Origin of the sequence: Parapedobacter sp. GCM10030251, assembly GCF_042666505.1 — a bacterium.
Classification (GTDB): Bacteria; Bacteroidota; Bacteroidia; order Sphingobacteriales; family Sphingobacteriaceae; genus Parapedobacter.
In genome coordinates this window covers 1-56,812 of the sequence record NZ_JBHTDN010000005.1, presented here as the reverse complement: position 1 = coordinate 56,812, position 56,812 = coordinate 1, and the positions used below count along the sequence as shown (strand labels likewise).

57 protein-coding genes, 1 tRNA gene, 1 rRNA gene and 1 riboswitch (1 of these 60 cut by a window edge) are annotated in these 56,812 nt (G+C 46.7%); of the genes, 29 read left to right on the top strand and 30 right to left on the bottom strand.

All coding sequences use genetic code 11. From position 1 onward, the window contains the following. From ACFQRK_RS15135 to ACFQRK_RS15110, 6 genes are all read left to right on the top strand, one after another. Positions 1–23: the end of an O-methyltransferase gene (locus tag ACFQRK_RS15135; RefSeq protein ID WP_379008147.1), read on the top strand. 613 nt of this gene lie to the left of the window's left edge; the window shows 23 of its 636 coding nt (coding positions 614–636); its start codon lies beyond the left edge, outside the window; it ends in the stop codon at positions 21–23. 18 nt (positions 24–41) lie between these two features. After that, positions 42–728 carry a glucosaminidase domain-containing protein gene (locus ACFQRK_RS15130; RefSeq protein WP_379008145.1) on the top strand — a complete coding sequence of 229 codons (687 nt, stop codon included), beginning with the start codon at positions 42–44 and terminating at the stop codon, positions 726–728. Then, positions 729–1,577, top strand: a complete 849-nt coding sequence (locus ACFQRK_RS15125; protein WP_379008143.1) for a glucosaminidase domain-containing protein — start codon at positions 729–731, stop codon at positions 1,575–1,577. Positions 1,578–1,643: 66 nt separating this feature from the next. Then, positions 1,644–2,396 carry a hypothetical protein gene (locus ACFQRK_RS15120; protein ID WP_379008140.1) on the top strand — a complete coding sequence of 251 codons (753 nt, stop codon included), beginning with the start codon at positions 1,644–1,646 and terminating at the stop codon, positions 2,394–2,396. Between the two features lie 50 nt (positions 2,397–2,446). Then, positions 2,447–3,436, top strand: a complete 990-nt coding sequence (locus ACFQRK_RS15115; protein ID WP_379008138.1) for a DUF3078 domain-containing protein — start codon at positions 2,447–2,449, stop codon at positions 3,434–3,436. Positions 3,437–3,438: 2 nt separating this feature from the next. After that, the gene (locus ACFQRK_RS15110) at positions 3,439–4,320 is read left to right on the top strand and encodes an N-acetylmuramoyl-L-alanine amidase (RefSeq protein ID WP_379008136.1); all 882 of its coding nucleotides are present in this window, start codon (positions 3,439–3,441) and stop codon (positions 4,318–4,320) included. A gap of 4 nt (positions 4,321–4,324) precedes the next feature. Here the strand turns inward: ACFQRK_RS15110 and ACFQRK_RS15105 are convergent, their stop codons facing one another. The 6 genes from ACFQRK_RS15105 to ACFQRK_RS15080 form a co-directional block, all read right to left on the bottom strand. Further along, on the bottom strand, positions 4,325–6,043 hold the full coding sequence (locus ACFQRK_RS15105; RefSeq protein WP_379008135.1) for a sodium:solute symporter: 1,719 nt from the start codon (positions 6,041–6,043) through the stop codon (positions 4,325–4,327). Between the two features lie 105 nt (positions 6,044–6,148). Beyond that, on the bottom strand, positions 6,149–6,349 hold the full coding sequence (locus tag ACFQRK_RS15100) for a hypothetical protein (protein ID WP_379008133.1): 201 nt from the start codon (positions 6,347–6,349) through the stop codon (positions 6,149–6,151). 16 nt (positions 6,350–6,365) lie between these two features. Beyond that, positions 6,366–8,801 (bottom strand): PIG-L family deacetylase, encoded by a 2,436-nt coding sequence (locus ACFQRK_RS15095; protein ID WP_379008131.1) that lies wholly within the window; start codon positions 8,799–8,801, stop codon positions 6,366–6,368. A gap of 348 nt (positions 8,802–9,149) precedes the next feature. Beyond that, entirely contained in the window at positions 9,150–9,410 is a 261-nt protein-coding gene (locus tag ACFQRK_RS15090; protein WP_379008129.1) for a DUF6952 family protein, read from the bottom strand. Beyond that, the gene (locus ACFQRK_RS15085; RefSeq protein ID WP_379008126.1) at positions 9,391–9,705 is read right to left on the bottom strand and encodes a thioredoxin family protein; all 315 of its coding nucleotides are present in this window, start codon (positions 9,703–9,705) and stop codon (positions 9,391–9,393) included. Before ACFQRK_RS15085 ends, ACFQRK_RS15090 begins: the two co-directional genes overlap by 20 nt. Before the next feature lie 62 nt (positions 9,706–9,767). Further along, positions 9,768–10,412, bottom strand: a complete 645-nt coding sequence (locus ACFQRK_RS15080; protein WP_379008125.1) for a peroxiredoxin — start codon at positions 10,410–10,412, stop codon at positions 9,768–9,770. 386 nt (positions 10,413–10,798) lie between these two features. Between ACFQRK_RS15080 and ACFQRK_RS15075 the strand changes: the two genes are divergently transcribed. Then, positions 10,799–10,870, top strand: a tRNA-Arg gene (locus ACFQRK_RS15075). 142 nt (positions 10,871–11,012) lie between these two features. Here ACFQRK_RS15075 and ACFQRK_RS15070 read toward each other — a convergent pair. Next, positions 11,013–11,849, bottom strand: a complete 837-nt coding sequence (locus ACFQRK_RS15070) for a hypothetical protein (RefSeq protein WP_379008122.1) — start codon at positions 11,847–11,849, stop codon at positions 11,013–11,015. Positions 11,850–12,049: 200 nt separating this feature from the next. Between ACFQRK_RS15070 and ACFQRK_RS15065 the strand changes: the two genes are divergently transcribed. Both ACFQRK_RS15065 and ACFQRK_RS15060 read left to right on the top strand, forming a co-directional pair. Beyond that, positions 12,050–12,709 (top strand): alpha/beta fold hydrolase, encoded by a 660-nt coding sequence (locus ACFQRK_RS15065; protein ID WP_379008120.1) that lies wholly within the window; start codon positions 12,050–12,052, stop codon positions 12,707–12,709. Positions 12,710–12,809: 100 nt separating this feature from the next. Continuing rightward, on the top strand, positions 12,810–14,393 hold the full coding sequence (locus tag ACFQRK_RS15060) for a glycoside hydrolase family 43 protein (RefSeq protein WP_379008119.1): 1,584 nt from the start codon (positions 12,810–12,812) through the stop codon (positions 14,391–14,393). 25 nt (positions 14,394–14,418) lie between these two features. Here the strand turns inward: ACFQRK_RS15060 and uxaC are convergent, their stop codons facing one another. From uxaC to ACFQRK_RS15045, 3 genes are all read right to left on the bottom strand, one after another. Then, positions 14,419–15,822 (bottom strand): glucuronate isomerase, encoded by a 1,404-nt coding sequence (gene uxaC / locus ACFQRK_RS15055; protein ID WP_379008117.1) that lies wholly within the window; start codon positions 15,820–15,822, stop codon positions 14,419–14,421. A 35-nt stretch (positions 15,823–15,857) separates the two neighbouring features. Further along, the gene (uxuA, locus tag ACFQRK_RS15050) at positions 15,858–17,021 is read right to left on the bottom strand and encodes a mannonate dehydratase (protein WP_379008115.1); all 1,164 of its coding nucleotides are present in this window, start codon (positions 17,019–17,021) and stop codon (positions 15,858–15,860) included. A gap of 64 nt (positions 17,022–17,085) precedes the next feature. After that, complete coding sequence (locus ACFQRK_RS15045; RefSeq protein WP_379008113.1) at positions 17,086–17,907, bottom strand: SDR family oxidoreductase; 822 nt, start codon at positions 17,905–17,907, stop codon at positions 17,086–17,088. A gap of 251 nt (positions 17,908–18,158) precedes the next feature. Between ACFQRK_RS15045 and ACFQRK_RS15040 the strand changes: the two genes are divergently transcribed. The 3 genes from ACFQRK_RS15040 to ACFQRK_RS15030 all read left to right on the top strand — a co-directional run bounded on the left by ACFQRK_RS15040 (position 18,159) and on the right by ACFQRK_RS15030 (position 21,185). Next, on the top strand, positions 18,159–18,443 hold the full coding sequence (locus ACFQRK_RS15040; RefSeq protein WP_188504671.1) for an HU family DNA-binding protein: 285 nt from the start codon (positions 18,159–18,161) through the stop codon (positions 18,441–18,443). Between the two features lie 37 nt (positions 18,444–18,480). Further along, on the top strand, positions 18,481–19,317 hold the full coding sequence (locus tag ACFQRK_RS15035) for a tetratricopeptide repeat protein (protein ID WP_379008109.1): 837 nt from the start codon (positions 18,481–18,483) through the stop codon (positions 19,315–19,317). A gap of 314 nt (positions 19,318–19,631) precedes the next feature. Beyond that, complete coding sequence (locus ACFQRK_RS15030) at positions 19,632–21,185, top strand: ribonuclease E/G (protein ID WP_379008107.1); 1,554 nt, start codon at positions 19,632–19,634, stop codon at positions 21,183–21,185. Positions 21,186–21,220: 35 nt separating this feature from the next. Here the strand turns inward: ACFQRK_RS15030 and miaA are convergent, their stop codons facing one another. Together miaA and ACFQRK_RS15020 are read right to left on the bottom strand one after the other, a co-directional pair. Beyond that, entirely contained in the window at positions 21,221–22,117 is an 897-nt protein-coding gene (gene miaA / locus ACFQRK_RS15025; protein WP_379008105.1) for a tRNA (adenosine(37)-N6)-dimethylallyltransferase MiaA, read from the bottom strand. Then, complete coding sequence (locus ACFQRK_RS15020; RefSeq protein WP_379008103.1) at positions 22,114–22,917, bottom strand: hypothetical protein; 804 nt, start codon at positions 22,915–22,917, stop codon at positions 22,114–22,116. The genes miaA and ACFQRK_RS15020 overlap by 4 nt, the downstream gene beginning before the upstream one ends. Before the next feature lie 208 nt (positions 22,918–23,125). Between ACFQRK_RS15020 and ACFQRK_RS15015 the strand changes: the two genes are divergently transcribed. Both ACFQRK_RS15015 and radA read left to right on the top strand, forming a co-directional pair. After that, entirely contained in the window at positions 23,126–24,907 is a 1,782-nt protein-coding gene (locus ACFQRK_RS15015) for a serine hydrolase domain-containing protein (RefSeq protein WP_379008101.1), read from the top strand. Positions 24,908–24,916: 9 nt separating this feature from the next. After that, positions 24,917–26,296, top strand: coding sequence for a DNA repair protein RadA (radA, locus tag ACFQRK_RS15010; protein WP_379008099.1), 1,380 nt, complete (start codon positions 24,917–24,919; stop codon positions 26,294–26,296). Between the two features lie 117 nt (positions 26,297–26,413). Here the strand turns inward: radA and hisS are convergent, their stop codons facing one another. Genes hisS through ACFQRK_RS14990 form a run of 4 tightly spaced genes read right to left on the bottom strand, consistent with a single transcriptional unit; the run spans position 26,414 to position 30,153 of the window. After that, complete coding sequence (gene hisS, locus ACFQRK_RS15005) at positions 26,414–27,796, bottom strand: histidine--tRNA ligase (protein ID WP_379008097.1); 1,383 nt, start codon at positions 27,794–27,796, stop codon at positions 26,414–26,416. Between the two features lie 49 nt (positions 27,797–27,845). Next, the gene (rnc, locus tag ACFQRK_RS15000) at positions 27,846–28,577 is read right to left on the bottom strand and encodes a ribonuclease III (RefSeq protein WP_379008095.1); all 732 of its coding nucleotides are present in this window, start codon (positions 28,575–28,577) and stop codon (positions 27,846–27,848) included. Positions 28,578–28,635: 58 nt separating this feature from the next. Next, positions 28,636–29,889: a beta-ketoacyl-ACP synthase II gene (gene fabF, locus ACFQRK_RS14995; protein ID WP_379008093.1), complete on the bottom strand. Its 1,254-nt coding sequence runs from the start codon at positions 29,887–29,889 to the stop codon at positions 28,636–28,638. Between the two features lie 27 nt (positions 29,890–29,916). Then, complete coding sequence (locus ACFQRK_RS14990) at positions 29,917–30,153, bottom strand: acyl carrier protein (protein ID WP_079717265.1); 237 nt, start codon at positions 30,151–30,153, stop codon at positions 29,917–29,919. Between the two features lie 225 nt (positions 30,154–30,378). Here ACFQRK_RS14990 and ACFQRK_RS14985 point away from each other — a divergent pair, with 225 nt between their 5' ends. The 3 genes from ACFQRK_RS14985 (at position 30,379) to ACFQRK_RS14975 (ending at position 33,198) form a co-directional block, all read left to right on the top strand. Further along, positions 30,379–30,891, top strand: coding sequence for an IPExxxVDY family protein (locus ACFQRK_RS14985; protein ID WP_379008092.1), 513 nt, complete (start codon positions 30,379–30,381; stop codon positions 30,889–30,891). A gap of 66 nt (positions 30,892–30,957) precedes the next feature. Then, positions 30,958–32,391: a pyruvate kinase gene (pyk, locus tag ACFQRK_RS14980; protein ID WP_379008090.1), complete on the top strand. Its 1,434-nt coding sequence runs from the start codon at positions 30,958–30,960 to the stop codon at positions 32,389–32,391. Positions 32,392–32,469: 78 nt separating this feature from the next. Then, positions 32,470–33,198, top strand: a complete 729-nt coding sequence (locus tag ACFQRK_RS14975; RefSeq protein ID WP_379008088.1) for a TylF/MycF/NovP-related O-methyltransferase — start codon at positions 32,470–32,472, stop codon at positions 33,196–33,198. 19 nt (positions 33,199–33,217) lie between these two features. Here ACFQRK_RS14975 and ACFQRK_RS14970 read toward each other — a convergent pair whose 3' ends face one another. Continuing rightward, positions 33,218–33,595 (bottom strand): hypothetical protein, encoded by a 378-nt coding sequence (locus ACFQRK_RS14970; RefSeq protein ID WP_379008086.1) that lies wholly within the window; start codon positions 33,593–33,595, stop codon positions 33,218–33,220. A 121-nt stretch (positions 33,596–33,716) separates the two neighbouring features. Between ACFQRK_RS14970 and ACFQRK_RS14965 the strand changes: the two genes are divergently transcribed. The 3 genes from ACFQRK_RS14965 (at position 33,717) to metE (ending at position 38,832) form a co-directional block, all read left to right on the top strand. Further along, positions 33,717–35,528 (top strand): sensor histidine kinase, encoded by a 1,812-nt coding sequence (locus tag ACFQRK_RS14965; protein WP_379008084.1) that lies wholly within the window; start codon positions 33,717–33,719, stop codon positions 35,526–35,528. Between the two features lie 10 nt (positions 35,529–35,538). Further along, positions 35,539–36,231: a response regulator transcription factor gene (locus tag ACFQRK_RS14960; protein ID WP_379008082.1), complete on the top strand. Its 693-nt coding sequence runs from the start codon at positions 35,539–35,541 to the stop codon at positions 36,229–36,231. 61 nt (positions 36,232–36,292) lie between these two features. Next, positions 36,293–36,398, top strand: a riboswitch (SAM riboswitch). Between the two features lie 112 nt (positions 36,399–36,510). Further along, a complete protein-coding gene (gene metE / locus ACFQRK_RS14955; RefSeq protein ID WP_379008081.1) occupies positions 36,511–38,832 on the top strand; it encodes a 5-methyltetrahydropteroyltriglutamate--homocysteine S-methyltransferase in 2,322 nt (773 codons plus the stop codon). A gap of 45 nt (positions 38,833–38,877) precedes the next feature. Here metE and ACFQRK_RS14950 read toward each other — a convergent pair whose 3' ends face one another. Further along, positions 38,878–40,419 carry a YifB family Mg chelatase-like AAA ATPase gene (locus tag ACFQRK_RS14950; protein ID WP_379008079.1) on the bottom strand — a complete coding sequence of 514 codons (1,542 nt, stop codon included), beginning with the start codon at positions 40,417–40,419 and terminating at the stop codon, positions 38,878–38,880. A 40-nt stretch (positions 40,420–40,459) separates the two neighbouring features. Beyond that, positions 40,460–41,647 (bottom strand): glycosyltransferase family 4 protein, encoded by a 1,188-nt coding sequence (locus ACFQRK_RS14945; RefSeq protein WP_379008076.1) that lies wholly within the window; start codon positions 41,645–41,647, stop codon positions 40,460–40,462. A 269-nt stretch (positions 41,648–41,916) separates the two neighbouring features. Between ACFQRK_RS14945 and ACFQRK_RS14940 the strand changes: the two genes are divergently transcribed. The 3 genes from ACFQRK_RS14940 to ACFQRK_RS14930 all read left to right on the top strand — a co-directional run bounded on the left by ACFQRK_RS14940 (position 41,917) and on the right by ACFQRK_RS14930 (position 43,155). Beyond that, positions 41,917–42,186: a YtxH domain-containing protein gene (locus ACFQRK_RS14940; RefSeq protein WP_379008075.1), complete on the top strand. Its 270-nt coding sequence runs from the start codon at positions 41,917–41,919 to the stop codon at positions 42,184–42,186. Between the two features lie 134 nt (positions 42,187–42,320). Continuing rightward, entirely contained in the window at positions 42,321–42,707 is a 387-nt protein-coding gene (locus ACFQRK_RS14935; RefSeq protein WP_379008073.1) for a phage holin family protein, read from the top strand. Continuing rightward, positions 42,676–43,155 carry a hypothetical protein gene (locus tag ACFQRK_RS14930; protein ID WP_379008072.1) on the top strand — a complete coding sequence of 160 codons (480 nt, stop codon included), beginning with the start codon at positions 42,676–42,678 and terminating at the stop codon, positions 43,153–43,155. The genes ACFQRK_RS14935 and ACFQRK_RS14930 overlap by 32 nt, the downstream gene beginning before the upstream one ends. Here ACFQRK_RS14930 and ACFQRK_RS14925 read toward each other — a convergent pair. Continuing rightward, the gene (locus ACFQRK_RS14925) at positions 43,152–44,096 is read right to left on the bottom strand and encodes a GDP-L-fucose synthase family protein (protein ID WP_379008071.1); all 945 of its coding nucleotides are present in this window, start codon (positions 44,094–44,096) and stop codon (positions 43,152–43,154) included. The two genes, ACFQRK_RS14930 and ACFQRK_RS14925, sit on opposite strands and share 4 nt — an antisense overlap. Before the next feature lie 165 nt (positions 44,097–44,261). Here ACFQRK_RS14925 and trmB point away from each other — a divergent pair, with 165 nt between their 5' ends. Further along, on the top strand, positions 44,262–44,912 hold the full coding sequence (gene trmB, locus ACFQRK_RS14920) for a tRNA (guanosine(46)-N7)-methyltransferase TrmB (protein ID WP_379008069.1): 651 nt from the start codon (positions 44,262–44,264) through the stop codon (positions 44,910–44,912). Here trmB and ACFQRK_RS14915 read toward each other — a convergent pair. After that, positions 44,884–45,870 carry a rhodanese-related sulfurtransferase gene (locus ACFQRK_RS14915; RefSeq protein ID WP_379008067.1) on the bottom strand — a complete coding sequence of 329 codons (987 nt, stop codon included), beginning with the start codon at positions 45,868–45,870 and terminating at the stop codon, positions 44,884–44,886. The two genes, trmB and ACFQRK_RS14915, sit on opposite strands and share 29 nt — an antisense overlap. Positions 45,871–46,036: 166 nt before the next feature. Between ACFQRK_RS14915 and ACFQRK_RS14910 the strand changes: the two genes are divergently transcribed. After that, on the top strand, positions 46,037–46,426 hold the full coding sequence (locus tag ACFQRK_RS14910) for a DUF1801 domain-containing protein (protein ID WP_379008066.1): 390 nt from the start codon (positions 46,037–46,039) through the stop codon (positions 46,424–46,426). A 34-nt stretch (positions 46,427–46,460) separates the two neighbouring features. Here ACFQRK_RS14910 and ACFQRK_RS14905 read toward each other — a convergent pair whose 3' ends face one another. The 6 genes from ACFQRK_RS14905 to ACFQRK_RS14880 are packed head-to-tail and all read right to left on the bottom strand — an operon-like array spanning position 46,461 to position 50,539. Further along, positions 46,461–47,081 carry a hypothetical protein gene (locus ACFQRK_RS14905; protein WP_379008064.1) on the bottom strand — a complete coding sequence of 207 codons (621 nt, stop codon included), beginning with the start codon at positions 47,079–47,081 and terminating at the stop codon, positions 46,461–46,463. Between the two features lie 20 nt (positions 47,082–47,101). Beyond that, on the bottom strand, positions 47,102–47,326 hold the full coding sequence (locus ACFQRK_RS14900; RefSeq protein WP_379008063.1) for a DUF3820 family protein: 225 nt from the start codon (positions 47,324–47,326) through the stop codon (positions 47,102–47,104). An 11-nt stretch (positions 47,327–47,337) separates the two neighbouring features. Beyond that, positions 47,338–48,090 carry a glycosyltransferase family 2 protein gene (locus tag ACFQRK_RS14895; RefSeq protein ID WP_379008062.1) on the bottom strand — a complete coding sequence of 251 codons (753 nt, stop codon included), beginning with the start codon at positions 48,088–48,090 and terminating at the stop codon, positions 47,338–47,340. Further along, positions 48,090–48,818 carry a methyltransferase domain-containing protein gene (locus tag ACFQRK_RS14890; protein WP_379008060.1) on the bottom strand — a complete coding sequence of 243 codons (729 nt, stop codon included), beginning with the start codon at positions 48,816–48,818 and terminating at the stop codon, positions 48,090–48,092. Before ACFQRK_RS14890 ends, ACFQRK_RS14895 begins: the two co-directional genes overlap by 1 nt. Further along, positions 48,815–49,780: a polysaccharide pyruvyl transferase family protein gene (locus ACFQRK_RS14885; RefSeq protein ID WP_379008059.1), complete on the bottom strand. Its 966-nt coding sequence runs from the start codon at positions 49,778–49,780 to the stop codon at positions 48,815–48,817. Before ACFQRK_RS14885 ends, ACFQRK_RS14890 begins: the two co-directional genes overlap by 4 nt. Positions 49,781–49,795: 15 nt before the next feature. After that, a complete protein-coding gene (locus ACFQRK_RS14880) occupies positions 49,796–50,539 on the bottom strand; it encodes a DeoR/GlpR family DNA-binding transcription regulator (RefSeq protein WP_379008058.1) in 744 nt (247 codons plus the stop codon). A gap of 165 nt (positions 50,540–50,704) precedes the next feature. Between ACFQRK_RS14880 and nagA the strand changes: the two genes are divergently transcribed. Both nagA and dctA read left to right on the top strand, forming a co-directional pair. Then, positions 50,705–51,817 carry an N-acetylglucosamine-6-phosphate deacetylase gene (nagA, locus tag ACFQRK_RS14875; RefSeq protein WP_379008057.1) on the top strand — a complete coding sequence of 371 codons (1,113 nt, stop codon included), beginning with the start codon at positions 50,705–50,707 and terminating at the stop codon, positions 51,815–51,817. Then, on the top strand, positions 51,814–53,073 hold the full coding sequence (dctA, locus tag ACFQRK_RS14870) for a C4-dicarboxylate transporter DctA (RefSeq protein ID WP_379008054.1): 1,260 nt from the start codon (positions 51,814–51,816) through the stop codon (positions 53,071–53,073). The genes nagA and dctA overlap by 4 nt, the downstream gene beginning before the upstream one ends. On the opposite strand, the gene xseB is transcribed toward dctA, so the two are convergent. Together xseB and xseA are read right to left on the bottom strand one after the other, a co-directional pair. Then, a complete protein-coding gene (gene xseB, locus ACFQRK_RS14865) occupies positions 53,070–53,297 on the bottom strand; it encodes an exodeoxyribonuclease VII small subunit (RefSeq protein ID WP_379008052.1) in 228 nt (75 codons plus the stop codon). The genes dctA and xseB overlap by 4 nt on opposite strands. Continuing rightward, the gene (gene xseA / locus ACFQRK_RS14860) at positions 53,290–54,627 is read right to left on the bottom strand and encodes an exodeoxyribonuclease VII large subunit (protein ID WP_379008050.1); all 1,338 of its coding nucleotides are present in this window, start codon (positions 54,625–54,627) and stop codon (positions 53,290–53,292) included. Before xseA ends, xseB begins: the two co-directional genes overlap by 8 nt. A gap of 182 nt (positions 54,628–54,809) precedes the next feature. Between xseA and def the strand changes: the two genes are divergently transcribed. Continuing rightward, positions 54,810–55,382, top strand: coding sequence for a peptide deformylase (gene def, locus ACFQRK_RS14855; RefSeq protein ID WP_379008048.1), 573 nt, complete (start codon positions 54,810–54,812; stop codon positions 55,380–55,382). Between the two features lie 2 nt (positions 55,383–55,384). Here the strand turns inward: def and ACFQRK_RS14850 are convergent, their stop codons facing one another. Next, positions 55,385–55,987, bottom strand: a complete 603-nt coding sequence (locus ACFQRK_RS14850) for a trimeric intracellular cation channel family protein (RefSeq protein ID WP_379008046.1) — start codon at positions 55,985–55,987, stop codon at positions 55,385–55,387. Positions 55,988–56,696: 709 nt separating this feature from the next. On the opposite strand from ACFQRK_RS14850, the gene ACFQRK_RS14845 reads away from it, so the two are divergent. Beyond that, positions 56,697–56,812: ribosomal RNA gene (locus tag ACFQRK_RS14845) — 16S ribosomal RNA — on the top strand; the annotation flags it as partial.

Below are 56,812 nucleotides of genomic sequence, written 5' to 3'. Positions count from 1 at the left end.
TGTACTTGTTGCGTAAGCGATGAGAAGTTAACCATTGACGCATGAAGAGAATAACTAACACTGTGTTCATTGCCTTATTCCTTACCCTTAGCTTAGTAGCGGGAAATGCCTTCCAATTACGGGCTCAAAAGCAATTACCTGAAACGTATATTGAACAATATAAAGAGGCTGCTTTACATTATATGGAGGAATATGGCTGCCCCGCAAGCATCATTTTAGCCATCGCCATGCATGAGAGCGCATACGGGACCAGCCGCGTTGCACGGCATCTTAATAATCATTTTGGCATCAAAGGCCCAAACAATAGCAAGATAATCCGTTCGGCGTATAAGGGATATGATTCTGTGGAGGAATCCTTTGCCGATTTTATTGCATTTTTGAAACGGCGAAAGGAAACCGAGCAGCTATTTGAGCGGTATCAACCTCATGAATATCAAAAATGGGTACAAGGAATTGCCCGTTCAGGGTACGCTCACAGTACCTCCTGGTCGTCCAAAGTAATCGGGATCATTCAGAAGTATAACCTTCATGAGTTAGACATGAAGCCTGAGGAAGGTACGGCTGTGGCCGCGCTGGATGAACCGGATAACGCCGAACTGTATACAGTGAAACAGGGCGATACACTCTATGACATTGCTCGGAAATATGGCACGACTGTACAGGAATTAAAACGTAACAACGGCCTTACCCATTCACGATTGCGCATTGGACAACAATTGATCCTATAGATGAGAAGATATTTTTACGCTTTGTTGATTGCGGCATTGTGTTCTTCCTGCTTATCCAAGCAAGATGTGCTTCAGGATCCCCGGGTAACCAAGCGGCCCGTGCCGATACAAAAGTCGGGTGAGCAAAATCGCCAAAACCCGCGTCCCTCTACTTCGTATCCAAGCACATCGGGATTGGAGTACATTGAGCGCTACAAAGGCATTGCCGTCGAAGAGATGGAGCGTTACGGAATACCAGCGAGCATCAAATTGGCCCAGGCGCTTCTCGAATCGGGAAACGGCAACAGTGCGTTGGCGCGACAGGCAAATAATCACTTCGGCATCAAATGTACGCCCGAATGGTCGGGTAAAAAAACGTATCAGGACGATGATCATCGTGACGATTGCTTCCGTGTATATAGCCGGCCGGAAGATTCTTTTAAGGATCATTCCCAGTTCCTCCTGCGAAAGCGTTATGCGGCGCTCTTCGAATTGGATAAGGACGACTACAGAGGGTGGGCTAAAGGACTTAAGTCGGCCGGTTACGCAACCAATCCCCGCTATGCGGATATGCTGGTGGAGATAATCGAGCGCTATCAATTGTATCAATATGACCGGGGCGAGAGCCGGACCGAAAAAGTCAAAAGGGAGGAATTGGTCCAAACAGAGATGGTTGAAAATAAACCGGAGGAAGCTGAAATTGCTCAAGCCAAAGCGCCTGTCCGAATCGAGATCCACGAGGTGAAGCAAGGGGATACATTGGCCGCCATTGCCCGTAAATATGGAATGTCTACCAGTGAATTGAAGGATTTAAATGGGTTGAAAACCGAGTCTCTTTTTATAGGCCAGCTTATTCTGATATCACCGTAGCGCTCGATATTGCAAATTGATGTTAAATTTTTCGTCAACTGCAAACTTAGCTGTAGTTTTAGGGCGGTGAATTATATAAATCGTTTTTTTGTTGGACTGCTTTTTCTCAGTATCCAATTTTGTGGTGATGCGCTGGCGCAGACAGCTGTACAGGGAATCGTGTTTGACAGGCATACCAAACAACGCATTTCACAGGTATATGTATATAATACAGCCAATGACGACGGCGGATACAACAACACGCGGGGCGAGTTTTCGATTCAAGCTTCTCCCGGAGATATTTTAATTGCGGCGGCCAAAGGTTACTATCCGGATACGCTCATTGTCTCCAATAAAAGTGTGGTGTTGTTCAACATGGAGCGGTCTTCCATCTGGTTGGATGAGGTTTCGGTTATTGCCAGGCGTAGTCCTGAAGAGCGGTTGGAAGAAAACAAGCGTGAGTACAGCACGGCCTATAGCAAGGGAAATGCGGGATCGATCTTTTCTGTAGGGCCGACGGGAGCCGGGGTTAGCATTGATGCATTGTATAAGTTGATTAGCCGTGAAGGCAAGAATTCGCGAAGGTTACAAGAAATCATCGAGCAAGACTACCGGGAATCGGTAATTGATTATCGATTTACGCCTGATTTGGTGAGTAAGGTGACGGGCTTAACCGGTGCAACGTTGGCTGATTTTATGCGGCAATACCGCCCCTCATATTATTTTATTTTAAGTGCCAACGATTACAATTTAGCTTTTTATATCCGTTCATCGCTGGCACAATATCGACAGAATCCAGCTGCGCGTAGGCTTCCTCCGTTTCCGCAAACGGATAAATAAAATTACGTAAAGAAAAAAACAGCACGATATTTGTTAATTTAGCAGCAGATATGAAACGACAGTTTTACTCCTTGCTCGCATTGTTGCTTTTTGGCATTTCAATTGGCCGCGCACAAATCTATGATTTAGATGAGTTACGTTATCGACCGGATTCCAATAGCCTTAAAGTTGAAAAAGCTGAACCGGGGATACGTCCGGTTAAATTACCGATGTCTAACTTGGATTTGAAGGTGATTTATTGGCGTCATTGGTCATCCTTTGGTATCAATGCTAATCAGGCGTCTTTTAGTGAAAACTGGACGGGTGGGGGGGTCAACTCGATTTCGGTGGGGTTGCTCGTAAACCATAAATCCGATTACACACGCAATAATACCAATTTCGTTACCGAATTGATGTTGCAATACGGAAAGCAGAAAAATAAAGACCAACTACCACGCAAAAACAATGACCGAATTTTCTGGGACAATAAGCTTTCCGTGAAAGTTTCCCAACATTGGTCACTGTTTACCTCGCTAACCTACGAAAGCCAGTTTGATATCGGTAATAGTTATGGAAAAAGTAGTGATGGAAGAGACAGCATCACGGGCATTATATCCAATTTTATGGCTCCGGGATACCTAACGGAATCGTTCGGTATCGAATATAAGCCGGATAATACATTTTCTTTACGGATCGGCACAGGTACCGCGCGGCAAACATTTATTATGGACGACCGATTATTGCCTACGGATGAAACCGGTCCGAGATTTGGTGTGGAGCCCGGAAAACGTTTCCGGAATGATCTCGCATTTCAGCTGACGGCTTTTCTTGATCGCAACATCGGACATAATCTCAATCTCAAAAGTCGTTATAATATGTTTGCGAATTATAACGAATTGACGGACCCGTCCCACCGGTTGGACGCTACTCTGACGGCTTCGGTTACCCGTTTGATCAATGTAACCTTGAGTGGTATTCTATTGTATGATAGTCGATTGGATGAATCAATACAGACCAGTCAAACATTGGCATTGGGGCTTTTGTACAAAATTCCTAGGTAGCTATGGCTAACAGAGGTTTTTGTGCGAGCGCTGTGGGGCCGATTTTACTGGCGATATCAGTGATTTCAGCATGTACCGCCAATCGCTACACCAAAACGAACAAACAATATAAACAGCAACTGAAAGCGATTACCAAGCAAATGCAAGCACCCTTGCCATTTGCCACCCCACGTCTTACCGTGGCGTATGATTCGGCTGGAATACCCATAATATCCGAAATTCCACAAGCCAAGCGTGAAGTGCGGCAGGTGGCATCCATCCATTTTAATCTACGTAAGCCCAACTATGTAATCATCCATCATACGGCACAGGACAGCGTCGAACAAACGCTTCATACATTTACCGTATCCCATTCGCAGGTAAGTGCCCATTATGTTGTTGGCCGTGACGGAGAGGTGTATCAGATGCTCAGTGATTATGTGCGTGGATGGCATGCAGGTGCGGGCAAATGGGGATCCGTGACCGATTTAAATTCGGTTTCGCTCGGAATCGAATTGGATAACAATGGGCATGAGCCCTTTACCGAACCGCAGATTTATAGCTTACTGAATCTTTTGGACACCTTAAAGCTGCGCTATAATATTCCTTCCGCAAATTTCATCGCCCATTCGGATATCGCACCGTCCCGCAAAGTGGATCCCAGTGCTTTTTTCCCTTGGAAGCGTCTGGCCGAACGCGGCTTTGGGCTTTGGCCGGATGCGGTATTGCCGACGCCCCCTGACAATTTTAATCCCGAAGATGCATTGCGCATCATCGGGTATGATACCCGCAATTTGGAGGCCGCGATAAAAGCGTTTAAACTGCATTATATACAACACGATATCAGCGCGACATTGACGGAATATGACGTCAGTGTATTGTACAATCTGTATCAAAAACAGTAGCCGTTTACAATTTGGGTTGCAGCGTAGAAGTGACGGTTTGCTGGTTTGAACGAGTCCCCTGAAGAAGCAAGGAGAAGAGAACCACACCGGCGCATCCAACCAGATTGAGCCAAAGGAAGGCCATCGAGTCGAACCACCATAAGGCCACTACCATGATTTCCGTAAGAATGGCTGCCCACAATACGGCTTTGCCCCCCGCCCGTTTTACATAGAACGCGACTACAAAAATCCCCAATATAGTTCCGTAAAATAATGAGCCGAGGATATTGACCGCTTCCAATAAGTTGCCCAGTTTGCTGGCGTAAAGAGCGATTATAATGCAAAATATCCCCCACATAAGGGTGAATGCGCGCGATGCGGACAGGTATCCCCGTTCACTGCCTGTTTTACTGACGAAGCGTTTGTAGATATCAATAACGGTGGTGGATGCGAGTGAGTTGATAGCGCTGGATGTGGCACCCATGGATGCCATGAAAACGATGGCAACTAGCAGCCCGATCAGTCCCTTGGGAAAATTTTCGGTTACGAAAGACAGAAAGATGTAATTATTATCATTCGTGTCGGCGAGGGCATCGTTTTGCTGCATCAAATTTACCAAATCTTGCCTTACCTGCTTTGCGCGTTCGTCGGCATGATGCAGTTGATTGCGGATATCGGCAATCGCAGCATCGTTATCGGTATCAAGCGCCTGGGTCAGCCGGTGTATTTGCTGTCGTTTTTCTTCAAAAATCGCCTGGTGTTCGATTTCGAGTTGCTTTACCTGATCCGCATATTTGCTGTCTTCGATTTTATGGAGTTCATATTTGTTGAAAAATATCGGGGGACTGTTATACTGATAAAAGGCGAATACCAAAATACCGATAAGCAGTATGGCAAACTGCATGGGCACTTTTAGCAGTCCGTTCATCAAGAGGCCGATGCGGCTATCGCTCACAGACGAGCCTGTTAGATAGCGGCCGACTTGGCTTTGATCTGTGCCGAAATAAGAAAGCTGCAAAAAAAAGCCGCCTATGAGCCCGCTCCATAGCGTGTACTGGTTATTCCAGTCGAACGAAAGATCGATGGCGTTGGCTTTGCCCGATTTACCGGCAATGTGGAGGGCTTTGACCAATCCGATGTCGTCGGGAAGCATATAAACAACCAGTATGCCGGCTGTGAGCAGTCCGCCAAAAATGATCGCCATTTGAAGAAGCTGGGTGTAGGATACGGCTTTCGTACCGCCATAAACGGTATACAACACAACAAGCGTACCCATGAAAAGCGTGGTATAGACTACATCGATCTGCAAAATACTGGACAGGATGATTGCGGGAGCGTAGATGGTGATACCGGTGGAAAGGCCACGCTGGATAAGGAAGAGCAACGCGGTAAACGCACGCGTGCGCACATCAAACCGTTTTTCCAGAAATTCATAGGCGGTAAAGACACGCAGGCGGTGAAATATGGGAACAAACGATATGCTAAGCACAATCATGGCCAGCGGTAGGCCAAAATAGAATTGGACAAAACTCATGCCTGAGGTATACGCAAGCCCCGGCGCTGAAAGAAAGGTAATGGCGCTGGCTTGTGTGGCCATCACCGATAAACCGACATGATACCATGACAACGACTTATTGCCCAACAGATATCCATCAATATCGCGGATGCCTTTGCTTTTGTATACCCCGTAAACGACGATCAACAAAAGCGTACAAAACAACACCACCCAATCTGTCGTACTCATCCGAAATACTTCGTGAATAAGTAAAATAGAAGGATTAGCACCAGCAACCAGAGCACGACAATCCAGTAGAAACGCTGCCAGTTGCGGATGAAGGGAGGAAGTCCCTTATCGGTCATGCGCTCGCCCTTTGAGCAGGTTGCCTACGAAAAAGCCAGCAAGCGCCAGTCCGACAACGATACCAAGGATGGTGCCGAGAAAATTTTCTTGTATAAAGCCTCCCGTAAGACCGCCGAATACGGCACCCAGCAAATAAAAGTAACCGTTGATGTTTTTTTCCTCAGAATGCGGTTCGATGTGTTTCTCCATGTTCTTACTCGTTTAATCAATTGGATTTTGCCAGCAAATTTACGAATAATCTATATGCACCGGGTACGCCAGCGGGCAATTGCCTGAAAAAAGCAAGGGATGTATAAACAAAGTTACCTTTTCCGTATGGCGCCACCAACAGGGATCCGGTGTTGGGGGCCTCCCCGGGGTCGGCCATGCGGAGTGGTTGGTCATACCGATGGTCTGCGTCACCAACAAAATACAGACCGCGCTCTTGAATCCAACCGTTGAAATCAGCCGCTGTAATTTTGTTTGGATAGTTCAGTATCCGACTGTCGGCGTTCAATATCGTCACAGGGGCGGTTTCATCGGTCACCCTGCTCCGGCTTAAGGTCAGTGGGTAAGGGCCAAGATCGGAAGGAAGTGATCCGCTGCTCACGTTATATTGTACGAGCAATGTACCCCCGTTTTTAACATAAGCCATCAAATGCGGTTGCATATAACGCATACGTTCGTTTACATTGTATAAACGCACACCGGTTACGATAGCGTCATATTGTGACAGATTGCCTGCAAGGACATCCTGTTCGTTCAGGATATCCACACGTAAACCGATTTCGCGCAATGCCTGTGGAATTAGGTCGCCTGCACCCGGCAAATAGCCAATGCGTGTCGCCGAAACCCCGGTTTCCACTTTACTTAAGCGGGCAGTGGCGGGCGGGAACCAGGTGATTTTGGGAATATGCTCGTGCGAAATGGCGCGCATTGCACAGGCCGCTTCGATTGAATCGGGGTATTGGAATACAATGCTCAGCGAATCGGAAAGAGATGCTTTATCGGCCGGATAAATCGTGAATCTCGAAGTAATTTCCTCTGATTTTGCGGAAAACTCCAGCGGTACTTGTTCGGGCTCCACCCGCCAACCTTTGGGCAGACGGATCATGGCAGTGGCCGAGATTCGATCCTGAGTGTGCCCGGTAAAGACCACCTCAACCGTTTTGGGTTCACTGCCGTTAAATATGAATGCCTTTTGCCCGAGGGTTGCCGTTATCTGTGGAGTGACGGTTAGGGGTTCGTATACCTCTCCCCGCACGGGATGGACGTACTTGTAGACGACCGGACGCTCCACGTTGAGTTCCTGGCCATTGACACGCAAGGAGATGGAGACCTTGGGTACATCGGAATTGGTAGGGCGGCCAATATTTTCTTGATGATTCACTACAAAACTTCCCAAGCTATGTGGGCTACGAAGCCAGTACGGTTGTGTTGTGCCCTTGGCTGCAACGATAGAAGACTGCTCGTAGGGTTCATTGAAAGTCAACGTTGTATTTCCAATGGATACCTCCACATCGGGGCGCCGCACGATATACGTTGTGTTGACAGGAATTTGCTCGCCGATAGCATATTTGGCTTGGGGAGCGTAGCTTTCAAACCAAATTCCTCCACAAGCAATGATCAGGTCTGTTATTTCTGCGGCTTTTTGTTTTTTCCAGTACGCATCTTTTACTTTTTCCACTTCCCCGAGAAGGGCAATAAGCCCGTTGATTGACTTCTCGGGATGTTCATCATCGAAATCGCTGTAGATGGTCGAAATCATGTGCGAAATATGTTCGCCAGCACTTACCCGCTTCCAGGACGTTTCGATTTCATCAAATAATTCGTCTTTTGGGGCCTCCCCTGCTAACATTTCAAAGCGTTCGATGCTATTGCCCCGTTGCCGGGCGGATCCAAAGCCCTGGCTTTTGTGTTTAGACCGGCTTTCTGCGGCGATTTCACCATACGATTCGCCTAGAAAAGGATTGTATTCGCCGATGTTTATCAGCAAATGTTCAGAAGAGGGTGGAGAACCTTGGAAAAAGTTGGATGTATTCCAAAGTAGCCGCTTTGCTTGCCAAACAGAAACATGAGCAAGCTGCTCGGGAAATCGCTTGGGGTCTGCGGCGGCTTTAAAGGCCTCGATGGCCAATAAGGCAGATGCTTGATGATGCCCATGACCAGCCCGCTCGTCGGGCGGAAAGCGGGTGATGATTACATCGGGTCGGAAATTTCGGATGGTCCATACGGCATCCGCAAGGATATTCTCGCGGCCCCAAAATTGAAATGTTTCATTCCATGTTTTTGAAAACCCAAAGTCGAGCGCCCGTGAAAAAAATTGTTCCCCTCCGTCGACACTACGCGCAGCCAAAAGTTCTTGGGTACGGATGAGGCCAAGTTCTTCGGCTTGTTCCGTTCCAATAAGGTTTTGACCGCCGTCGCCACGGGTTAACGAGAGATAGCCCGTCCGATATTGCTTTTCTTTGGCTAACCAAGCGATTAGCCGGGTATTTTCATCGTCGGGATGGGCTGCAAGGTATAATACCGAACCCAAGATGTTTAGCTTCTTGATGGCTTGTTTGATTTCGCCAGCGTGCTTCGGTTTCTGCGTTTGAGAGATTGCGAAAGATGTGATAAGAAAAAGCGGGAGGAAAAAGGCAATACGTCTTATGTTCATGCGAAAAGGGTTTGTTCTTTAACGGCTTCATGGAACCCCTATTTTGAAGCTTTCATTCGCCTCGGCTTTGCGAGTTTTTATGGGTTTAAAGATAAGATTTGTGGGGAACAAAACAAAAGCCGTCCCGGTGTACACCGGGACGGCTTTTGCAAATTAACAATTAAAAAATCATTTAAATCTTAAAACGGCCCTTTCAGCAATACCTCTAGATGGACATCGCAGTAATCGAGAATACGAACCCAGCCTTAAGAAGTTAACCTTTAACAACGGTAAAGTTACAAAAACACTGGCAATATTGGCTGGCTGTAAAGGCGCAAGTTTTCCACAAAGGGGTGGTTTTGAACATTGTTACGCCTTGTCAATCGATCCGAGTACACGCTTCATAAAGGTATTTAATGCCTCTTTCCGCTCAACTCCGCTTTTTACTAACTTATCTACTTCGATTGCTCCGTACATATTCGAAATCAGCTCGCCAATTACATCCAATTCTTCGTCCTTTAACGAAGGTACTTCGGTAAGCGCCTCGAGCGTCTCAATGGCTTCCAGGACATAGTCGGAATCGTTTTGTTCGATGAATTCGACCAGGTGCTTAATTATGGGTAACTTCATTCAACAGTTCAATTAGCGGGTCAAATTTGTTTGTTTGGACCTGATTTACCAATCGACCGCTTTTAAACGCGGCGAAGGTGGGGAGGTTGCTGACATTGGCCAACTGCCTTGATTGAGGAAACCGCTCTGCATCCGCTATGACGAAAGAGATTTGCTCATTTTCCGAAGCCAGTTTTTTAAACTTTGGTTTCATGATTTTACAATTGCCACACCATGTCGCTGAATACTGGACCAATACTACCTCGTTGTTTTTTACAATATCTGAAAGGTTGTCGTTTTCTAATTCTTGTAGCATAATAGTTTTCCTTTTTAATTAAGGTAGTCCCCTTAGAGGGGCACTACCGCGTTTGAATATGCTTAGCTAAGCGAAACTTGGCTAGCCAGATAGCTAGCGACACCATCACGCGTGGCGTGCATAGCGTCTTTACCTTCCTCCCAATTAGCAGGGCATACTTCACCGAATTTTTGTACATGCGCGTAAGCATCGATCAGCCGGAGATATTCCTTTACGTTGCGGCCTACAGGCATGTCGTTTACGCTTTCGTGAAATACCTTACCATCTTCATCAATGAGATAAGTAGCGCGGAAAGTCACATTTGAACCTTCAAACAAATATCCGAATTCTTCACTCTCCTTTTCTTCGCCTTCCAATATGCCCAGTACGCGGGATAAGTTGCGGTTTGTGTCGGCCAAAATGGGATAAGTCACTCCTTCAATACCGCCGTTGTCCTTTGTCGTATTTAACCAAGCGAAATGCACTTCATTGGTATCGCACGACGCGCCGATTACGACGGTATTACGTTTTTCAAATTCAGGTAAAGCTTCCTGAAATGCGTGGAGCTCAGTGGGACATACAAACGTAAAGTCCTTTGGATACCAAAACAGCAATACTTTTTTTCCTTTTTGGGTAGCTTCTTCAAAAATGTTGATAGACAAGTAATCACCAAGGTAATCAATTGCATCAACCGTAATGTTCGGGAATTTTTTTCCTGTTAAACTCATGACTATCTGTTTATTTTTTTCGACTGCAAAGATACGGTTTATCTCCATGGGTAATTATCGTTTTTGTCAATGGTTTATATACCTTGTCTATTATACGCGTGACCCCCTTGTTTCGCCACTCAACTCCAAATGGATGCCAATTTTGTCCGAATCCGAATGTCAGATACTTAGAGATTAATAAATGTTTAATACGGTATTTTCCCCTATGAAGTCCCTATAAAACCCCTATTATATACCTATGATATTATATTAATAAGGAGAATCGTTGGTCAGTCGTTGTTATATGAGACATTGAGAATTGCAAAGCTCCCTCAATAAAGACAGCTTCGCTAATAAAGAATTACCATTGTCTATATAAAATTGTATTTTTGCCACGAGAATAGCTCGGCCCTGTAGTTCAATGGATAGAATAGAAGTTTCCTAAACTTTAGATATGGGTTCGATTCCCGTCGGGGCTACAACGGAAACCGCCACTGGTAAATAGGGGCGGTTTCTTTCCTTTATGTCGGCTTGATTGTCGGTCTGATTAGGTCTTCTTCTTAATAAATTCCGTACCTTGGAATCATGACAGTGCCGACCAAAGCAGGAATCCAACTATTTCTATTTTTGACGGCTTTCATAGCGTTTTGTGCAATCTTTTTTTGCATGGGCCATCGTGTTTAATAATTCTTCGGTTGATTGGTTTAAGTTGAGATTAATATTTTGAACGCAAATCTCGGTATATCCTTCTTGCCAGGAATAGGATTCGGTCTCGACTTTTTTAAGGATGAAATTATTATTTATGCCTGATACCATATAATTTTTCTGGAAATGTCCTTTATCGGGGAATTGGGTAATAATTTCATATCCTTCTTTGGTTTCGTGAATATCGACTATCTGGTTGCCCCCGTCTTCGGAAAAATTGGTGGATTTTAATGCGAAGTGATAATGATTTTTTTCACTTCCTATAAATATCAACAATTCATCTCCCAAGTAACGGTTGAGACTTACAATTTTGTCATCGATACCATCTTTATTTACATCAAATGTTTTGATAAAGTAGTTTATATTTTCGATGTATTGGTCTAAAGAGATATCTTTTTGGCCTTCCATTGCAACAGTGGTCTTTTTGACAAATAACGTATCTTTTCTTCCTTCGATAAAATAATAATTGATCTGCTCTCCTCCGGAAGAGCGGATCACCTGGATTGAGTCGATGATAACATTGTCTTTGCTGACCATTAGAAACCTGGATATCGCATCCGGCTTTTTTTCCAGTTTGAAAAAACCGTCTTTGTTTGTATACGTTTTATTGCTGGGATCATCCTGCTCAAAAACCGCTACATTGGCGAGCGGTGTATTCGACTGAAAGATATAACCTTCATAATGTCTGAATTTATGCGGAGCACAATTGCACATGCCTGATAACAGCGCTGATAGTAGGATTATAAATTTCATTTTTGTGCCTAACTGTATGACGGTAAAAGCATGAAATTAAAAAAAGAATCTTGCCATACAAAGATTTGTATCTTTTAAGGGCATCTCCTTAAATTTCTCCGCCTTTTTTCTTTTGTTTGTTGTCTTTCGGAGAATTGGCTATTGATGCTGATATTTCAAGGTGGTTCACCGTTTTGTTGTAACGTCATGTTTTAATCCTTATGCATACACAATCCATCAAGCTCATGGTCTCACCTTCCATAGGGGAGGTGTCGGGAATTTATGTCGCTCCGGAGGAACCGCGATGCATCCTGACATTGGCTCATGGGGCCGGAGGGGGCATGAGCCATCCGTTTATGGAGGCGTTAGCCGATTCGCTGGCGACCCTGGCCATTGCCACGCTGCGATTCAATTTTCCCTTTTCCGAACATGGCAAGGCGAGACCGGATCCGCCGGCGGCCGCACAAGCTACTATTGCTGCCGCAATCGCCCAGGCACACGAACTGCATCCAGACCTATCTTTATTTGTCTCTGGCAAATCTTTCGGTGGGAGAATGAGCTCACAGTATCTCGCAGCCAATCCGGATAGCATTGCTAAAGGGGTGATTTTCTACGGCTTTCCGTTACATCCTGCGGGGAAGCCAGCGACCGATCGTTCCGATCACCTTCGATCACTGAAAATTCCTATGCTATTTTTGCAGGGCACGAAAGATGCACTGGCAACCTGGGCGCTGATCGAAGCGGTATGTCAGTCGCTGCCGGCTGCATCATTGGTCAAACTGGAGGGAGTAGATCACTCTTTCAAAGCCGGAAGAGCCGACGTAATATCGCTGTTGGCAAGCGAGACTAGGCAATGGATGGATCGTCATGAGAAAATATAGGTAGGTTTTGAGACGATGTGTTTATAATATACGGTTTAAATTCATTTTATTTGTGGCCTGTATACACGATCATTATAAATCGCGATTTTACCAGTTAACCATGAAGACCATATTAGGCTACCTTGCTCTGTTTCTGTTCACGGCTTACGGCTGTACAAATAACCAGTCTGCCCGTCAGCAAAAGGAATCCATTGCTATCGTCAACCCGGTATTGCCCGGTGATCACCCCGACCCGACCGTTATCAAGATCGGTGATACCTACTGGGCGTCCGCAACCTCGAACGAGTGGGCTCCGCTGTTTCCGATTTACAGGTCGACCGATCTGATCAACTGGGAGTTGGTATCTTATGCATTTGCCGATTTACCCCAATGGGCCAGAAATAACTTCTGGGCGCCTGAACTGGCCTATGATGAGGCGCAAAACAAGGTGTATTTGTATTACACAGCCCGCGACAAATCGACCGGGCGTCTCGCGGTCGCCGTCGCCAGTGCATCGTCTCCGGAGGGGCCATATACCGATCATGGGCCATTGGTGAGTCAAGAGCTCGGTTCCATCGACGCGTTTGAAGTAAAGGACGATGACGGCAAGATTTATTTGCTTTGGAAAGAGGATGGCAACAGCAAAGGTCAGCCAACTCCTATGTGGGCACAGGAAATCAATTCCGAGCGAACGGCATTACAGGGTGACAAACATCAGTTATTTACCAATGACAGCGAGTGGGAAGGCCGCTTGGTCGAAGGGATCAGTGTGTTCAGGCACAATGACTATTACTATGCTACTTATTCAGCAGGTGCCTGCTGCGAGGTTACCTGTAATTACAAAACGGGCGTAGCGCGTGCGAAGCAACTGCTGGGCCCCTGGGAAAAGTACGATAAAAACCCCGTCTTGGTAGACAATGATCATTGGAAATGTGCTGGCCATGGAACGGTAGTGGAACGGGATGGTAATTTCTATTATTTGTATCATGCTTATAATCAGGCGGGCAGTGTCTATGTGGGCCGGGAGGGGGTCTTGGAAAAGATTAACTGGACCTCAGATGGTTGGCCGGTATTTGCCAACAATGCCCGCTATGATAGAGATCCGGCATCATCAGACTACCGTGATGATTTCTCCACCATGGAGCCTGTATGGCGCTGGCGGGTCAATCAGCCCGCAGAGTATACCGTGGGTGATCGCGGACTGTTCCTAACGGCATCACGAGCGAATGACGGAATCGGTTCGTTGCTGGTGCAACCCATCACGTCTATTAATTATGAGGTGACGGCACGTCTGGACGCAAAGACTACCGATGATCAATCCGGTGCTTCTGTTACAATGGTCGGTGGTGCCAACAACCGCTTCGGCGCCCCCATCGCGGGCATTGGCATCGGTGTGTTCGGGAAAGAGGTCCGGGTTTGGCGAATTGCGAAAGATGATGTGCAACTCCTGCAAGCGTTTCCTCTTACCGCGGAAGCAGATAGCGTGACCTTAAAGATGGCTGTTTCAGACGGCCATATGGTTGACTTTTCCTGGAATGAGGGAAAAGAATGGCAAACAGGCCTGCAAAATTACGACGCTGCTTCGCTGGTGCCCTGGGGCATGGGCTTCAGGGTTGGCCTGGCCGCGACGGGCGACGGTAAGTCGATCAATATCGGTCAGTTTGAAATCAGAAATTCCCAGGCATCGCCGTCCACGAAGCCGTAATGGGGACTGCAATCACCGCGAAAATTTAAAGCTCAAAATAGGTCTTCGCGTTGTAATAACAGATATCCTGGATGATTTTTCCGGTCCATCCCATATCCATCGGCAGCAATCCTTTTTCAATGTCTTCGGCAAACAAGTTACAGAGCAGTCGCCTGAAGTATTCGTGACGTGAATAAGAAAGGAAACTGCGCGAATCAGTCAACATGCCTACAAAACAACTGATAAGACCGATGTTTGATAAGGTGTTCATCTGCTGCGTCATGCCATCCAGCTGATCTAAAAACCACCATCCGGAGCCGAATTGGACCTTGCCTTTTATTCCTTCGTCCTGGAAATTTCCCGTCATCGCTGCAAATACGGCATTATCAGCAGGGTTAAGGTTATATATCACCGTCTTGGCAAGACGGTTTTCTATATCCAGGGCATTAAAAAACTGCTGCATCGCTTCGGCTTGTTGGAAGTCACCGATGGAATCATATCCGGTATCCGGCCCCAATTGGCTTAATTTGCGGGTGTTGGTGTTACGTAGAGGCCCCAAATGGAACTGCTGAACCCAATTTTTGTCATGGTATAGTTTGCACAGCTCGGTAAGCACCACATAGGTAAATGACTCTTCGTATTCCGCGGCGAGGCGGTCATTACCATTGAGCACTTGCTTGAATACCTCATCCAATGAAACCGAAGAAGTGCCCGCTCTCGGCAGGTGGTTCAGCCCGTGATCCGCGATGCGGCATCCGTGACGATGGAAATAGTAAAAGCGATTGGAAAGTGCATCCAATAAGGTGTCCAAATCTACAATGGCAATACCGCTGCTCACCTCAAGTTGTTGGATATATTGGCGATACAGATCACCCTTGCTCAACTGGAATGCTTTGTCTGGTCGAAAGGACGGAAGTACCTTGGTGTCGAATCCTGATTCTGCAATTGTACGGTGATGGGTGAGACTGTCGGTCGGATCGTCTGTTGTTCCGACCATTTCCACACGGAAATGCCGTAACAAGCCCTTTGGAGAAAACGCAGACGTCTGCAGCTGAACCAGGGTTTGATCAAAAATTGCATCCGCGTTTTCAGGACCTAGCAATTCCTCAATTCCAAACGGATTCTTCAGTTCCATGTGTGTCCAGTGGTATAAGGGATTGCGCAGGGTATACGGAACGGCCTCTGCCCATTTTCGGAATTTTTCGCGGTCGTCCGCCTGGCCTGTGATGTATGCTTCGGGGATTCCGAGTACACGTTGTGCCCGCCATTTATAGTGATCGCCAGCTAACCAGATATGGGTAATATTCCGGAAGTTCGCATCGGTGGCCACAGCATCCGGAGGGAGATGCGAATGGTAGTCAATAATGGGTAAGTCCTTGGCATAGTCGTGGTATAGGACCTGAGCCGTATCCGAAGGTAATAGGAAATTGTCATGAATAAAGTAGGCCATGTCTATTCAATTTCGTGTCCGTGTTTCGTTTTGGATTATTGTCCGAGGATGCCCAGTTCCAGTCCCCTTAGTTCGGCCAACCCCCGCAGACGACCGATTGCCGAATAGCCGGGGGCTGTCGTTTTTTCAAGGTCATCCAACATCTGGTGACCATGGTCCGGTCGGAAGGGTATTGCGACGGACCGCCGTTGGTTTTCGGCAACTAATGCTTTCATGACGGCATACATATTGACATCGCCGTCTAAGTGGTCGGCCTCAAAAAAGTTGCCTTGTCCGTCTTTCTTGACATTGCGAAGGTGAACGAAGTAAACACGCTCTTTTACGGCCTCAAAAATGGCCGGAATATCATTCGAAACACCCGCACCCAATGAGCCGGTACAGAAGCAAATGCCATTGAAGGGTTTATCCATTTCGCGGATGATATACAGCAAATCGTCCTTATTGCTGGCGATACGTGGTAGTCCTAAGATCGGATAAGGAGGATCATCTGGGTGGATCGTCATCCGGATTCCGTTTTCCTCACAGACATCAGCGATGGAGGAGAGAAACCAAATCAAGTTTTGGCGCAGGCCGTCAAAGCCGATGGCTGCGTATTCGCGTATGCTCTGGCGCAGTTCGTCCAGTTCGATGCTCCGTTCGCCGGGAATGCCCATCAGCACATTGATGCTTAATAACTCGATCTGTTCCGGCGTATAGGTTTCAAACCGTTTTTGGGCTTCTGCCTGTATGGCTTCGGGATAATCAGCCGCAGCTCCTTCCCGTTTTAAAATAAATAAATCAAAAGCCGCTAAATCATTCCAGTTAAAATACAAGGCCTTTGAACCGTCAGCCATTGTTAAGTCAAGCTGTGTTCGTGTCCAGTCCAGAACCGGCATAAAATTGTAACAGACGGTTTTGATCCCGGCTGCAGCTAAGTTACGGAGGCTCTGTCGGTAATTTTCTATATAGGTCTGTGCGTCTGCCCTTCGTGTCTTGATGGCTTCGTGCACGGGTACACTTTCTACTACGCTCCAAGTAAGTCCGGCAGCTTCGATCAACGACTTGCGCTCTTGGATATCCCCCAGTGGCCATACCGCACCGTGGGGAATATGGTGCAGTGCTGTCACAATTCCCGTTGCACCCGCTTGTTTAATGTCTTGCAATGATACGGTATCCGTGGGGCCGTACCACCGCCATGTTTGTTCAAGTTTTTTTATCATGCTGTTTTATTGGTTATCTGCTGTTATTGTCTACCGCAGCTTTTCTTTACGTGTTGCTGTTTCTTCATACCCCACTCCAGGCGTTGAAACCTCCATCTACCAAAATGGTTTCGCCGGAGATAAAGCCTGAGGCATCACTCAGTAAAAAGATCAGCGCACCGGTTAACTCTTCCGGGCTTCCCAGTCGGCCGTATGCCGTATTATTTACGAAGCGCTGTGCTCGGGCCGTATAAGAACCATCGGCATTGGTAAGTAACGTACGGTTCTGCTCGGTGAGAAATACGCCGGGCGCAATGGCATTAACACGCACTTTGTCGCCGTATCGTTGTGCCAGCTCAACAGCCATCCATTTAGTATAACCTTCGATCGCACATTTGGCGAGGTTATAGCCCATGACTCGTGTAATGGCCTGCTGGGCAGCCAAGGATGATATATTCACGATGGATCCTTTGCCTTTTTCGGCGATGACCCGGCCAAAGACATGTGTAGGAATCACTGTTCCGAACAGGTTGAGTTCTACGGCCTTTTGGGTGTCGGCGATGTTGCTGTCGAATAAGTTCTGTTCTGGGCCGATGGTCGCCCCCGGAATATTACCTCCTGCTGCATTCACTAAGCAATCTATCGTTCCCCATGCGTCTATTATCTGATTTTTTGCTTGATGTACTGCTGATTCATCCAGTACATCCGTGATGATCGGTATTGCTTCACCTCCTTGTGCGCGGATGGCGGCTACACGGGCATCCGCTCGTTCCTTGTTACGGCCTAACACAGCTACCTTGGCTCCCGCTGCTGCCGTAGCCAGTGCAAAAGATTCGCCCAAAATGCCTGTGGCTCCTGTAATTACCACAACCTTGCCTGCCAAAGAAAACTGTTGTATTCCGTCCATACTACTTAAATAAGGTCTACATTGTAAATTTAATCTCCAATATTAGTTAAAAATGAGTTGAACCCGGTTACTTTTTTGACAAATATCTACGAAAACGTTGTAGCGCTTGGGACGGCAAAAAGAGTAAAAAACCTCGTTTACAAAAAATTAACAATTTTATTTTAAGATGTCGTTTTAAAGCGATACTTTTGCATCCCCAACATTGGAGAGGCTTATGTCTTGAAAAATAATTAATTACAAAAAATATAGATATGACTAAGGCAGAAATTATCGCAGAGATCGCTAACAAAACTGGGTTAGAGAAAGTAGATGTTCAGGAAACGGTTGAAGCTTTTTTTAAAGTAGTAAAGAATGCAATGGTTGGGGGTGAGAATGTCTACGTAAGAGGGTTCGGTAGTTTTGTAGTGAAAAAAAGGGCTGAAAAAACCGCTCGCAATATCTCAAAGAATACAGCCATCATTATTCCTGCACATTATGTGCCTACATTCAAACCCGCCAAAACATTTGTCGAGAAAGTAAAATCGGGTAACAAATAGGTTCTGCCTTAACGAAAAGTAATTAAGGGTGTCTGCCATGCAGGAGAAGACCAAACAAATCGTCACTATTACCTCCGTCATCGTTGTGATGGGGTTATTGTTGGCGCAACCCATTAAGGGTTTGGTCAACGATGACAAGGCTGCTGCGTCGTCTTCAGCTGATGCGTCATCTAAGGTGACACTTGAAAGCGTCTCCGCGCAGGCCAAACAAGGGCTGAATGCCAGTATCATTCAAGATATATCCACGATCGAGGCGCAGTTGTCAAAGGCATCAGGACCGGAAAAAATTGATTTGCTGCAGCAACTTGCTACCGAATGGGATGACGTGAACAGGCCGGCTCCATTAGGCTTTGTCTACGAGGAATTGGCCAAGCTTGATCCTAAATTTGACAATTGGTTAAAAGCGGGAGATGCCTATCGCGCCGCGTATACAAACTTACAAGACACAACGACTGCGAGCGTGCTTAATGCGTATGCGATCAATGCATACCAGAAGGCACTCGAACTGGATGCTGACAACTTAGATGCAAAAACCGGGCTGGGAAGTGCTTACGTCAGCGGTACGAATAATCCTATGGCCGGAATCGCACTCCTTCGAGAAGTGGTGGAAGCGAATCCTTCCCACATCGGTGCGAACAAGAGCCTGGGCTTATTTTCTATGCAATCTCGTCAATTTGACCGGGCCATCGATCGGTTTAAGACAGTCGTGTCCCTGCAGCCGGATGCCGAATCGTATTTTTACCTCGCAACAAGTTATGAAAATATTGGGTTGAAACGCGAGGCGATCGCTGCCTTTGAAAAAAGCAGGGATCTTGCCGCCGATCCAACCCTCACTCAGTTTATCAATCGGAAAATCGATGAATTGAGCAAATAATCATTTAATTTATTCATTAAAAAAATTTAGCTATGCCAAGCGGAAAGAAAAGAAAAAGACACAAGATGGCTACTCACAAACGTAAAAAACGTTTAAGAAAAAACAGACACAAGAAAAAGTAATTTCTGTTAGGGTCTGAGTTATGCCCGCTTCCGAAATGGGGTATATAAATGAGCGTGGTTTTCACACAATCGAACTCTGCCTCATCCTGTAAATAGAAGAACAGCGGGCGTTTTAAACGTATTTTATTGTTTTATTGAAAGCAGGTAGCTGCTCTTGTTTGCTGTTACCTGCTTTGCAAAAGAAAGTAGCTGTTGGTAAAGGAGTTAATCATCGATTCGGCTCCCGACAAGGGAGTCACTATCGCTTTACTTCAGGACAAACAGCTTGTAGAGCTCAATAAGGAACACGCAAACAACAACTACGCGGTAGGCGACATTTACTTGGGTAAGATAAAAAAGATCATGCCCGGTCTTAATGCCGCATTCGTGGATGTTGGATATTCGAAAGATGCGTTTCTACATTACCTGGACTTGGGCCCCCAAGTTCAGTCGCTCATCAAGCTTACCAAACTGGTAAAGAATGGCAGTTATAAGGAAAAACTGCTCGATAGTTTAAAATTAGAGAAAGACATCAACAAGGCAGGGAAGATATCTGAAGTATTGACCCGGAATATGCTTTTGCCTGTCCAAATCGCCAAGGAACCCATCTCAACCAAGGGCCCCAGATTGAGTTCTGATTTGTCTATTGCCGGAAGATATGTCGTCTTGGTGCCATTTTCCAGCGCCGTATCCATTTCCAAGCGAATCAAAGGTAATGCGGAACGAACGAGGCTCAAAAAAATTGTGGAAAGCATCAAACCTTCCAATTTCGGCGTTATCATCCGGACGGTTTCCGAGGGAAAGGGCGTGGTCGAGTTACAGAAGGACTTGTTGGATGTTATCTCTAAGTGGGAGGTTCTAACCAGTCGGCTGCGGTTGGCCGAACCGACGCAGAAAGTGCTGGGTGAAATGGATCGGACCTCGACGATCCTGCGAGATATCCTGACGGATGAATTTTCGCATATTTATGTCAACGACCAGGCGATTTTTGAGGAGACCCGTTCCTATGTACAAGAGATCTCGCCCGACCTTGAGAAGATCGTAAAGCTTTATAAGCATAGAGAACCGATTTTTGAACATTTTGGGGTAGAGCGCCAAATCAAAGCCGCTTTTGGAAAAACGGTGAATCTGCATGGCGGCGCTTATCTGGTAATCGAGCATACGGAAGCGTTGCACGTTATTGACGTCAATAGCGGTAACCGGACGGCAAACAAAGAAAACCAGGAGGAAAATGCACTGCAGGTAAACATGGAGGCCGCGAAAGAAATTGCACGCCAATTGCGATTACGCGACATGGGCGGGATTGTGGTCATCGATTTCATCGATATGCATAAACCTGCTAACCGTAAAGAACTGCACGCATATCTCAAACAATGTATGGCTGCTGACCGCGCACGGCATACCATATTGCCACCGAGCAAATTTGGGCTTGTACAGATCACACGGCAACGGGTAAGACCTGAGATGACGATTGTGACCAACGAAAAATGCCCGGCATGTGACGGTACAGGAGAAATCCGGTCGAGTATAGTTTTGATGGATGATATCGAGAATAACTTGAGCTTCATCTTACAAGAGCAGAATGAGCGGGATATCACCCTATGTGTGCACCCTTATATCTATGCCTACGTTAAATCCGGATTTATATCTCGTCGGATGAGATGGTTTACCAAATTCGGTCGTTGGATCAAGGTGAAGCCGGTTGCCTCGTATTACCTCACGGAATTCCATTTCTTCAACAGTAAGGACGTGGAGATTAAATTATAGTTGAAATCGAATTTCAGGAAACCTCGGCGATATGCCTATTTCCTGAAATTCTTTAGTACTTCACCGGCCATTTCCTCGATGCTTCCAAGCGCTAGCCAATGAATTTTTAAGCCGTCCTTTTCCATTTTTCGAAAGTACGTCATCTGCCGTTTCGCAAAGCGGTGTATCTCTGTGTTGAGGCGAGCAAAAAAAACTTCATAGTCGAATTCTCCCTGCAGATATTGGATAGCATATTTGTATTCAAGTCCGTAATACAGTAATCGGTCGGACGATATTCCGCGATCCAGGAGGGTTTGTACCTCGGCCAGCAATCCGGTTTCGAGCCGTTGCTGCAACCGTTCGGTAATGCGTTGTCTGCGCAGTTCTACCGGAGGATTGATGCCAAACAACTGGGCGGTTACCGGGGGGGAGGATGGAGCCGGCGGGGCATGATGAAGGCACCATTTGGCGATTTCGATTGCTCGGATCAGCCGTTTTTTTGTACTCGTATCTGCCTGAAATCGAGGGGGGATGGGTAGAGAATGCAGTGTTTCTAACAACGTATGCACAGACAAAGGGGCGAGCGCACGCCGAAGAGCATCGTTTATGGGTACGGTGCTGTATTCAAAGGGTTGCAGCACGGATTGAATATACAGACCCGTTCCTCCACAGAGGATCGGTTGTTTTTCCTGCTGCTGGATGGTCAATAAAGCTCGATGGAAGTCGGTGGGATACTGCGACACATGATAGGTTTCTCCGGCGTCGACGATATCAATGAGGAAATGAGAGACATCGTCGTACACATCCAAATCTTTACCCGTTCCGATATCCATACCCCGATACAGCTGCCGTGAATCGGCGCTGATGATGGCACCGTTTATCTGTTTGGCCACTTCTACCGCCAATTTCGTCTTTCCGGACGCTGTGGGGCCGAGGATCACCAACAATTTCACAGTACCTTAACGAGCTTTATACTGCCGCTGTTGTAAATCGGAGTATATCCCAGTTTTTTCCGCATGGGAAGAGACGCATTTTTGATTTCTTCAGGAAGGGTATGCTCGTCATACCTTTGCTTGGTATGTGTGTTTATCCAGAATTGTTGCGGTTCCGTTTGACCGACGATCATGAAGCCGATTTTACGATAACTATCGCCATCAGACCAGTCCTTATCCGCATAAGTCATGATGTCTCCAGGATGGAATTCTTGTTGGAAAGCATCAATTAATTTACTGAAACCCCCGACCACCTGTATGCCTTGCTTGTGACAAAAACGCAGGAGTTCAAAGGACCGATAGTTATCCGGCTGATTGTTCATCTTCCGGCCACCGCTGAATACGGCAATTGCTACCAGGTCGCCACTATGAAATAAGCCATAACGATATTTGCCCGGCAGAGCTACCTGTAGGTGGTTTTCCTGTTGGAAAGCCATTGCTACCGACTTGTCTATACGCGCTGCTACGGTATCCCGAGCATGAATACGCCGTGCCTTACCTGCCAACGATGCAATCCGATTAAGCAAGAGCACCGGCCGGTTAATCCACAGATCTTCATCGATATGGATGCAACGAGCGTCGACATCGAGCTGGATGCGCTTGTCAGAATCGCTTAGGTAATAGATGATGTGAACCGGGGTTTTGTTTGTTGCCGATAACAAGCATGCCGTCTCTGACAACGCACGCAGGTCAAACTCGGTATCCAGCTTGTCTTGCAGCGCCGTAAGAAATTGGTAGAAAGAACTATTGACATTAAACATGAAACACAGGTAATTAATTGCAAACTAAGATAAAATTGCTTTCATATGCAAGTTTAATCGTGCGAGCCTGCCTCCAAGCATGTTCATGGATACCAAGTCTTGTTGATGCAAGGGATTTGCGGATGCCACGGATAGGTGTAAGCGGGAGAATTCATAAAATTTTCACGAGATCGCGAATTTTTGCGCAAATTATCGATATTCGTGAGATATGAAGAAAATCCTGATGGCAACGGCGGCCCTTCTGGCTTGTCTCTACGGTAACCCAACCCTTTACGCACAGAGGCCGGCTTCGTCACCCAATCTGACTGTCTTATTGAACAACCACACGCGGATGGTTCCATTGCGGGATTTGGGACACCGCGATATTGCCTATGTAAGTCGTTTAACAACACCCGCCTTTGCGGTGGTGGGCGACATGCTGGAGCGGTATGCACCGGTGGAGCGTTTCGGAATACCGGAGCATATCGATCAGTACCACGGTTTAGACGAACAATTGAAGTATTTTAACACGATCATTTTGGGCTTGGAAGCCGCAGACCTGGGCGATAAGCGCTTGCTACAGTTTATCTCAACGCAAGCCGTTGGGAAGCAGGTCATCCTAACGGTATTTGGCGCAGGTGTCAAGCTGCGGGAATTGGATTTTGTACATTATCCGATTCTGTGGAATCCGGAGTTATCGGAAATTTCAGCGCGGAATGCCGCGATGTCTGTTTTTGGCGGTATAGCCTGTACGGCTCGGTTACCCCAATCATTTTCTGCAAGGTATTCGACCGGCGCGGGTTTTACCACGGAACAAACCCGATTGGCGTATACCGATGCGCAGGCGCTGGGCATCGATGCCGCATATTTGGAAGGCGCTATCGATGCAATTGCCGAAGAAGCGATTCGTGAGCGGGCCACTCCGGGTGCCGTGGTATTGGTGGCTAAGGGAGGTAAGGTGATTTTCGAGAAAGCTTACGGGCATCACACGTACACGGGTGATAGATTAACCCAGGTTTCCGATCTCTTTGACATGGCCTCGATAACCAAGATTACGGCTACGACACCCACCATTATGCGCCTAGTTGAGCGTGGAGTGATCAACCTCGACAGCACCATGGGGCATTACCTTCTGCAGGCTCAAAACACCAATAAAAATCGGACTAAGCTGCGGGACATCATGCTGCATGAGGCAGGTTTCATCCCATATATTCCTTTTTATCGGGACTTGAAACCAGGTGATCTTAGTCCCGATTCGTCGGCGGCGTATTCAGTCAAAGTAGCGGATGGTTGTTTTATTAGAACCGGTTATTATCAGGACGTGATGTGGCCGATCATGCTGTATTCCAAGCTTAATTCCCCAGGGACTTATGTCTATAGCGATATCAGCATGTATGTTATGAAGGAGGTTGCCGAACATCAGACGGGTATTCCCATCCAGGAGTACATTCAGCAAGAATTTTATCGTCCATTAGGTATGAAAACTGCGGGGTATCTCCCGCGCCAGCGTTTTTCGAAAGGGCGCATTGTACCCACGGAAGACGATAAGGGGTTCAGGAAAATTTTGCTACAGGGTTATGTTCACGACCAGGGGGCGGCTATGGCGGGCGGCATAGCCGGACATGCCGGGTTATTTGCCACGGCAAACGATCTGGCCATTTATGGGCAATTGTTGCTCAACCGGGGAGAATATGGCGGCGATCGGTATTTTAAGGGTGAGACGGTAGATTTATTTACTTCCCGACAGTCAGCCGTCAGCAGACGTGGCTTGGGATTTGACAGGTGGGATCCCGACACCACGAAACACTATCCCTCCCGGCTGGCGTCCGATGCTACCTTTGGGCATACAGGCTACACAGGAACCTGTATATGGATTGATCCTAAGGAGCAATTGATCTATGTCTTTTTGTCCAACCGGGTGCATCCTGCCGTGAGTACAAAATTAAGTACGCTTAATATCCGGGGAAGAATACAGGATGCCGTTTACGAAGCGATTTATTCTGTAGAATAGGAGAGATTTATGGCTAAAGCGAAAACAACCTTTTTTTGTCAAAACTGCGGGTACGAGTCGCCAAAGTGGTTGGGTAAATGTCCCTCCTGCAGCGAGTGGAATACCTTCGTAGAAGAAGTAACGGAAAAACCAGGTTCCCGGATACCGGATTGGCGTACGGTGCCGGGTGCGGCGAAGCGGTCAAACAAAGCGGCCGCTATTCATGAAATCGTTCAAACGGCAGAAAACCGCCGCGCCACACCCGACCGGGAATTGAACCGGGTATTGGGAGGGGGAATAGTACCCGGATCGCTGGTGCTCATCGGCGGTGAGCCCGGAATCGGTAAATCAACGCTAATGCTTCAATTGGCGCTTAATATGCCGAATACCAAGACGCTATACGTTTCCGGGGAAGAAAGCGAACAGCAACTGAAAATGCGTGCCGAACGGCTTGTTCAGGCATCTGAAGCCGACTGTTACATTTTGACCGAAACCGCTACGCAAAACATTTTTAAACAGATTGCTTTGCTGGAGCCACATTGGGTCATCATCGACTCGATACAGACGTTACACTCCGCGCAGATCGATTCAGCTCCCGGCAGCGTTTCCCAAGTACGGGAATGTACGGCAGAGCTGCTCCGCTTTGCGAAAGAAACAAGCATACCGGTATTTATCATTGGACATATCACCAAAGATGGAGCCATTGCCGGACCGAAAGTACTCGAACATATGGTGGATACGGTCTTACAATTTGAGGGCGACCGGCATCACGCTTACCGCATGTTGCGTGCCGTCAAAAATCGATTCGGATCTGCCTCCGAGCTGGGTATTTATGAAATGCAGGGGACCGGTCTACGCGAGGTCTCCAACCCCTCTGAAATCTTGCTTTCACAACGTGAAGAAAGCATGAGCGGCATTGCGATTGCTGTGCTGTTGGAGGGGCTACGCCCCATGTTAATCGAAGTGCAAGCGTTGGTAAGCACTTCTGCATACGGTACTCCTCAACGTTCCTCTACGGGATTTGATATTCGGCGGATGAATATGCTGCTTGCTGTGCTGGAAAAGCGCTTTGGATTCCGATTCAGTGCACAAGATGTCTTTCTAAACATCGCCGGTGGCCTGCGGGTCGAGGACCCCGCCATTGACTTGGCGGTCATCGTCGCTCTCATCTCGTCGCAACAAGACCTACCGGTTCCGGCGACGGTTGCGTTTGCGGGTGAAGTGGGGCTTTCAGGTGAAATTCGTGCCGTTAACCGTATTGACCAGCGTATTGCCGAAGCGGAAAAACTCGGCTTTGAAACCATCTTTATCTCCAAGTATAATACGAAGGGCTTGGATGGCAGTAAATATGGAATACGCATGAAGCCGGTTTCTAAGGTGGAAGAAGTGTTTCAGGCGCTTTTTGGATGAAACGCCACGCAATTATATAGACCTGACGTCCCGTGTTCTTGACGACATAGGCGTAGCGCGGTGCGGAATGGCACCGGTCAAGCAAAGGTTTGGTTGAGAATGGTTGGATACCGTGACTTATGTTAAAAGCGCAACCAGATCCGACTCATTCAACCTTCGTTGTTCACCACTCTGCATGTCTTTTAAAGAAAGCAAACCGCTTTTTATCTCTTCTTCGCCAATAAGGATTACGTAGGGTATATTCTTCGCATCGGCATAGGCCAATTGTTTCTTCAGCTTAGCGGAGGTTGGATAAATTTCGGCCGCCACCCCGGCAGTACGTAATTTCTGTAACAGAGGCAGTGCATACAATTCGGCAAGTTTGTCAAAGTTACTTAGTAATACCTTGGTAGATTGGACCGTAGAAGTGGGAAAAAGGCCCAACTCTTCCATCACATCATAGATGCGGTCTGCACCGAAAGAGATGCCTACGCCGGTAAGTCCTTTGAGGCCAAACATACCCGTTAGGTCGTCATAACGGCCGCCTCCTCCGATACTCCCCATCGTTACTTCGTTGGTTTTCACTTCAAAGATACAGCCGGTGTAATAATTCAGGCCTCTGGCAAGGGTAACATCCAAGTCGATAAAGTGATCGAGCGGAAACGTGTCAGCGGTCATTCTTTCTACATAACCCAATACCGTTTCAATCTCTTCGATACCCTGCATGCCGATAGCTGATGAAGCCAGTGTCTCTTTTAATTGGGCTATTTTCGCCGGGATAGATCCCGCCAAATGCATGATGGGTCGCAGTTTTTCCAGGTCGTTTTCTGAAAATCCGCGTGATAGCAACTCGTTATCAACCCCTTCTATACCGATTTTGTCCAATTTATCGATGGCCACCGTCATAGGTACAAGCAGTGTTGGTTTACCCAATATCTCTGCGATGCCGGATAATATTTTACGGTTATTGAGCTTGATGGTGAAATCCGTTAACCCAAGGCTGGACAATGCTTCTTGGTAGATAAGCACAAATTCGGCTTCATTAAGCAGGCTTTCCGAACCAACAACGTCCACGTCACATTGATAGAATTCCCGATAACGGCCTCTTTGTGGCCTGTCGGCGCGCCAAACCGGTTGAATCTGAAATCGTTTGAATGGCAGAACAATTTCATGTTGATGCATGACCACGTAACGAGCGAAGGGAACCGTGAGATCATAGCGCAACGCTTTTTCGGCGATGTGCGGAATCAGCGGAACTGATTCCTTTTCGGTCAACAAATTCGTCGGAGCTTTGGCTAAGTAGTCGCCCGAGTTCAAAATCTTAAAGATCAGTTTATCTCCCTCATCTCCATATTTGCCGGTAAGGGTCTGCAGGTTTTCAAAGGAAGGGGTCTGAATTTCGCGATAGCCGTATTTGGTAAAGACGGTTTTGAGGGTACTGAAGATGAAGTCGCGCTTTTCCATTTCCGTGGGAGAGAAATCGCGCGTACCTTTTGCCAAGGAAGGTTTCACTATTGCCATGGCGCAAAGGTAGGAATGATTTTAGATTTTGGATTTTAGATTTTAGATTTTAAAGCACATTGAGGGCTTCGCACGCTTTTTCTGCTGCTATTTTTTCTGCGCTTTTTTTGTTATAATCGCGTCCGGTACCGTATACTTCGCCATCTATCACGGCGTCAATGGTGAATATCTTGACGCTATCGCCTTCTGCATTTTCGGTTTGTACAAAGCTTACATCTTTGCCGACTTGCTGGCACCATTCGATTAGCCGGCTTTTGAAGTTAGTCTCGGTTTCTTCCAACATCTGGATATCGACGTGGGGTTTGATGATACGGCTGATCAGAAAGTTTTTCGTAAATACGTATCCCTTATCCAGGTAGATCGCCCCGATCAACGCTTCAAAAGCATCTCCTAATAGCGATCCCTGTTTGTTGGGATAGTTGATCATGCGCGCATCATATTGGATCAGTTCATTGAGCCCCAATTTTTTGGAGAGTTGGTTAAGGTGCGCCCTGCTTACAATTTTGGAACGCATTTCGGTAAGAAAGCCCTCCCCCTTGTAGGGATACTTCTTAAAAAGCAGGTCGGCGATAACTGATCCCAATACGGCATCTCCTAAAAACTCCAATCGTTCGTTGCTGTTTTTTGTGCCGTCTTTGACGGGAACGGCAACGGATTTATGCCGGAATGCCAGTTGATACAAATGCAAATTGCCCGGCACAAAACCCAGCAGGTTTTTCAGTGCCCTTACGTACCGGCGATTGGATGAAAAATGCAGTCTGTAAATTTTCCAAATAGGCATCTGACAATTAACTGGTATAACAGGAAAAGCATGCCTCTTCGCCTGCAAATGCCCTAAATTAAGCTTCGAATTTCTTGAAAATGACGGTGGCGTTATGTCCGCCGAACCCGAACGTATTACTCATGGCAGCATTAATAGGCCGCTTCTGTGCTTCGTTGAATGTGAAGTTTAGTTTCGGATCAAGGTTTGGATCGTCCGTAAAGTGATTAATAGTAGGTGGAACAATGTCGTTTTTCACCGCCAGAATGGAGGCTATTGACTCCACGGCTCCCGCAGCGCCCAATAGGTGGCCGGTCATGGACTTTGTAGAACTGATGTTTAACGCGTATGCGTGGTCGCCAAACAATTCCAAGATGGCCATGATTTCACTGGGATCCCCCACTGGGGTGGATGTACCGTGCACATTAATGTAGTCGATTGCCTCTTTCGTTATCCGGGCATCCGTAAGAGCGTTCGCCATTGCTAAACGCGCCCCCAGGCCTTCGGGATGTGATGCGGTAATGTGGTACGCGTCGGCACTCATACCGCCACCTACCAACTCGGCATAAATTTTAGCCCCTCGGGCCTGTGCGTGTTCAAGGCTTTCCAACACGATGGCACCGGCACCTTCGCCTGCAACAAAGCCATCTCTGTCCTTATCAAACGGTCTGGAGGCCGTTTGCGGATCGTCATTGCGTGTTGACAATGCATGCATGGCATTGAAGCCACCAATACCCGCCTCATTGATAATCGCTTCGGATCCGCCGCTGATGATGATGTCGGCAAATCCGGTTCGGATATAATTCAGTGAATCAATCAGGGCATGGGTAGAAGATGCACATGCCGATACCGTAGAGAAATTGGGGCCGTGTAATCCGTGCCGCATGGAGATGTGACCAGGCGCAATGTCCAAGATCATTTTTGGAATGAAGAACGGATTGAAACGGGGTGTTCCATCACCATTCGCAAAATTCGTCACTTCATCCAAGAATGTTTTCAGGCCGCCAATGCCTGATCCCCATATAACACCAATCCGGTTGGTGTCTAATTTATCGAATTGAAGCGATGCATCTGCTATCGCTTCATCCGTAGCAGCCAACGCGTAATGTACAAATGGATCTACCTTTCGGGCTTCCTTGCGCTCCATAAAATCCTCGGCGTTGAATCCTTTCACTTCACACGCAAAACGGGTCTTGAATTTAGACGCGTCAAACCTAGTGATAGGAGCAGCGCCGCTTACCCCTTTGATCAGGTTGTCCCAAAATGCCGGAACAGAATTCCCAATAGGAGTAAGCGCACCCAACCCTGTTACTACTACTCTTTTAAGCTCCATTTATTACGATTGGCCTAATGAATTTAGTTAGTTAACGTTTTTTTCTAAGTAAGCGATGGCTTGTCCTACCGTACTGATCGTTTCAGCTTGATCATCGGGGATAGCAACGTTGAATTCCTTTTCAAATTCCATGATCAACTCTACGGTGTCAAGTGAATCGGCGCCCAAATCATTGGTGAATGAAGCCTCCGGGGTCACTTCGTTTTCGTCTACACCTAGCTTTTCAACGATAATTGCTTTAACTCTTGATGCGATATCAGACATGATTTTATAGTTTAATTGTTTAATAAATCTGTGCAAAGAAAAATAAATTTCGGCAAATAGTAAAACGTTTTTGATTTTTAGAATATTATTGGGACTTGTCCTTTAAAACTCAATTATCGTTTTTATATCAAAGATTTAGCGTAATTCTAAAAAAGAGCGCCGACCTCCCATTTATCTTTATAATAATTGCCTTGTCAGTCTTTTTGTTTTTGTAATTTTTGCTATATGCCTATATTTAATGGCAGCAAAGAAACCGATCAATTTGCGCTAATGCAAGCAAATTTATCTAAGTTTGCGCTGAATATAGAAAATACTTTGAATAAAGTCACATTAAAATATGAATTAGACCTTGATTTTATCTTGATTGCGATCACCTCTTCCCTGAAAGATTATCGGTTATGTTACTTCATCAACAAAGTTACCGGACTGAGGTTGAGCAAGGTCGAAGATCATGAGATATGGAGGCCATCTCCCGCTGGAAAGGCTTATTTTAGTCGTTACGCGGATTTTTCGGTGGTTTCTGATACAGAGTATTACGTTTTGGCGAATAAGGCGACTGATGGCGGTTTTCTGGTTCCGGAAATGCGACATTCAGACTATTTTTTTTTAATCCGGAATTTTATCGATGAGGAAGATCTGGCCGCATTGCAGGATCACCTTGTCGATATTCCTGAAGTGGTGGTTGCCAGCGAAATCTCCCCACAAAAATTGAAATCCAAAGAAAATCTAATATTTTAGCGCCATATTTACCAAAGTGTATCAATCACACCATAAGTAGGAGCACAACAAACAAAACGATATTAAATGGAAAAGGTTCAAAAGCGAACTAAAATAGTGGCCACCTTGGGGCCCGCATCAGCCAAGAAAGAAGTGTTAACGAGTATGATTGCCAAAGGAGTCGATGTGTGTCGACTCAATTTCTCGCATGGTAGTCAAGAAGATCACCTGAAAGTAATCCACACGATCCGTGAGATTAATCAAGAATACAATATCAACGTTAGTATTCTGGCCGACTTACAAGGGCCTAAGATCCGGATTGGCAAGATGAAAGAAGGAGGTGCGGTATTGCTGAATGGTGCGCAGGTCGAAATTACCACAAAGGAACTCATTGGCGATGAATCCCGGATTTACATCACTTACGATAGCTTTCCGAAAGATGTAAAAGAAGGAGAAATTATCTTGCTGGATGACGGTAAAATTCAATTACGGGTATTGCGGTCCAACCAAGATGACACGGTATGGTGTGAAGTGGTGCACGGGGGGGTATTGACCTCACGTAAGGGTGTTAACCTTCCCAATACCAAGGTTTCCATACCCAGTCTTACGGAAGAAGATCTGGATAACCTGAATTTTGTCCTTCAGCATGATGTGGAATGGATTGGAATGTCTTTTGTCCGAACGGCCGAAGATATTGTAAGGCTTAAGGAAATCATCGAGTCGAAAGGAAAATCTGCACGCGTCATCGCAAAAATCGAAAAACCGGAAGCCATTGACAACATTGACTCCATCATTGCGGCAACGGACGGGATAATGGTAGCCCGGGGTGACCTTGGCGTGGAAATGCCCATGGAAGATGTACCCGTGCTCCAGAAGATGATTGTCACCAAATGCCGTAATGCGTCCAAACCTGTAATCATTGCCACCCAAATGCTGGAGAGTATGATTACCACCCCGCGCCCTACGAGGGCCGAGGTAAACGACGTCGCCAATTCGGTATTGGACGGAGCCGATGCAGTCATGCTGAGTGGCGAAACCTCGGTAGGTGAGTTTCCGGAGATTGTGATCGAAACCATGAGCAAAATCATCGTACATGTAGAGCGCACTTCGTATCCCTATTACAGTTCTAAGAAGTCTGAACATGAGGATGCCGAGTCGATGGTTCCGGATGCAATTTGTGGTTCGTCGGTATACCTCGCGGAAAAGACCAATGCTTCCGCCATCGTGGCCATGACGTATTCCGGGTATACGGCCTTCGAAATATCCAGTTACCGGCCTAATGCTGACATTTATATTTTCACCGGCAACCGCGCGCTATTGAATACATTGACGTTATTATGGGGAGTTAAAACTTTCTATTATGATAAATTCGAGAGCACCGATGGCAGCATCCACGATGTGAATACGTTACTGAAATCGAAAAATTTGGTGCAACCCGGGCAGATCGTCATCAATACGGCGTCGACACCCTTACACAAGAAAGGCAAGACTAATACCATCAAGGTAACGGAAATGGAATAATAGCGACCGCCAACCGGACAGTCCATAAAACATTCATTGCTTCGGTAGCGTTGATATGGTAATCAATAAGTTATTGCCATGCGACTACCCAAGATTCCGGAGCGATTTGCGATTCCTATACAGACGCTGTTTTATGCCCTGACAGATCGGGAGAAATCCCGATTGATGAGAATAAAAACTCATCATCTGACGTATCTGGCTGCAAAAGACCTTTTCAATCTTTATGATGCGGCCAAGGCGGTGGAACACTCAGGAATAGCTGGGTTGTTTATTGAGGCGGGCTGCGCGTTGGGAGGGTCGGCTATTGCCATTGGTTGGGCGAAGCAGCAACAACGGGAATTTCGGTTATACGATGCGTTTGGATTGATTCCACCTCCCTCTGAAAAGGATGAATCTGATGTGCATCTACGCTACGAGGAGATCAAAAGTGGAAAGTCAAAGGGATTGGGCAACAACCGGTACTACGGATATGTAGAAAACCTACAAGCTGTTGTTGCGGCCAACTTAGCAAAGCACGGCGTGCCCGTCGAAGCCCATAATATTAAGTTGATCAAAGGATATTTTGAAGACACCCTTTACATTAACGAACCTGTAGCTTTTGCGCACATCGACTGCGATTGGTATGCTTCCGTAATGAGTTGTGTAATTCAGATTGAGCCGAATTTGACGATCGGGGGCAAGATTGTTTTCGATGATTACCACGAATGGTCTGGTTGCCGCTTAGCGGTCGATGAGTACTTTAAAGACAAAAGCGGTTATGTATTTGCGCCGGTTGGTAAAAAACTGCACGTCACAAAGATAGCGTGATAAGCTGCCTAGCGTCCGCTTACTTGGACCGACGTTCTCTCTCTAATTGCTCCAATTTCTTTCTCAGTTCGGATATCGTCTGCTCGGTTTTCTTTTGATTAGCCGTACTGTCGGCCTCAACATGCCTGAAAACCGGATAGGCAGGTGTGTCCAAACCGTACACATTCGGCATGGCTATAGACCGATCCTGCTTAAACCGATAAGTATAACCATTGGGTATGGGTACACAATTGTCCCCCTGATAGCCATTGGGCATGGGATGGGTGGAAAATTTTTTACTGTCGACCGGTTTATCGGCATCGGCCATGATCTTATTCTCCGAGTGGATTGGAGCTTTCTGCCCGAATGAAAAGGCGACCGGACCCAGTAACGCAGAAAGGATAAGGAAATGTCTCATATGGATTACAATTTGTTAAGTCAAAAATAACGAAATAAAACCCTAAAGATCCGCAACTTGCCTTGTTAAAATATGTTAAATGGCTGCACTTTCCCTTTAACCTTATGTATTTTTGTGTGGAATGAAGCATAAAAGTATTGGATTTATCATCGGGTTGATGACAGTTGCGCTTTTAGGTGTGATGGCCATGCAATATTTTTTTATCAGGCAATCGTATATTCTGAAAGCGCAGTTATTTGATGAGTCGGTGAAGGCTGCCCTCAATGCAGTTGCTGCAAAGGCTGAAAAGCGAGAAGTCATGCAATTGGCCGAGACCCAGCGGAAAAATAAGGAGAAGCTGGAACGTGAGCAGCGCAAGTTAGAAGAACAGCTTCGTATAAAGACGGAAATTGAACAGCTTCGCGAGCGGCAGGCACGTTTGTACACAACATTCAAGCAGCGTGAAGAGATGTTATTTACCCAATATCCGGTAGTGCTGCCTATTGAAAGTAATGAGTTCTATGAAACGTATCTCAACAATTCGCGTTATAAGGAATTGTTACGGGTGAATTTTGAGTCCAATGCTACGGTGGACGGCGGGTTTCAACGAAATGATAACCTAGTGGGCCTTTATGCGATCCGACAAGTGCCGTTAATAAAAGCCAAAGATGATAGCATACGTTATTTTATTCCACTGGGCCCCATATCCCCCGGCTCGACGTTATTGAATTATGCCATAAAGGTGCTGCCGCCGCGGCAAGACCTCAAGCTTAAGGACGAAATTGCCCGTAAGGAACGCCAATTGCAATTGCTTCAGGCAACAACCCTGATGGATACCATTGCCATATTAAGTGGGAAAAACCCGCAGATTGTCGAAGATTTTGCTGCTGAAATGGAGTTATATAAGCGTCCATTAAGCCAACGGATTGATGTCGCATACATCAAGAGCGAGCTGGAAAGGGAATTGGCAAGCCGGGATATTCATTCTGCCTTTAATTTAGAAATCAAAGACAAAAACACAACGCTGTATGCGTTTGCCAACTTTTCCCACGAAAAGCCTTCTCTCAAAAACCTATATGTTACGGAATTATTCCGCGCGGATAATGAACGTTCGTCCGGCCGGCTCGCGGTGTATTTTCCAAACAAGAACAACATCCTGATGGGTAATATGACGGTTATGCTATTTTCTTCGATAGCGCTGTTATTGGTACTTCTCAGTTGTTTTACATACACGATTTTTACGATCCTCCGCCAAAAGAAGATTTCGGAGATGAAGACCGATTTCATCAACAATATGACCCACGAGTTCAAAACGCCCGTTGCTACCATCATGATTGCCAGTGAATCCTTGCGGGATCCGGAAATCGCATCGGATCAGGTTCGTGCTGCACGCTTAGCTAATATCATATATGACGAAAATGTTCGGTTGGGTAATCATATCGAACGTGTTCTTAACATTGCCCGTCTTGAGAAAGACAACCTTAAACTGGAGCACCAGGATGTAGATATGAATGATCTGGCCCAGGCCGTGGTCGATAGCATGGAGCTGCAACTGCTTAAGAACGATGCTCAAGTGGATATGCACCTTGATGCCGCGGAGGCCGTTGTAGTGGGCGATGAATTACACCTATCCAATGTGCTTTTCAATCTGATAGACAATGCAATTAAATACAGCAAGGAGCGCCCCGATATTACCATCCGGACCAAAAATGTCCATAGGCATATCCAAATAACGGTAGCTGACAAAGGTATCGGCATGAGCCGCGACCAATTATCCAGGATTTTCGAGCAGTTTTACCGCATTCCGACAGGGAACCGACACGACGTGAAGGGATTCGGTTTAGGCTTGAGTTATGTAAGCGATATTGTCAAGCGTTGCGGGGGTAAGGTACAGGTCAAAAGCGAAAAGGATAAGGGAACGACCTTTGAAATCATGTTGCCACTTAAAGGATAGGGAGACCATCATGCAAAAAATACTACTGGCAGAAGACGACCCCAACTTGGGCGACATCCTAAAAGACTACCTGGAACTGAAAGGCAAATTCGATGTCACACTTTGTAAAGACGGAGATGAGGCACTGCGCCAGTTCAATAAGGAAAAGTTTGATCTTTGCATACTTGATGTGATGATGCCGCGCAAAGACGGTTTCACGCTGGGCAAAGACATCCGGAAAATTGACGCAAATATTCCCATCATCTTTGCTACTGCAAAAGGAATGATGGAAGATAAAACCGAAGCGTTCGGGTTGGGCGGTGACGATTACATCACGAAACCATTCCGCGTGGAGGAATTACTTCTTCGTATCCACGCACTTCTTAAACGTGCCTCACGTGAGAGGCAGACTGAAGAGGAGCTGCCTGATAGGTTTCAGATAGGTAAATATCATTTTGACTATGTGGCTCAGCAGATCAGTTATAACGAACAGAAGCAAAAACTGTCTACCAAGGAAGCTGAGTTGCTCAGGCTGCTGTGCATCAAGAAAAATGACGTACTCACCCGCGAAGAGGCACTGCTTAAAATCTGGCATGACGACAATTATTTCAACGGCCGGAGTATGGATGTTTTCCTGAGCAAGCTTCGCAAGTATCTGCGCGACGACCCAAAGGTAGAAATTGTTAATGTCCATGGGAAAGGGTATAAGTTATTGGTCAGTTGATCGGACAGGGAGGCAGAGAATTATTTTTGCATAAATCAATCTTTATTCCGATATTAGCGCCCGCTTATGGAGAAAGGCAGAGGGAATGGACCCTGTGAAGCCTTAGCAACCTGTCTGTGGACAAGGTGCTAAATTCTACCTCGATGATGATCGTGGAAAGATAAGCAGACACAACTCGCCCCTGTGACCTGTCCCCAAAAGCAATCGTAAAAAAGGTTTGTCCGCTGAAAAGCAAGCAGACTGCCGTTGATTGTATATTAAATTACTATTATAGAGGTTATGTTGAAAACTAACAATCTGGGTTACCCACGTATCGGAGCCCTACGGGAGCTTAAAAAGGCTAATGAAGCCTATTGGGCGAAGAAAATCGATCAGCAGGAATTGCTGCAAGCTGCGCGGACTATTCGTGAAGGCAATTGGAAAACCCAACAGGAAGCGGGCATAGACCTGATTCCGTCCAATGATTTTTCCTTTTATGATCAGGTATTGGATCTTACGCTTACCGTAGGTGCTATTCCTGCACGGTATCAAGGATTTGCACTGGAGGGGCCGTCCTCGTACAATTTGGATCTGTACTTTGCGATGGCCCGTGGATTTCAACAGGGGGGCCTTGACGTAACCGCTATGGAAATGACTAAGTGGTTTGATACTAACTACCATTATATCGTTCCCGAATTTGTGAAAGATCAACAATTCCGCCTTACTTCGGAAAAAGTGATCAATGAATTCAATGAAGCAAAAGAACTAGGTATCCAAACCAAGCCGGTTTTATTGGGCCCGCTGACGTATCTGCTGCTGGGCAAGGAGAAAGAGGCGGACTTTGATCGACTTGATTTGATTGATCGTCTGCTACCCGTATACGAGGAAATAATAGCGAAGTTAAGCAAGGCAGGGGCCGAATGGGTACAATTTGACGAACCCTTCCTGGCGTTGGATATCAATGACAAAGTCCGTGCACTTTATCAAACGGTATATAGCCGTCTGTCTGCTGCTGCCAAAGGTATCAAAATCATCGTTGCCACCTATTTTGAATCGTTGCGCGAGAACGCGCAAACCGCACTCGACTTACCGGTACAGGCGCTGCATGTAGATCTGGTTCGTGGAGAAAACCAGTTAAACGATCTGCTGCCTCTTTTACCGGACGGGCTTATTCTCTCGGTGGGAGTGGTAGATGGACGCAACATCTGGAAAAATGATTACGAGGCCTCGCTTCAAAAAATCAAACAAGCTGTGGATGCCCTGGGTGAAGACCACGTATGGGTGTCACCGTCGAGCTCATTACTTCATGTTCCTTTCGATTTGGACTTAGAAGACAACGAGCAATCGTTGCCCGCTGAAGTAAAAAACTGGTTAGCATTTGCAAAGCAAAAACTCGCTGAGGTAAAAGATTTGGCGATATTGGCATCAGGCACTGTGGATGAGGCTACCGCAGCCCATTTCGAGGCTAACAAGGCGGCACAACAAAGCCGCCGTACTTCTTCGCTTATTCACCGGGAAGAAGTGAAAGCACGAGTGAAAAGCATTACGGATGCGGACGCACAACGGACCAGTGCATTTGCTATTCGCAAAGCAAAACAACAGGAAAAGTTCAATCTCCCCGCGTTTGCGACAACCACGATCGGTTCTTTTCCGCAAACCAGGGATGTGCGCAAATGGCGCGCCGATTTGAAAAAGGGAGCCATTACCCAAGAAGAATACGACAAGTTTATTGCAGAGGAAACGGAACGGACGATCCGGTTACAGGAAGAACTAGATATCGATGTATTGGTGCATGGCGAGTTTGAGCGTAACGATATGGTCGAATATTTCGGCGAGCAGCTCTCGGGGTATGCCTTTACCAAAAACGGGTGGGTGCAATCTTACGGATCACGCTGCGTAAAGCCGCCGATTATTTATGGCGATGTAAGCCGGCCTGCCGATATGACCGTGCGCTGGTCTTCCTATGCGCAAACGCTTACCAATCGCCCCGTAAAGGGGATGTTAACCGGACCGGTGACCATTTTGCAATGGTCCTTTGTGCGTAACGACCAGCCCCGGTCAGAAACTACGTATCAGATTGCGTTGGCAATCCTGGATGAGGTACAGGCATTGGAAAAATCAGGCATTAAGATCATCCAAATCGATGAGCCGGCGATCCGCGAGGGACTTCCCTTACGCAAAGCTGATCATAAGGCATATCTGGATTGGGCGGTGCGTGCATTCCGCGTGTCTTCATCAAATGTAGAAGACGACACGCAGATTCATACGCACATGTGTTACTCGGAATTCAACGACATCATTGAGCACATCGCAGCGATGGATGCGGATGTGATTACAATCGAGACGTCACGGTCGCAAATGGAACTGCTGGACGCTTTTGCGGATTTTAATTATCCAAATGACATTGGTCCGGGAGTATACGATATCCATTCTCCTCGCGTACCCAGCAAAGATGAGATCGTAACCTTGCTGGAGAAGGCTAAAGCAGTTATCCCCGCTGAACAGTTGTGGGTCAACCCCGATTGTGGACTGAAAACACGGGCTTGGCCGGAAACCAAAGCGGCACTGGAAGCCATGGTGGAAGCAGCCAAGACGCTGCGTGGAGTCGCCGAAGAAGTGTAGACTTTAATGTCAACCCCCGCTGACCAATCGATCAGCGGGGGTTTTTCATTCCGACCAACGCGCTCGGTCGAGACTGCGGAACTGAATGGCTTCTGCAATATGTGCGGTCTGGATTTCGATACTTCCATCCATATCCGCAATGGTGCGGGACACCCGTAAGATGCGGTCGTAAGCCCGAGCCGATAAACCAAGCCGTTCCATAGCCATTTTGAGTAAAGTACGCCCGGATTCATTGATTCGGCACAGTTGCCGTAGGTGTCGAGGCGTCATTTGTGCATTGCAATGAATATGTGTGTACGACGAAAATCGCTTCTCCTGTATATCTCGGGCAGCAATGACCCGGTTGCGTATATGGGTGCTTTTTTCGCTTGAAGCTGAAGCGGCCAAATCGTCGAAACCAACCGGGGTGACCTCCACATGCAGGTCGATACGGTCGAGCAAAGGCCCTGATATCTTGCTTAGATACTTTTGGACTGCTCCCGGGTTGCAAATACACGTCTTTTGTGGATGATTATGAAAGCCACACGGACAGGGGTTCATTGCAGCCACCAGAATAAAACTTGCGGGATACGCGACCGTAAGGCGTGCACGAGATATGGTCATGTGCCTGGATTCTAGGGGTTGCCGGAGTACTTCCAGCACAGAACGTTTAAATTCCGGCAGTTCATCGAGAAACAACACACCGTTATGCGCCAACGAGATTTCACCGGGCTGCGGGTTAGCTCCACCGCCTACAAGCGCGACATCGCTAATGGTATGATGTGGTGCACGAAAGGGCCGTACCGTCATCAGGGAAGACACCGCCCCCAATTTTCCGGCCACGGAGTGTATTTTTGTAGTTTCTAAAGACTCCTCGATGGTAAGCGGAGGAAGGATCGTGGGTAACCGTTTGGCCAGCATGGTTTTGCCCGAACCGGGCGGGCCGATCAAAATGACATTATGCCCGCCAGCTGCTGCAATTTCCAATGCCCTCTTAATGTGTTCCTGTCCGAAGACGTCACCGAAGTCAGCGTCATAGCTGTTGATGTTTTTTTGAAATTCCTCTTGGGTATTTACGTACGTTTGCGTTGGAAAGGACGTGCCATTTACCCATTCAACCACCTCCTTTAGGTGCCGGATGCCATAAACTGCTAGTTTCGATACTACCGCCGCTTCGGGTGCATTTGCTTGAGGGAGCAAAATACCACGGAAGCCATCACGGGCTGCTTGGACGGCGATGGGGAGCGCACCTTTAACGGGTTGTATACTTCCATCCAATGAAAGTTCACCGAGCATCAAAAAATCGGTTAACAGCGGGACATGGGCAATTTGCTTGGATGATGCCAAAATGCCGATGGCTATCGCCAAGTCATAGGAGGAGCCTTCTTTACGAATGTCCGCAGGTGCGAGATTGACAACAATTTTTTGGCGCGGCATGCGAAATCCCGAGGTAGATAGCGCACTTTCGATACGTCGCAAGCTTTCTTTCACTGCGTTATCCGGGAGGCCGACGATGTAATATTTTGTTCCGCCAGAAATGTTTACTTCAATGGTAATGGTAGTGGCCTCAATGCCGTTCAGGGCACTTCCGTAGGTTTTGATGAGCATAGGCAGAATAGATTTCTGCCTTAAAGGTACAAAGAAAATATCAGTTCTGGTGCTGCTTCTCCTCGTATTGCTGCAAGGCCTCTTCGGCTACTTCACGGGCATGGTCGCGAAGCTGGTAGATTTTTTCGTTGTCCTCCTCCACAATCAACGGCTGGGCCTGGCCGATTGCCTGACGTACGTCATACAGCCATAGCATCGTATTCATGAGTAAAGCTGCTAAGGCGATCAGCAATAACAGCTCGATTGTGCCGATATGTTGAAAGGTGAGAGCGGTGCCAATCATGAGCACGTTGAAACCGGAAAGTACCATCGTGGCTTGGGTGTGACTCATCCCTGTATCAAGCAGTCGATGGTGAAGGTGGTTTCGGTCGGCCATGAACGGCGACTTACCACGGACCAACCGGATAACGATAACTCGTAAGGTATCAAATATGGGGACGATGAGGATGGCAATGGTAACGGCAGGAACAGATTGGATAATGGAGCCAGTGAAAGGCGCTAGCTGTTGGGGTTTATTTAGTTCAATAAATTGAATAGCGAGTATCGAGATAATGAACCCAATGGTATAGGCTCCCGCGTCACCCATGAAGATGCGTGCTTTGCCAGCGTTGTAACGAAGAAATCCCAAAACAGAGCCGGCCATACTTACGGCCAATAGGGCCAATCCATATTCCTGCATTTGGAAAAAGAGATACCCAAAGGTCAGACTTACGATCAGACTCACGCTGCCTAGTAAGCCATTGATGCCGTCAATCAAATTAAAGGAATTGATGATGAACACAATAAGAAGGCTGGAAAGTGGATAGCCGATCACGGGGTGGATTTGCTGGATACCGAATACTCCATAAAGGCTGGTGAGGCGGATATCGGCGAAATAAACCACAATTAAGGCAGTGATGGTTTGCGCGAGAAATTTTTTATAGGGATTTAAAGCCGCGAGATCATCCTTTAGTCCTACCAGAAAGATCAGTAGTCCAGAGGCAAAAACATAATTGGCATACGGTAATAGGTTTCCTGATATACACAAACAGGCCGTAAATGCGAAGGAGGTAAGCACCGCAATACCGCCTAAATTTGGCGTACGATATTTATGTATTTTCCGCTCTTCTAGTGCCGGATCGTCAAACAGGCGCTTTTGATAAGCCAATTTTATCAGCGAGGGAACGGCGTATAATGTGACGACACATGAAAGCAAAAAAGAGAAAAGTACCAAGTAAATGTCTATCATATAGAATAGCCTAATAGTACAAGAATGCAACAAAGATAAGTAAATAACTAAGCTAGCGAGCCTGCTTGCACAAATAATTTGTCGCTGTATTTAGCGTGGAGGTGCAATATTTATGCCATTCGCAAATAACTGCATAACGTGCGCTTTGAAACCATATTTTTCCAAATGTTTTTGTTTTTGGCAAACGATTTGCTGATTTATTTGTATATTTAACAGGATTGTGTGTGGAAAGGTGGTCATTATTTTTTTCAATTTAATATATATTAGTTATGAACGATAACGCAAAAGTAGTAGCCGCATTGTTGGCTGGATTGGCAGCAGGAGCCGCACTCGGTATTTTATTTGCGCCCGACAAAGGCACTGAGACACGCGAAAAGCTAAATGATTCACTGAAAGATCTGGGAGACGCAATCAAGGAGCGCACGGCCGAACAATTGGAGCACCTCAATGATTTCAAAGAAAAGGTGGTCGCTGCGGTAAAATCCAAGTTGAACAAGAGCGATGAAGCGTTGGAAGGAGCGTTAGAAGAACACGCTTGAATATAGAAAGGGGCCTGACCCTACGCCATAACATGGCACAGTAGTTTACTATATTACATTATCCGCCACGGATAGAGAAGGGGGATTCTGTGATGCTATAGTGAAGCGCAAACTTAAGTCCTTGGCCAAACCATATGGAGGAAAAAAAATTTTCAATCAATGGGGTATTCCAGAAAAGTAAGGAATACATCGATACGCGGTTTAAGCTGTTTAAACTCAAATTGGTCGAACGATCGTCGCGATTAATCGCCAGTTTGATTGTCGACATGGTTAAAACGGTGTTCGCTATATTTGTAATTTTCTTTCTTAGCTTGGCCCTGGGCTTCTATCTAAGTGAATTATTAGGCAGTTCCTCCCTCGGATTCCTCGCCACAGGCGGAATATTCATTGTCCTGATCGTATTGATCTCGGCTTTCGAATCCCGACTGGAGCGCCTCTTCATGAATCTTTCGATTAAGCGGTTTTTACAAAAATGGAATGACGAAATAGATGAAGACGATGAGGAAGGAAAGCAAGATTAAAAATTTGAACGGTCTACGATTAGAGATAGCTCGTCTTAAAGTCCTTGCCAAGGAGCAAGAGAGTTACCTTAGTGATCAATATCATCTTTTTAATGATAAGCTGGCGGCTCCCGCGCGTTTCGCCAAATCGTTGATTTCATGGATTCCAGGAGTAGATTTAGCCAAAGGTCTATTTACTAAAGGCAAGAAAGACGAAGATTGGCTGAGTAGGGCCTTGCGGATTGGCCTGCCTGTTGTGCTCAATCGTCTTTTTCTCCGCAGAGCAGGGTTCGTAAAACGGGCGTTGATTACCGTCTTGTCCCAGCAAGCAGCAGGTATTTTGAATAAAGACCGTATCAGTGAGGCAATAACTAAAATAGCGGACTTTATAAGACCGGCTAAACGACGCAAGCATGTGGTAAGGAGAAACGTAGATTACGGCATTCCACCGGATAGCGAAACCTATTAACGGTCGGTGTCCCGCTCCAATTTTGCTAAAAAGTCGCCGTACGCCAGTCGGATGCCAGACAACAGTGTGGTGGTATGGCGCCATCCCAGTGCGTGCAGCTTGCTAACATCCATCAACTTTCTCGGCGTGCCATCCGGTTTTGATGCGTCGAATACCAATCCGCCTTCATAACCAACGACTTCTTTGATGAGGTAAGCGAGGTCGCGAATGCTCAAATCCTCCCCCGTACCGATATTGATTAATTGGGGGTCATTGTAGGATTCCATGAGAAATACGCAGGCATCCGCCAAATCATCCGCAAATAGAAACTCGCGTTTGGGTGCGCCACTGCCCCACACGACAACTGTCGATTCGCCTGCTATTTTTGCCTCGTGAAAGCGACGTATAAGCGCTGGCAGGACATGTGAATGCTGGGGGTGATAATTGTCGTTGTAGCCGTAAAGGTTGGTGGGCATGACTGATATAAAATTGCAACCATACTGATCGTGATACGCTTCACAAAGCTTGATGCCTGCAATCTTGGCGATTGCATAGGGTTCGTTTGTTGGCTCCAGCACTCCGGTAAGCAAGTATTCTTCTTTGAGTGGCTGAGGGGCTAGTTTTGGATAAATACAGCTGGATCCGAGAAAAAGCAATTTTTTTACACCATGTATAAAAGATTGATGAATCACATTATTCTGTATGGCCAAATTTTCGTATAAAAAATCCGCCCGGAATGTGTTGTTAGCTAAAATCCCGCCCACCTTTGCTGCTGCCAGAAATACATAATCCGGCTTTTGCCCGGCAAAAAAATCAGCTACCGCTTGTTGATTGCGAAGATCCAGCTCATTCGACGTTTGCAACAGCAAATTGTAGTAACCCAATGCGCTTAGTTTTCGAAGGATGGCCGAGCCTACCATGCCCCGATGGCCCGCGATAAATATTTTTGCGTCTTTTTCCACGAGAATTATACGATATCGTACAAAGATAAGATTATTTTTGCATGCCGCTTCACGGAGGTAATCAGCCCGCACAACGGACGCAAGGGTGCTTCCGTTTACCGCTAAGGACACATGTGTGTAAGAAACTTGGCGAAGTTGCGTGCGAAATTTTGAAGAAATCAGAGCATGGGTAAAGATAAACTCCGGAAATTCGCTGAGATCAACACATTTGCGAACGTATTGCAACTGGAGGCTGGTAAGTCGATGAAAGGTGAGTGGGCAGCCAAGCACTTCGGCAATAATCGCCCCATTGTGTTAGAGTTGGCCTGTGGGAAAGGCGAATATACCGTCAACCTAGCCAAATTATTTCCCGGGCATAATTTTATTGGTGTAGATTTTAAGGGTAATCGTATCTGGCGCGGCGCAAAAACCGCGCTTGAGGAAGGAATCCCTAATGTTGCTTTCCTCCGAATACAGATTGAAACCATTCTGGAATATTTTGCCGAAAATGAGGTGTCAGAAATCTGGATCACTTTCCCGGATCCCCAACCCCAGAAAAGCCGCGAAAAGAAACGGCTCACAAACCCGTCGTTTTTGGCTAAATACCGGCAGATCCTGGCACCCGATGGCATTATGCATCTTAAAACCGACAACGATGGATTATTTGCCTACACGCAGGAAAAATTATCGGAACTTGGCTTAACCATTCACGCACAGACGGCAGACTTATATCGCTCCGACGTCGTGGATGAGGTGTTGTCTATTGAAACCTACTACGAAAAGAAATACCTCCAAACGGCCAAAAATATTAACTATTTAAAGTGGAGTTGGCAGTAAATATTTTGTGCTTCCGTTTGCTGATTTTTTCGACGTTAACAGGCTGAGGAATCTTCACGTAATAGCCCGTACCGTCATAGGGACGCCTACGAGGGTGGCTCATGCATGAATCGGAACAGCAACCTTCCATTTTCCATCCACAGGTCTCGCATTGCGTGAAATGTTCGTTGCATTCCGGATTTGCGCAATTGATCATGCGACTGGAGATGGTGCCACAGTTTAAGCATGTAGAAACCACCGTAGGGTTTACCTGGTTCACATCCACGGTTACGCGATTGTCGAACACATAGCATTTGCCTTCGAAATCTTTTCCCCCAACCACTTTTCCGTATTTGATGATGCCGCCATGCAGTTGGTATACATCCTTAAATCCTTCTTTAAGCAATAGAGCAGATGCTTTCTCGCATTTGATGCCACCCGTACAGTAAGTGAGTATCTTTTTGTCTTTGTACTGCGCCAGCTCATTGATTTTTTCAGGAAACTCCCTAAAGTTCTCAATGTCCAGGGTTAGCGCATTTTTGAATCGGCCAACGTTGTGTTCATAATTAGAACGGACATCCAATATCACCACGTCGTCACGATCTTTCATTTCCAGAAACTCCTTCGGATCCAGGTGCTTGCCGGTTTCTTTGGTCGGGTCGATGATTTTCGGATCCCGCAATCCCGAATGCACGATTTCTGGTTTGTACCGACAATGCATTTTGATGAAGGAGGGTTCGTCCACTTCGTCAATTTTAAAGTCCGTACCTGCAAATCTCCGGTCGGCATGTACGGCATCCATATAGGCTTTGCATGCATCCGGAGTACCCGATACGGTGCCATTAAGGCCTTCGTCCGCAACAATGATACGGCCTACCAAGCCGAGTGATTTACAAAACTGAAGATGATCTGCGGCAAATTGTTCCGCATTGTCAATGTGGCTGTAGCAATAGTACAGCAGGGTTTGGTACTTTTTCATATAGCATTGATACCGCTGCAAACGGCGTTAAATGTGTTTTCAGGCGCAAATATAGTAAACAGTTTTGGTATTTGGGGACAAGTAGCCGGGGTGTCGTGCGAACATCGTGTTGGAGATTAGGAATCATGCCCGTACCTTTGTCAGGTACGCTATGGTTAAATGTACGATGGATAATGCAATAAAGGACTATCACAATGAACTCTCTGATTCGGATAGCCGGATCGCCCTCCTGCTGTACGAGCAAATCAGCCGGCAGTTGCCGGAAGCCAAAAATAAATTATGGCATAGACATCCGGTTTGGTTTCTCGAAGGCAATCCGATAGTGGGCTACAGCAAACGGAAGAATGGCATAAACCTGATGTTTTGGAGCGGACAGTCATTTGATGAACCCGGTTTGCGGAAGGAAGGAAGTTTTAAGGCGGGAGAAGTCTTATATACAGATGTGGAACAAATCAACCTCCAAGACTTGCAGAGATGGCTGGAAAAAGCCCGAGATATTCAGTGGGACTATAAAAACCTGATAAAGCGTAAAGGTAAGCTGGAACGATTGAAATGATTTACGGTCGGGGAGGCTTCCCTTGACGCGGTGCTTAGCGATGGGATTGCGGCTCCGGGCGAAGTGGGGCGTAGGAGGAGATGTGCACATCCGGATCATGCACAATAACGGCGACACAGGTATAAGCAGTGTCCACTTCGAAGGCAATGCCTTCGTTCGCATTGTATACCGTATAGGTTTGTCCATTTTGATTATACGTCTCGACAATTTGCAGTGGATAGGTGTCTGAAATATCGCGCAGGGATGAACCGACGCCGACTGATTGGACGGTCTTAAATCGAGGTGAGGTTACCCGGATTTGTTTGATACGAGCGGTTTCATCGTTGCCCATGTCTCGTGACGTGAATAGGGAAAACGGGAAATCGGGTTCATCATCCGTATACCAAACAGAGACCGCCTTACCCATCGCTGCATTCCCCCAATCTGGTTTTCCCAGTTCCTGAATTACGGTACTGTCGGCATCGCCAAGTAGAAAGAATCCCACTGATTTTCCCGGAACCAGTAAATTATTGTCTGGAAGAAGCGATTGGGAAGCCGTTGTTACGGTATCCTGAGGAACTTGCCTGGCATTATGGTTGCCACCGCATGCAGCAATCAGCAAACAAGCGGCAAGCATGCCCATGCTTTTCTGAACTTGGATCATTGGAATAAACATCTACTACGGTTAATGAACGCTTACTTGGACGTTTTGTTTCGTAAGGGTCGCAGTAAATATTCCAAACCATTGAGTTTAATTTCATACATCGTGCCTAACAACATTCCCAATTTACCCTTGGGGAATCCGTTTTGGTGGAACCATACCAGGTAAGTTTCGGGTAAGTCGCAGATCAATGTTTCTTTATATTTGCCAAACGGCATTTTGGTGGTCAATAACGCCTGCAAAATTTGTTCCTGTGTCACGTTCTTTCAGTTTAGTCATTTGTTCTGCCATGGCGGACATAATAGATTGCCCAATTTACCGCAATAATTAAATGATTCAGGATATTGGGAAAAAGGCCGTAGTGCTTGGTGAATATCTGAAATCGTTCTTTAAGGCTTTCCCAATGATGCTTTTTAGACATTCCGCCTACCAGGTATTTCGCCACGATGAGCCGAGTGTTGACGATCTTGTTTGCTTTTTTGGCGGCACGTATTATCCAGTCAATGTCAGCACTGAGCCGGTAGCGTAAATCGTACCGACCGACAATGGATCGACGTATGTAGATTGCTTGATGACTGATGTTCATGCCGAAACGGAAACTTCGCCAATTGAACTGCGCAGGTATGGCATGCCGGCGTAGCCCGAGCGATTGCCAGTGTTCGTTATACATTTCGGTTTCGCCATAATAGATATCGGCGTCGGGAGCCGAGTTGAACACCTGGGCCACGGTGTCTTCCGCATACATCTCATCCCCGGAATTCATAAACAGCACGTAACTCCCCGTAGCTAGTGCTAGCCCTTTGTTCATTGCATCGTAAATACCCTTATCGGGCTCACTAACCCATTTTGAAAGGTGCTTAGTATACCGTTTGATCACATCGACGGTTCCATCGGTAGAATTACCGTCGACGATGATGTATTCAATGTGCGGATAGGTTTGACGGACGACCGATGTGATGGTACGCTCGATGTCGCGCACATTATTATAGACAACCGTAATAACCGTGAGTGTAGGGGTATGCATCAGCTTTCAGGTTTCTGTACAACCAACACGTTGTTGTGAAAAAAATTCTGGTTCGTTGGCAGTATGGCCGAGAGAATTAATCCGCAAAGGGTTATCGGCGTGATGAATAACGGGGTGAGCGCAATCCGGATTACCTTGTTCTTTGGAAATATATGCTGATAGACATAGGCGGCCCACATCTGGCAAAGGGTAGCCACATAATTGGTAGTTTTGGTTTCCTTGACGATGGTAAACCCCTTTTCCGTTAAGATATGTCGGATACCGAAAGAGGTATACCGGGCAAAATCGAAGGGGATTTCATGCTCATCCCAAACAAATGGAACCGTGATCAGCATGTGCCCGCCGGGCTTCAATACCCGATACAGCTCATCAAGGATTTCGGGGAGATTGAAAATGTGCTCAAACACTTCACTCGAAAAGATGCTATCGAAGGACGCATTGTCAAATGGTAAGGTTTTGCCGTCATAGTATACATCGATCTCTTCGTTTCGGTGATCGTGACCACTTATTTCGATATCCGTGCCTATATAAGCGGTCACGTCAAACAGCGCGCGATAAGGCTTGCTTCCGCAACCAAAATCCAGGAGGCGTCCCCGTAGGTGCTTACTCAGCGCTGATATGTTGCGGAATAATCCCCTTCGAATGATAAAAAACGGATTAAAGAATACGCCGAAAAATGTCGGTTGAAATAGGGATTTATTGTAGAGCCGTTTGAGTCCCGCGATCAATTTGCCTTAGTTTTAGTGGTTAAAAACTGCGTTTTCCAACGTTCGATGGCATCGACATTGAGGTATAGTTTGACACTCATTTCCTCGTGTATTTTTTCTTCAAGTGCGTCCATGAGTTGGCGTTCAAGCACATTGAGGCCGATGTCATTGCGCATTTCGATGGCCCGGTTGTCAATGCCGATGATCAGGGCTTTCCGGCGCTTTTGAAGTGCCCGTATGCCCGCGTGCAACCGGGTGCCTACGTATTCGCAGGACTCACTTTCAAGAAATCTGTCAAAAGCTGACAACTTAGGCGGGATATACCGGACATCGGAAGTCAGACTTTCAATATAAGCTTGATCTTTTGATCCCTGTATCCACACATATACCGCTTGATAGTGCTGTTTGAGGGTTTCCAAGAGCTGCCCGTCTCGTTCGGGATCCCGCAGGTAATCTGTAATCGTAGTGACGACGGTGTCCCGTTTCTTGGGATTAATTTGTGAAAGATGGGGCTCGTCAAGCCCCCAAACCGTAGGACATCCTGTATTGACCACGTTATTGATGCCGATCTCGTTTAGTTTCTGTAGGGTATAGTTGTCACGCACAGCGTGGATATATTGGGTGGAAAACAGTGATTTATACATCCGCTTCGTATAGAGCGATACGGGTTTATCTTGATATTGCCACCAGCCTACCCCCAATAATACCACCTTTCGCCGCAGGGCAAGTAAGTCCTTCACGCCTACTTTCCATTGGCGGTTGCCGAATGTGTTGTTTTTTAGCAAATTCGTGCCGCCTACCAGGGCAGTGTCGTATTTACGAAGAGTCGGCAGGTCCAGGGGGTGGATAGAAAAATGAGTGGGTATATTGATGACGAAGTCATCCGTGAAAAGTTCGTCCGCAATTTTGTTTACCGCATCCATAATGATGTGGTCTCCCAGATTCGTGGTCGCAATGGACGTATCAAATATAATTTTGGGCATGTAAAATCTTTTGTGCTAGATAACCTCTATCACCTTGCTGAATCCAGTCAGACTTGGGTGTTTTGAATCCAGATCGGTCACAAGATAGGAAATGGCATTCAGACTGCAAACCTTCATTTTTTGCACTGAATTTAGTTTTTCCGCAATGCTTAGAATAGCTGTTTTGGTTGAACACCGAATCATTGCTTTTTTGATTTGCACGACTTCCCAATCTGAATCGGTTACACCATCTTCGACAGAGAGACTGTTCGTGCCTAATAGGCACAGATCTACCCGTATCTCGGAAAGCTGGTTGATAACTTGGGATCCGATGCTGATGTTGGTATTTCTTGACAGTTTCCCGCCGATTAGAATGACATCTGCGTGTGTGCGTTCAGCTAGTTCGAGTGCTACCAATGGGCTGATTGTAAAAAAAGTGCATTGTAGACTTTCCGGGATAATCCGCGCCATTTCCAGCAGGGTGGTGCCGCCGCCGGCTAATACCGTCATGCCATTTTGGATGAGAGCGACCGCTTTGGTTGCGATCTCCTTTTTCGCATCGCGTGCGTAGATATTGTTTTCCTGGAAGGGATACTGAAAGGACTTCGAAAGCGCCCCACCGTACACTTTGAGCACTTTTCCGTTTTCGGCCAACTCATTTAAATCGCGTCTAATGGTATCTTCCGAAACATTGAGCTGCACACTTAGGTCCGAAGACAAAACTTTATTGTGCAAATTTATTTGATGGACGATAAACGCTTGTCGTTCTTCTTTCAGCATTTGTTAACCGATTATTATTGGCGTAAAGATAAGACAAATCGAAGAAATTGCAATTCTTTGCCGTTGTCCCTAGCTACCTTACCGCTGCGGAGATCCTGGCGTGGAACCGGCACAAATAAAAAGATTTTTGTATTATTACCGCCGGTAATGTGTCAAGATAAACCAATGGCGGAATCATTCATCGCAATCACCAACGGGATTGTGTTCACAAACGATAAACTGATCAAAGGCAGGGCTTTGTTGTTAGGCGGTAGTCAGGTGATAGATACTGTGGCTCCGGACGAAATCCCCCATGGGACGGAAATAGTGGATGCGATGGGCGGATATGTGGTTCCGGGATTTATCGACTTGCAGATCTATGGCGGTGGCGGACGGCTTTTTTCGGCCGATCCTTCGGCCGACGCGATGGACGAAATTGCCCGAGCATTGGTAAAATCGGGCACAACGGGCTTTATGATCACCATGGCCACCAACACGTTGGACATCCTGGATCGGGCATTCGATGTATGCAACCAATATCGTCATCCGGCATTATTGGGGCTGCACCTGGAAGGACCTTATTTGAATAAAGCAAGGAGAGGAGCTCATCCAGCGGAGTACATTCGCCAGCCGGAAACCGCTGAGATCGCCGCCTTGCTGAGGCGGGCAGGAAACTGCCTACGGATAATGACCATTGCTCCGGAGCAATTTGACCGGAAAACCATCGGATTGCTAACGGACAACGGGGTGTTGCTTTCTGCAGGCCATAGCGATGCCTCGTTTGAAGAGGCAACGACGGCGTTTCGAAGCGGTGTCCGCGCGGTTACTCACCTATTCAATGCCATGTCTCCGCTTCATCACCGCAATCCGGGATTGCCGGGGGCTACGTTTCAATCCGTTACTGCCTGCGCAAGCATCATCGCAGATGGCATCCATGTCGACTACCAGACGCTTTCAATAAGCAAAAAACTAATGGGCGACCGGCTTTTCCTGATTACTGATGCGGTAGCTGAGACCCACGAGGGTATTTACACACATGTCTTCCAGGGCGACCGGTATACACTGCCTGATAACACCTTGTCCGGCTCTGCCCTGACAATGATGGAGGCTGTAGCGAATTGTGTGCGCCACGCAGGTATTCCGTTGGAAGAAGCGCTGCGGATGGCATCCCAATATCCGGCTTCGCTGTTGGGACTGGAGGCGCACGGCTGTATTAAACCCGGTGCAATGGCGAACGTGGTGATTTTTGACAGCCAGTATTCGGTACAGCAGGTTTTCTTGGAGGGAAAGCGCGTATGAGGAAAAGTTTAGGCAAGCTGTTCAATCTACTATATATCCAGGTACTCATTGCGATTGGCATCGGTGTCTTAATCGGCCATTTTTTTCCTACGGTGGGGGTACAGTTGAAACCGCTGGGTGACGGCTTCATCAAGCTCATTAAAATGGTTATCGCTCCCCTCATCTTCTGCAGCATCGTGCTGGGAATTGCGGGGATGGAAGATGTAAAGAAAATCGGGAAGGTAGGGATCAAATCGATGGTGTACTTCCAAGTGACAACGGCCGTAGCTATGTTGCTGGGCGTATTGGTGATCAACGGAATGCGCCCTGGAGAAGGGATGCATGCAGATCCGCGCACGTTGGACACAACAGAAGTAGCTACATACCTGGAGGCCGGTAAAAAGCAAGACGGTTTCGTCGATTTTTTGCTGAACATTATTCCGGAGAATGTTTTCGGTGCCCTGTCTTCGGGTAACTTGTTGCAGGTACTGTTTTTTGCCGTGTTGTTCGGATTTGCGCTTTCGAGGATAGGTTCCTATGCGGAGCCGGCCGTACGGGTGATGCAATCCTTTCTCGATGGTTTGTTTGTTGTAATTAAGATGGTCATGAAGGTTGCTCCGATCGGGGCAATGGGCGCCATGGGCTTCACCATCGGTAAATACGGGATTAGCTCGTTGTCTTCCTTAGGTATGCTCATGCTGGCATTTTACGTGACGTGCTTGTTGTATATCTTTCTATTTGCCGGGGGAATGCTTAGGTATTACGGAATCAGTATTTTCAAAGTGCTGCGCTTTATCAAGGAGGAACTGCTGGTGGTGTTGGGTACCTCCTCGTCGGAATCGGTACTTCCCGCCATTATGCAGAAGCTGGAAAAAATGGGTTGCTCGCGGTCATTGGTGCGCCTGGTCGTCCCGTCGGGATACTCTTTTAACCTTGACGGAACCGCTATTTATTTGACTATGGCTGCAATTTTCCTTTCGCAGGCCGTGGATATGCCGATGGGGTTCGAAGAACAGCTGTTTCTGCTGATCGTTTTGACGGTAACATCCAACGGAGCGGCCGGTGTGACCGGAAGTGGCTTTATTATTTTGGTGGCCACACTTCCGGTGGTGGGTCACATTCCTGTTGAATCGGTTGCCTTGATATTCGGTATAGACCGGTTCATGAGTGAAGCTCGTGCGTTGACCAATCTCATCGGCAATACAGCCGCGACTATTCTGGTGGCGCGGTGGGAAAATGAGCTTGATATGGAACAGCTAAAGGCCGAATTGGGTTAACCTGCTTCTTCTTCCGATTGGTTTGGCTCCTTTTCCAGATTGGCCAGTATGTTATTTACCTCCCCTTCGGTCGCCGTCAATTTGGCTTTGCATACGCCGATCAGCAGAGTCGCCCGCTTGACTTTCGTCGAAAGTTCGTCGATCGAGATTTCCCCGCGTTCAATTTCTGATACGATGGCCTGCAGTTCTTCAAATGCTTCTGTATAGGTGAATGGGTTACTCATGATTTGCTGTTTTTGACTGGATAACGGTACTTGTAATCTGTCCCGAAGCTAAAAATGTTTCCAGAATATCTCCTTTTTTGACCTGTTCATTGGTTTTCAGGGCTCGTCCGTTGATCCGTGTGATACTGTACCCGCGGTTTAGCACTTGTTGGGGATCCAAGAGTTTCACGGATTTTTCCATTGAAGTTAACTGAGCCCCGTGGTCCTTGAGCACGGATGCTGTAGCGGCCTGCAATGTTTTTTCGGAATGCAGCAATGACAGGGTGCCTTGTTGCAAACGGTGGAGGCTCGCCATATTAAGCCGAACGAAATGATGTTCAAGGGCCTTTTGCTGTTGGTTAAGCAGGTGGATGCTGTGCAATCGGAAATACCTGGCACAGTCGTTAAGTATATCCTGCTGGGCCTGCAATAATTGGCGGGTTTTCAATAAGATGGTCTCCTGTGCGTGTGCGAGCGGCACCGCGAATTGGTGGAAACGCTGGATGAGGAAATCCGCGAGTTCGCTGGGGGTGATGGCATTTTGGTAGGCTACCATTTCGCTGACCGTCTCATTGGTGGAATGTCCGATGCCGGTCAGTACGGGGATGGGAAACCTAGCGATGGCCGAAGCCAATAGGTAATGGTTGTAACTTGATAAACCGACATCCCCGCCACCCCCGCGGATAATCGCCACCACATCGTATGCTTCTACGCATGATGCAATATTCGCCAGCTGATTGATAATGGATTGGATGGATTTGTCGCCTTGCAGCAGTGCCGGAAACAGGGTTTGCTCGAACCGGTAACCCCACGGGTTTCCATTCAATATTTTCAGAAAATCGGAATATCCTTTGCTAGTTTCTACCGATATAATCGCCAACCGTTTCGGAAGGACCGGAAAGGGTAGCCGCTTATTTGCATAGAAGAGATCCTCCTGTTTAAGTCGGCTGATACTTGCCTGCTTCTCGCGTTCGAGCTCGCCGAGGGAATAAGCAGGATCTATGTCAAGGATACGGAGGCTCAGACCGTATAGTGGATCGTAGGAGATGGTAGCCTGGAATAGGATGGTAATACCGTTTTTCAGTGGTTCCCGGGTAATTTCTATAAAACGTTGATTGATCCGTTGATAATCGCCATTCCAGAGGATGGAGCGCATTTCTGCAACGACCTTGCCTTCTTTTTTTTCAACGAGTTCAGGATAACAATGGCCGGAATGGGTGTAAGGATTAAGCTTGTTCATCTCTGCTTTAATCCAATAGCTCTGCCTATAGCGCTCGGCGATCGTCCGCTGAATGCTCTTGGCTACTTCTCCGAGGGAAAAAATGACCTTATCCGGTAGTTTCTCAGGCATACTCAAAGGTAAGCTTTTTCCGCAAAATCGTTACCTTTGTGTCCTGAAATCTGCCCTGTCAGCAGTTACCGAAGGAAAAAGCGGTGAGATTCACGGGCAGGAGGCGAATGCGCCAGCCTCTTTACGGCGAAGCGATCTCGAGGATGCCGTTGGCGAATAAGGAATCAATAAAAGTGTTTGAAATGAAGTTACCCATTATCGCCTACGGCGATCCTATTCTAAAGCGAAAAGGGATAGAAATTAACAGGGATTATCCGGATTTGCCGGAATTAATAGCCAACATGTTTGAAACCATGTACGCAGCACATGGTGTGGGCTTGGCAGCCCCGCAGGTCGGGCTGGCCATCCGCTTATTTGTGATAGACGCCAGCCCATTTGCCGATGATGATCCGGCGTTGAAAGATTTTAAGAAAGTTTTTATCAACGCGGAAATCCTGGAAGAGGAGGGCGAAAAATGGTCATTCAATGAGGGATGTTTAAGTATTCCGGAAATCCGTGAAGACATTAGTAGGTACCCGAACATCCGAATCAGGTATGTGGATGAAAACTGGGTAACGCACGAGGAGGATTTCACGGGTTTGGCGGCTCGTATTATTCAGCATGAATACGACCACATTGAGGGAAAATTGTTTACGGAAAAGCTGAGTCCGCTCCGGAAGGCAATGATCAAAAGTAAACTGGAAGCGATCTCAAAAGGGCAGGTGGATGTGGACTACAAGATGAAATTCCCGTTGTTGAAGAGAAAGGGGCGATAAGTTTATCCCCCCACGATGGGTAAGGCGAGTTTATACTTCACGGATAAGATTCGTATAATTGAAATGGTGGCCGCACTGATAAACGCATTCAGGTTGTAATCAACGCCCATGCGGCTGAGCACTACAAATAGCACCGCTCCGGAAAGACAGGCCGTTGCATAGATTTCTTTTCGGAAAATAAGGGGTGTTTCATTCAATAATGTATCGCGCGTGACGCCGCCCATCACCGCGGAAAAGAGGCCCAAAACCACCGCTGCAATACCGCTGCTGTCAAATGTCAGGGATTTCTGTACGCCCACTATGGTAAAGAAGCCGATTCCCAGGGCGTCAAACAAGGAAAGCGTTCGCGCCAATCTGCCAAGTATCCTTTTAAATAGGATAGCAATCAACACACCGGTTAATATGGCAAATAGATAATTGCCGTCATCCACCCATACTGGTCGTAGATTGAGAAAAATGTCTCGTAGGCTTCCGCCTCCAATGGCCGTAACGAAGCCGGTAAAAGCCGCCCCGAAAATATCGATGTTATGTCGCATGGCAGCCATTGCCCCTGATATAGCGAAGACCATGGTTCCTAGCAAATCAATGTAGTAGATGAGTTCCATACCGATTAAACTGCGTTTGTAAAAATAAGATAAATTAGGATAGGCCGTATTCGTTTAAAAGGTCAGATAAGGCCCAATAAGGGGAAGCTTAGATTGGGCATTCATTTCCGGGAGAGCCACGCTATAAATAAAAGCAGAAACGTAATCGATTAAATTAATATGCTGATTTACTGCAGCTAACTAGTTTTTACAAAATATTTTGCGGTGATATTTGTAAATAACCAATAAAGGTTATACTTTTGCATCCCGCTTCAGAGGAGGTGGTTGTTCATTAAAATAGATTTAACAGGAAATTAAAGCGCTATTCAGTCGGTTTTCGACGAAAGAGACACTTTGAAAAAATGTTAAAATAAATTTTGCAGAGTAAAAAAAGATTTCTACCTTTGCAGTCCCAAACGGAACAGGGGGTTCGAAAGAAGGAAGTTCCGGCCCGGCAGCGCGATGCAGCCGGTGTTTGAAAGAGAGAAAAATCGGCCGGTTCTGAACCGGCGTGATATAAAAGCCGAAGCGCGAGCGGAGGCGACAAGTTCTTTAAAGTAAAGATATTCATGTAGCGCAGCGAGTAGTTTGATTTGATCAAGCGAAAGCTGAAAACAAAGTCTAAACGAAGTCATTCCGGGCAATTGAGACATTAACAATTAGAATGTGATTCCAATTGCTTAATTTAATTTGAGTTTTTTGGGGTCAGTGATTCTTACACTTCATTTTTACAATGGAGAGTTTGATCCTGGCTCAGGATGAACGCTAGCGGCAGGCCTAATACATGCAAGTCGAACGGGATCCACCAGCTTGCTGGTGGTGAGAGTGGCGCACGGGTGCGTAACG

Coding starts and splice junctions, on each gene's coding strand:
- ACFQRK_RS14885 (WP_379008059.1), bottom strand. CDS start 49,780: ATGCCCAAAATTATATTTGATACGTCCATTGCGACCACGAATCTGGGA.
- ACFQRK_RS14990 (WP_079717265.1), bottom strand. CDS start 30,153: ATGTCTGATATCGCATCAAGAGTTAAAGCAATTATCGTTGAAAAGCTA.
- def (WP_379008048.1), top strand. CDS start 54,810: ATGAAGTTACCCATTATCGCCTACGGCGATCCTATTCTAAAGCGAAAA.
- ACFQRK_RS14950 (WP_379008079.1), bottom strand. CDS start 40,419: ATGCTCATCAAAACCTACGGAAGTGCCCTGAACGGCATTGAGGCCACT.
- ACFQRK_RS15105 (WP_379008135.1), bottom strand. CDS start 6,043: ATGAGTACGACAGATTGGGTGGTGTTGTTTTGTACGCTTTTGTTGATC.
- ACFQRK_RS15100 (WP_379008133.1), bottom strand. CDS start 6,349: ATGGAGAAACACATCGAACCGCATTCTGAGGAAAAAAACATCAACGGT.
- ACFQRK_RS15020 (WP_379008103.1), bottom strand. CDS start 22,917: ATGTTTAATGTCAATAGTTCTTTCTACCAATTTCTTACGGCGCTGCAA.
- ACFQRK_RS14930 (WP_379008072.1), top strand. CDS start 42,676: ATGAAGACGATGAGGAAGGAAAGCAAGATTAAAAATTTGAACGGTCTA.
- dctA (WP_379008054.1), top strand. CDS start 51,814: ATGAGGAAAAGTTTAGGCAAGCTGTTCAATCTACTATATATCCAGGTA.
- ACFQRK_RS14935 (WP_379008073.1), top strand. CDS start 42,321: ATGGAGGAAAAAAAATTTTCAATCAATGGGGTATTCCAGAAAAGTAAG.
- ACFQRK_RS15115 (WP_379008138.1), top strand. CDS start 2,447: ATGAAACGACAGTTTTACTCCTTGCTCGCATTGTTGCTTTTTGGCATT.
- ACFQRK_RS15040 (WP_188504671.1), top strand. CDS start 18,159: ATGACTAAGGCAGAAATTATCGCAGAGATCGCTAACAAAACTGGGTTA.
- ACFQRK_RS14880 (WP_379008058.1), bottom strand. CDS start 50,539: ATGCTGAAAGAAGAACGACAAGCGTTTATCGTCCATCAAATAAATTTG.
- ACFQRK_RS14910 (WP_379008066.1), top strand. CDS start 46,037: ATGGATAATGCAATAAAGGACTATCACAATGAACTCTCTGATTCGGAT.
- ACFQRK_RS15125 (WP_379008143.1), top strand. CDS start 729: ATGAGAAGATATTTTTACGCTTTGTTGATTGCGGCATTGTGTTCTTCC.
- ACFQRK_RS14975 (WP_379008088.1), top strand. CDS start 32,470: ATGCGACTACCCAAGATTCCGGAGCGATTTGCGATTCCTATACAGACG.
- uxuA (WP_379008115.1), bottom strand. CDS start 17,021: ATGATAAAAAAACTTGAACAAACATGGCGGTGGTACGGCCCCACGGAT.
- ACFQRK_RS14850 (WP_379008046.1), bottom strand. CDS start 55,987: ATGGAACTCATCTACTACATTGATTTGCTAGGAACCATGGTCTTCGCT.
- nagA (WP_379008057.1), top strand. CDS start 50,705: ATGGCGGAATCATTCATCGCAATCACCAACGGGATTGTGTTCACAAAC.
- ACFQRK_RS15065 (WP_379008120.1), top strand. CDS start 12,050: ATGCATACACAATCCATCAAGCTCATGGTCTCACCTTCCATAGGGGAG.
- ACFQRK_RS14940 (WP_379008075.1), top strand. CDS start 41,917: ATGAACGATAACGCAAAAGTAGTAGCCGCATTGTTGGCTGGATTGGCA.
- ACFQRK_RS15045 (WP_379008113.1), bottom strand. CDS start 17,907: ATGGACGGAATACAACAGTTTTCTTTGGCAGGCAAGGTTGTGGTAATT.
- ACFQRK_RS15015 (WP_379008101.1), top strand. CDS start 23,126: ATGAAGAAAATCCTGATGGCAACGGCGGCCCTTCTGGCTTGTCTCTAC.
- ACFQRK_RS15095 (WP_379008131.1), bottom strand. CDS start 8,801: ATGAACATAAGACGTATTGCCTTTTTCCTCCCGCTTTTTCTTATCACA.
- rnc (WP_379008095.1), bottom strand. CDS start 28,577: ATGCCTATTTGGAAAATTTACAGACTGCATTTTTCATCCAATCGCCGG.
- ACFQRK_RS15035 (WP_379008109.1), top strand. CDS start 18,481: ATGCAGGAGAAGACCAAACAAATCGTCACTATTACCTCCGTCATCGTT.
- ACFQRK_RS14905 (WP_379008064.1), bottom strand. CDS start 47,081: ATGTTTATTCCAATGATCCAAGTTCAGAAAAGCATGGGCATGCTTGCC.
- radA (WP_379008099.1), top strand. CDS start 24,917: ATGGCTAAAGCGAAAACAACCTTTTTTTGTCAAAACTGCGGGTACGAG.
- ACFQRK_RS15080 (WP_379008125.1), bottom strand. CDS start 10,412: ATGAGTTTAACAGGAAAAAAATTCCCGAACATTACGGTTGATGCAATT.
- uxaC (WP_379008117.1), bottom strand. CDS start 15,822: ATGGCCTACTTTATTCATGACAATTTCCTATTACCTTCGGATACGGCT.
- ACFQRK_RS15085 (WP_379008126.1), bottom strand. CDS start 9,705: ATGCTACAAGAATTAGAAAACGACAACCTTTCAGATATTGTAAAAAAC.
- ACFQRK_RS14915 (WP_379008067.1), bottom strand. CDS start 45,870: ATGAAAAAGTACCAAACCCTGCTGTACTATTGCTACAGCCACATTGAC.
- xseA (WP_379008050.1), bottom strand. CDS start 54,627: ATGCCTGAGAAACTACCGGATAAGGTCATTTTTTCCCTCGGAGAAGTA.
- metE (WP_379008081.1), top strand. CDS start 36,511: ATGTTGAAAACTAACAATCTGGGTTACCCACGTATCGGAGCCCTACGG.
- trmB (WP_379008069.1), top strand. CDS start 44,262: ATGGGTAAAGATAAACTCCGGAAATTCGCTGAGATCAACACATTTGCG.
- ACFQRK_RS14960 (WP_379008082.1), top strand. CDS start 35,539: ATGCAAAAAATACTACTGGCAGAAGACGACCCCAACTTGGGCGACATC.
- fabF (WP_379008093.1), bottom strand. CDS start 29,889: ATGGAGCTTAAAAGAGTAGTAGTAACAGGGTTGGGTGCGCTTACTCCT.
- ACFQRK_RS15110 (WP_379008136.1), top strand. CDS start 3,439: ATGGCTAACAGAGGTTTTTGTGCGAGCGCTGTGGGGCCGATTTTACTG.
- xseB (WP_379008052.1), bottom strand. CDS start 53,297: ATGAGTAACCCATTCACCTATACAGAAGCATTTGAAGAACTGCAGGCC.
- ACFQRK_RS14965 (WP_379008084.1), top strand. CDS start 33,717: ATGAAGCATAAAAGTATTGGATTTATCATCGGGTTGATGACAGTTGCG.
- pyk (WP_379008090.1), top strand. CDS start 30,958: ATGGAAAAGGTTCAAAAGCGAACTAAAATAGTGGCCACCTTGGGGCCC.
- ACFQRK_RS14895 (WP_379008062.1), bottom strand. CDS start 48,090: ATGCATACCCCTACACTCACGGTTATTACGGTTGTCTATAATAATGTG.
- ACFQRK_RS14945 (WP_379008076.1), bottom strand. CDS start 41,647: ATGATAGACATTTACTTGGTACTTTTCTCTTTTTTGCTTTCATGTGTC.
- ACFQRK_RS15070 (WP_379008122.1), bottom strand. CDS start 11,849: ATGAAATTTATAATCCTACTATCAGCGCTGTTATCAGGCATGTGCAAT.
- ACFQRK_RS15130 (WP_379008145.1), top strand. CDS start 42: ATGAAGAGAATAACTAACACTGTGTTCATTGCCTTATTCCTTACCCTT.
- ACFQRK_RS14970 (WP_379008086.1), bottom strand. CDS start 33,595: ATGAGACATTTCCTTATCCTTTCTGCGTTACTGGGTCCGGTCGCCTTT.
- ACFQRK_RS15090 (WP_379008129.1), bottom strand. CDS start 9,410: ATGAAGTTACCCATAATTAAGCACCTGGTCGAATTCATCGAACAAAAC.
- ACFQRK_RS15060 (WP_379008119.1), top strand. CDS start 12,810: ATGAAGACCATATTAGGCTACCTTGCTCTGTTTCTGTTCACGGCTTAC.
- ACFQRK_RS14985 (WP_379008092.1), top strand. CDS start 30,379: ATGCCTATATTTAATGGCAGCAAAGAAACCGATCAATTTGCGCTAATG.
- hisS (WP_379008097.1), bottom strand. CDS start 27,796: ATGGCAATAGTGAAACCTTCCTTGGCAAAAGGTACGCGCGATTTCTCT.